Raw genomic sequence first — 57671 nt, 5'->3', positions numbered from 1 at the left:
GCCCAAACGGCTAGGAACAACGCGCCTCCGAAGCAGGCGTAACCGGCGATTGTACTGTTTCGGAAGGCCATGGGCAGCGCGACGCCGGTGAAGCGACCGATCAGTTCGAGGGCCATGGCAAGAACGAAGCCTGCGCCGAGGAAGGCGGTCGTGGCGCGCGATTCGCGGTTCCACATCCATACTAGCGTGGCTGCAAACCAAGCTATAAGAACCGTCTTCGGTCCGGCCTGTGGAACCACGCCAGCGTGCAGTGCGACAACAAGCGCGGGGATGGCAACCGTCGCCAGCGGAAACGGCAGCGTGGAGAAAAATCCCGCCAGACGGGGACTGACCAGCCGGTGAAAGGTCAGGGGTAAAATGGCCAGCACGGCCGTTAGCAAGGCCAATACCAAGTAGCCCATTGCTTGCTCCGGAGCGTTGAGTGGAAATTTGCGCCAGTTGACGACGAGACCAGGAAAGAAGGTGATTGCGAGCAGCCAGAGAAAACCCCGGCGCGGCTTCTGCGTACCGACAAACCAGACGCCCGTGATCGGGCCGGTCCACGCGCCCACCACGGAGAGAAAATTGCCGGCAATGAAGAGGCTGACGACGGCCCAGGCAACAATCTGAGAGGAGCGGTCAGAACGAATGGTGGAAGGCATCTTGCGGTTCTCCTTTAGTAAAGTGCGTGAGGCTTGTGCGTCCGGGGTGCAATTTTCACGAGTTGATCAGGACTCTTCGTGATCGTTTCTGTTTGCTGAGCGGGCGTAATTCCGACGGCTTCCATCGCAGTGAGTTGGGCAATCGCCGACTCGCCCCATTCGAGCGCGGCGCGGGTCATGGCCATGCCAAGGTTCAGGGTCAGCATCCAGTAGGGCAGGTGAGGGTTTTGCGATTGCTGCTGATTGGCGGCTTTCTCAATGTCTTCAAACATGGCCATCGACTGTTGGTTCCTGCGTTGCAATTCACGCACGTGCTCGAGTGCCACGCCTGGCGTCGCCTCACGGCCAAAAAACAACTTGAGCATGAATTCATTACGCGGTGGATCGTTCTGAAAGGGCTGAGACAGCCACTCGCGGAGACAGAGACGCCCAGTATCGGTCAGCGTATACTCCTGCCGTTGCTTGCCCGGGCCAGAGGTCGACTTGCTGGGCAGAATCAAGCCTTCTGCTGCCAACTGCTTCAGGGTCGGATAGATTTGCCCGTAGCTCTCACCCCAAAAACTGCCGAAGTTCTCTTCAATTGCCTTGTGAAGATCGTAACCAGATTTGTTGGGTTCGATAGAGAGCATGCCGAGGATGACATAGGCGGTTCTATTGTGCTTCATACATCTTCAAGATATATCTAACAGATATAAAGCTCAAGAAAATTCATTTTCTTATTGGGGAGTGGTCTCTCCGATCAGTGAGCTGCTTCAAATCGCGCCTTCAAAGCCGCCGAAATGAGATTGTCGGAGAGTTTGGCGTCGAAACGCATACAGCTACGCTGTCTGGGTTCTGAGCTTGCTTAACCCGGTTCTCCGTTCCACTGCGCCTCAAACCCCAACTTGAGCACGATGGAGTGGTTCTACGATCTGCTGAAAGCCAACGGCGCAGAGTGGGATGTTTCCGGCTTTTCCGACTACGACGGATACAGCGAACTGGCGACGATTGCCATGGATTTACAGACCGTTGCCAGCCGCTACAGCAAACCGGTCATGCTCTGTGAAATTGGCTACACCGAGAGCGACGCCATGGGAACTGCCGAGGACGTGAAGACGGGTTTGCAGCTTGTGGCATCGGTGTCGAATAGCCAGGGGCTCGGCATTGTTTACTGGGAGCCGGAGGCGCCCAATAACGCTTCTACAAGTGACTACACCATGGGCGCGGTCAGCCAACCCAGCACCGGCCTGCTGCAATTCAATCCGGCGATCGATCAGTTTCTGTTCACCGGCACGACCTCCGGCAATCAGGTCATCAACCCAGAGTTCGCCTCCGGCAGCAATGGATGGCAGATCACCACAAGCACTCCGGCTGCCATCGGCACAGCGGCAGGCGGCAATGGAACCATGCTCTCGGTGGCATCCAGTTCGAGCTATGCCGTAACCCTTTGGCAGGATGTGAGCGGAATTCCTGACGGAACCTATACGCTGGCGGCCATGGTGGAAAGCAGCGGGGGATTGAGCACCACGCAGATGTACGCGCTACCCACGGGAGGAAGCACGACGACCGTCAGCCTGCCGACGTCCAGCACCTGGACGCAGGTGCAGATCACCGGGGTTCAGGTGATCAATAATACGGCCCAGATGGGCTTTACGCTCAACGGACCCTCCGGCACGTGGGTCAGGATCGAGTCTGTGAGCTTGACCGCGAATTGAAGACCAGCGAAGGCGCTACGGGAAGCGGCTACAGCAGGGTGTTTCGTTTGCGGCAAAGAAAAATCGCTCCAATCCGACTTAAGTAGGATTCGGAATGTTCGAATGCAGGCGTAGGATCGGCGCGGTTTGAGTTGTAGGTATGTTGAGGCGCGAGACGGAGAGAGGTTTCGTAATTGGAATCGTTTACACCTATAGCGGTTCTCCAATTGCTGTACACCGAATCCACTGCCGCTGAGTGGCTTTTTCCTCAAGAAAAAACCACCTTGCAGGATCTACAAAGGGCTACACCTATTGGAGAACCGCTCTAGCTACCGAATTTTACCGTAACAGTGACTCAAGCTTGACTAGAGGCCATTTCAATGGAGGCAAACATGCAATCTCATTTGAAGATGCCACAAGGCTTACTCTGGTTGCTGATGGTAGTGTTCCTGAGTTGCCAGACGATGGCATTCGCACAGGGCACAAGCGCCAGTTTGACGGGAACAGTCCTCGACGTTACTGGCGCAGCCGTCGCCGGTGCCAGCATCAAGGCCGTCAACGTTGACACCAACTATACGCTGGCAGGAAAGACGGACGGTGTGGGCATTTACCAACTGCGCCCGCTGCCCATTGGCCACTACAAGTTGACGGTCGAAGCCAAGGGCTTTGCACGTTACATTCAGGAAGGTATTGAGCTGACGGTTAACCAGTCGGCCACCGCCAATGTGACGCTGAAGGTTTCCAGCAATGGAGAAACCATCACGGTGAACTCGGACGCGGAACTGATTAACACAAGCTCAGCGGAGCTGGGAACAACGATTGGCCAGACCGGCATTTCGCAATTGCCGCTGGATGGTCGCGATCCCTCAGGTTTGGTGCTGCTTTCGCCCGGCACCGTGGATGCGGTTGGCCATGGTGGTGAAGCGCAACAAACCGGCTTCTCGTTCCCGAACGAAACCGGCGCCAGCACCGGCGGCGGACGCCAGGGAAGCACCTACTACATGTTGGACGGCGTAACCAACATGGATAGCTATGATTTGCTGACGGCGCCGTTCCCGAACTCCGATGCCACGCAGGAGTTCAAGGTTCTGACCAACAACTTTGGCGCGGAGTATGGTTTTGCCAGCGGTGGCGTGGTGCAGATTGCCACCAAGAGCGGCACCAACCAGTTCCATGGCGGCACCTTCTGGTACGTGCGCAACAATGCCCTGAATGCCACCGACTGGTTCAGCGGCATCACCGATACCATGCGCCGCAACCAGTACGGATTGTTTGCCGGCGGCCCGATCAAGAAGGACAAGCTGTTCATCTTCGGTAACTATCAGGGCACGAAGATCATCTACAACTCTTCGGACACGCTGACCACGACGCCCACCAATGCTATGCTCTCGGGCGACTTTAGCGGCTTAGCCACGACGGCGGATCTGGCCTCCGGCACGACGGATCTGATCGGTCCCTACAAGACCATCAACGGCAAGCCGAATCAGTTGGACACAAGCAAAGCCAAGCTCGATACGGCGTCCACGTACTTTGCCACTTACGGCATGACGCGCGCCGCGACGACGCTGGCCAGCAACAGCGCCACCCTACATCCGGGACAGCAGTTGCCCAATGGCGACATGATGTACGTCTATCCCACGGTGCACGACAGCTACGACGAAGGAACGCTGAAGCTGGACTATAACTATTCGCCGACCCAGACGTTCGTTCTGCGTTCGTTCACCAACCACTTTGGAGCGCCCTCAACCGATCAGCCCGGTAACATGGAGAGCGCCTACAACCACAGCACCTGGGATGCCAGCTTTTGGCAGGAGATGTGGTACTTCAACAACCTGCTGCAGCACAATTGGACGATCAATTCGAGTACGGTAAACACGATTTCCTTGTTCATGAACGAGATGAGCGCGCATAGCGCGGCGCAGGAACTGGACAGCACCGGCAAGCCCATGTGCTTCTCCAACGTGATTGCCGTCAACGAACCGACGGGCAGTTGCTACATGGGCCCGTTGCGGATTAACTCCGACCATGGCTTCGAAAGCGGGTGGGATGAGCCTTCGGCGGAGGTCCGCAATACGCTTGGATTTACAGATACTCTGAACAAGATCATTGGCAAGCATTCTCTGATTGCCGGCATTGATGTGCTGCATCAGCATGCGGTGGAGAACACACAATACCCGACCCAGCCGATGATCGGCTTTGGTCGCAACGGTGCTAGCAGCGCCGAGAACCCCTACGCCGGCACCACGGCTTACAACGGCTCGCTGGCAGACTTTATGATGGGCTACGCCATGGGCTACATGCAGGGCGCGGGCGAAATCTCGGATGTGGCTGGGTGGCAGGTTGCGCCCTACGTGCAGGATAACTGGCGCATTCGTTCCAACCTGACCATCAACATTGGTGTACGTTGGGATCCAAGTACGCCTCCTTCCATGAAGAATGATCGCGGTGCGGCGTTTAACTACAGCGCCTCGTCCTACGCTGCTTACAAGTTGGTGGGTATTGGAACCAGCTCCATTTACACCAACGCTCCAACGGGTCTGATGTTCCCCGGCGATCCGGACGTAACCAGCAGCCTGATCCACAAACAGATGGGCCGCATTGAACCGCGCGTGGGCTTTGCCTATCAACCCAAGGCGTTGCCGCATACCGCAATCCATGGTGGATTCGGCATCTTCGCCGGACCGCTGCAGTACTCGGAGTACAACCACGCCGCGGATGTTGCTCCCTTCAGTCCCACCTTCAACTTTTCGGGTTGGTGCTATCCCTGCGGCAGCGATATTGTTGACGGCGGCGGCATCATTCCCTTCGACAAGCCCTGGTCCAACACTTCGGTTTCGCCCTACAGCTCCAGCCCCTTCCCGGGAACCTTTGCCTGGGCAACGGCTAACTCGCGTCCGGCAAAGACTGTGGCGATTCCGACAGGCCAGCAGATCAGCCAGGTCTTTGCACACAACTTCAAGCAGCCGTTGACCTACTCCTGGAATCTGTCGATTGAACAGCAGATCACCCCGGCGACGGCCATCCGCATCGCCTACGTGGGCAATGAAACTTCGCACCTGTCGGTGGCAGAGGATCTGAACCCGCAGTGGCCGAACGGCCCTTCGTCTACTGTCTACACCAACCCGACCATTACCCGCGATGCCAGCTTTGCCGATATTTATGAAGATCAGAGCTGGGCAACGGCTAGTTACAACGCATTGCAGGTGAGCGTGGATCACCACATGTCCCACGGTCTGCAGGTACAGTCGAACTTCACCTACTCGCACACCATCGACATTGCCAGCAGCTCGAATGTTTCCTATGGCAATCCGTCGCTGGGCAACCCGTACAGCGCCAAATGGAACCGCGGCAATTCGAATATGGATATGCCGTGGGCCTGGAAGGGCGATTTTGTTTACCAGGCTCCCTCGTTCAAGCAAAAGGGCAAGCTGATAAGCGAGATCGTAGGCGGCTGGCAGTTGAGCGGCATCGTGAACTGGAACAATGGCTGGCCATTCAGCATCGGTTCGTATGATGATCCCGGCGTAGGCTTGTGGAATACCCGCGCGGACTCGGTGGCGGGCGTTTCTAACGGCATGGGCAAGGGCAATCACTGGGACTGGGTCAATTCGACCAAGGGCTTTTTCAACGCGAAGTCCTTTACCGATCCTGTCTCGTGCAATGACGCCACGACAGGATGGTGCGGCTTTGGTGATACCAGCCGCAACGCCTATATGGGCCCGGCCTACTTCGATCTGGACGCCTCGATCATGAAGAACTGGACTCTGATTGAGGGCAAAACTCTGCAATTCCGCTGGGATGCCTTCAACGCTCCCAACCATCCAACCTTCGCCAACCCAAGCTCCAACATCGATGGCGGCGACTTTGGCCTCGTAACAGGTACCAACACGCATCCACGCTACTTCCAGGGCGCGCTGCGGTTGACCTTCTAGTCAGAGCGAAACCAGAGTTGTGGTGTAGAGCACCGGCCTTCTAAGCCGGTGCTCTATCTATGTGTAGGGAGGTTCCTGCACTGAACCTGTAATTCAGGTGGTGCAGAATGCCCGTCAATGCACTTGTTCAAACCAAGATCAATCCAGAAATCAAGGAAGAAGCCACTGCGGTTTTCCACGCAATAGTTGTCCAGAACCAGATCTCGTCCCGTCTAAAAGCAGAGTAAATATCCCCCGGCAAAGCTCTTTCATGCGTTCTTGTGTTGCTTCTGCAGGATTCCATAGTCCGTTGCATCAGAGTGGAGAAGGATCGCCTGTGTGGGATTGGCCAGCCAATTGTAGAACAGGCCCAGAAAGAGCAAGCCTGCAAAGCAGGTGGCAAGAATGAAACCGGGCCGGAGTCCGCCCAGCAGGTCGCTGACGGCGCCCATGGCCAACGGTCCCAGCGCCGCTCCCGCGCAGGTAAAGAAGAGGATCACGCCAGCCACTGCACCATGCTCAGCTTTGGAAAAGCAGCTGATTCCTTTGGAATTCAGTGTGGGATAGAGGACGGACATGAACAGCCCGGAGAGCGCCAGTAGATAAACGGTCGCGTTGGGGCCGCCGAAAATCGATCCCAGAAAACAGGCAAGAATCACACCGCTGAAGACCATCAGAATGGTGGTCCAGTTCCAGCGTTTGGTTACCCAGGCTCCCAGAAAGCGACCGCCGGCACGCAGCACGAAGAAGATGGAGATCACGTAGGCGGCCATAAAGGCCGAGGACGGCTTGTTGTCTTTCAGATAGGTGGGCAGCCAGACGTAGATGGCGCACTCGACTGCGACGTAAAGAAAAAATTTGCGTTCAAACCGGGAGGCGTGGCCGCCCAAAAACAGGTCATTCTGCGGAATCGCCCAACATTGGGCCTCTGGAGTGCAAAGGTGGGAAGTGCACTGCTTCTGCGACGACACCGGAGCGCCTGAACTCTGTGGCGGAGGCGCTTCCATGGGAATGCAGGTAGGTTCCTACCTGGAGCCATGTTTAGTTATGACATGAACTTATATATGCAGTACGACGCAGCTCAACCTTCTAGCGTTGGGTTGCATTGCTGAATTCCTGTTTTAGCACACTTCAAGCGCGCGCGGGCATTGTCCGTACGTAACGCTCCCTTTACAGGGCGTGCGTGGCAAGGCTCGCTAAGCAGTTTCTGTGAAGAAACGATAATTTCATTGTTGTTCCCCGAAGTGCGGCTGCGCCTGCTGGTCGGTATGGCGTGAACCGTGGATGTTTCTCCCCTCCAACTCCCCGACGAGGTTGCATAGGCATTGTTTTTGGGGGTGTAAGCCCAAACCCCAGAAAATTCCGTCACCTCACTTCCAGCCCAGCAATGATCGCATCAAGGTCGATGACCTGCCCGTCACCACGGAATTTGTAGTGCCCGTTCAGATGGATGTGGCGCCAGGCCGCCGGCGACATCTTCTTGATTAACGCCAACGCTTTCGTATTGCCGGTTGCCTCGTACTTCACGACCAGCCGGGACAGGATGGCGGAGTTGTAGTAGATGATGGCGTTTGCGATGAGTCGTGCGCACTGATTGCTGATCTCGATCTCAATATCGGTTCTGCCAGTGAGTTCTTTCTTGCCGCCGACCTGTGCGATGGCGGAGCGCAGTTGATGGTAGGACTCGATCCGGTTTTGCGAGCGGTGAACATTGCGCTGCAACTGCGGGTCGCGCAGGTAGCGCAGGGTGTAGACGCTGCGGATCAGTTTATCAAGCTCGAAGAAGGCCCGCCGTGTGGGATTCGGCTGGGTATAGGTGCATAGCTTGCGGATCAGTGTGCCCTGGGTCATATCCTTGAGGCCCAGCGTGGCAATGATTCGGTCGATGTTGGCTTTTTCATCTATGATCGCCTGCCGGTCGATCTGGCCGACGGGACGGACCAGACAGTTTTCGTACAGCGCTGGATCGTCGGCGCAGTAAAGATCCTTCAGCCGCTCATCCAGATCGGTGAAGCGCGGCTCGAAGCGCCGCCCAAAGCAGTACAGAATGGCAAAGTTGGCCTTGTTAACGCTGTGCATGTCGCCGGTTATCACGGCCGGCACGATGTCCGACGTGTTGCGATACCAGATGTCGAACACATGATGAGCTTCAAACTCGTGCGCACCGATGAGCCATCCTTGCAGCGGCACGTGGTTGCACAGCAGTGTATAAGCGACGACGCCCTTGCCGCGGCCGAAATATTTGCGCGAATGGCGCGCCTTTATGGTCGGCCGCTCCACGCCGAGTTTCTGGCCATCGACGCTGCCGTAGAGCACGTCGAGATCGAAGGTATAGTACGGAAAGACCGACAGGTCGGCAATTGCATTGCTGATTTGGTCATTGGCCGCCTGTAGCGAGGCTTGGCGCAGGTATTGCTGGTAGGTTGCCTCCAACACGTGGTAGGAAATATCGCTTGTGCCGGCCATGACGAGGTTGCCATAATTCATCGCCTGGGCGATGATGACCGCCATCAGGCTGTCTGGATCGGCGATCTGTTTGGCGTAGCGTGGCTGCAGCGGCGTCAGCGCCGACAGAAACTGGCATTGTTCGTTCACGAAGCGGAACACGTCGGCGACATCGCAAAAGGACAGTTGCCCATAAAACGCACCTTCGTGTGCGTCGTCGTTGTCGGCCTTTTGCCGATGCAAGGAGAGCTTCTTGGTCTCGCTGTTGTAGTCGAGATGCTTCAACTTCCCCAAGCTCAACTCGCGGTTGAATGCCTGCCACTGCTCGTGCAATTCCGCTGTCAGCGCATCGAGTTGAGCGTCGATCGGTTGGCGCAGCCAGGGAATGTCCATCTGGCTGAGCACGTCAGCCTTTTCCTCAAGTGAGACGAGCTCATCGGTGAAACAGCGGTGTTGTAGGCTATCGTCCAGATAGATTTCGCCGGACTTGAGGCGCTTTTGGAGTTGGCGATATAGCCAAAACTCGTAGCGGTCGGCGTGTACGCCCGTTGGCTTTCCGTCCGCGTCGAATGTCAGCAAATATGGTCGCAGGCGCTTGGGTAGAGTAGGTTCCGGACATTCCGCGAGTGGGCGTTGCGACAGGCGCTGCTGTTTCGCAAATACGCCTTTTACCCAGGCAAGCGCCGCGAGCCATGGGTTGTCCGGTGTGACTCCACAGAAATCGAGTACCCCATAGAGTGGGCGCAGGTGGCGCTTGATGCGCTCGGCGAGTCCATCGACTGCCTGCCAGCGCAAGGCCAGCATACTTTCAGGTTTCACGCTCAGGCGTTGGCTAGCGGTTTCGAGCGCATCCTGGGTCATGATCTTGAACGCTCGCTGGCGCACATCGCCAAAGGGCATGGCATCGGGCACCCTTTCGTCAACAAAGAGCAGAAGCAAGCGCCCAACTTGTGGCGTTTCCTGCTGTCGCCGCACCTGCTCCGCAACAAAATGCTTGTTCGTCCTGACCTTGCTCTCATCTTCGAACTGCTTCATGTGGTAACCGGAAGCATCGACAAGATTGTCGGTGAGCTGCCGATAGCGCTGCCAGGCGTAGCACAGGAGGTACAAATGGGTCTGCTCGGACTTGAGACGGCGCAGGTCATAGACGGTATAGAAGATAGCCAGATCCGCGTAATAATGCAGATTCTGCTGTGAGATCGCGAGCTTGGGCAGAAGTGCCTTGGCAATCCGGTAGAGCAACTCCAACTTGGCGCGCTTCTCCCGCTCGCGCGCCATCTGCCGCCAACCGAAGTCCTTGGCATCCTGCTTGAGAGCGGCCAACTCGGACAGAGTGTCGTCACGTACCAGAAGTTGCGCAAGCGCGTTCTTGGCCGCTTCGTCGAGTACGCCGGCGAGCAGATTCCCCAAGCGCTGGCGCTCGGCAGACAGCGCCTCGCTGATTAGCGTCTGCAAGGTCGTGTAGCCGGGCCGGACGATTTTGTGCTCGTTGAAGTAAGCGATCAGCTCCACGACGATAAAGCCGGGCGTCACGTCGCGCCGAACGATCTGGTCAACTTGTTGCTGGAGCTGCTGGAGAAAGTCCACCGACCATAGCTGATAGGCAAACAATTCTGCGATCAGGGCGCGCTGGGTGAAATACTCGTGCTTCGTGATCGTGTGTGGTTCAAATGTGCTGCCGTTGAAATAGCGGCTCAGAACAAAGGAACTATCGTCTTGGATGTCGTCCCAGGCGAAGCGAAAGAAGGCATGTTTGGCTTTGAAGTAGCCGATCTGCAAGGTGCAATAAACTTGGGCATGGAGGCCGGGACGACTACTGGCGAGCGCCAGTTCCGCTTCAGACAGCGACAGATATTGCAGTCTCTGCCCATCGTCGAAGTCAGGCAGACCGTACAGGGCGAACTGCTCGGCGTCCGACAGGATGGTCAAGAGCTTGTTCTTGCTGGTCATCGCTATGTCGTTCCCTCAGTGCCCGGCCAGCCGAGCCGCGCGAGCGTCTCGATCAGCGTGGTGCGCTTGACGCCGAAGTTGCGGCATACGGCTGCCTTCGACATGCCTCCTTTCAGCGCAGCAATGACAGCCTCCAGCTTCTCGCCTGCTATGGCGGGAGGGCGGCCCCCAATACGTCCGCGCCGCTTGGCGGCAGCCAGTCCGGCGACGACACGCTCGCGGGTCAGAGCGCGCTCATACTGCGCAAGCGCGCCAAACACATGGAACAGCAGTTCGCCCGAAGCCGTGGTAGTGTCCATCCCCTCGGTCAGCGAACGAAACGCGACCTGGCGCTCGCGCAGCGAGTTGATGATCGTCAGCAGGTGCGAGAGCGAGCGGCCGAGCCGATCCAGCTTCCACACGACCAGCACATCGCCCGGGCGAGCGAACGCCTGCGCGGAGATCAGGCCGGGGCGGTCATCCTTAGCACCGGAAGCATGATCCTCGAACAGGTGGCGTTCGTCGACGCCCGCTGCCAGCAGCGCGTCGCGCTGTAGGTTGGTGGTCTGGCGATCGGAATCGGAGGAGACCCGCATATAGCCAACAAGCATGTACGGAAAACCTCTGGCATTGGATTCTCGTATACTATAGCGACAGAGTTTTCCGTATATTTCTGGGCGGTCTCCAGAACCGTTTTTCTTAGCCGAACAGGACCTGCCGAAAAACAGGTGTTTTCCGTCAGAAGAAATGCACCCGACAATGGACCTCAGATAGCGGTTCGTGACACTGCGTGTTCTACCCCAAAGGGAATGGCCCGGAATCGTGACGGAATTTTCTGGGGTTTGGGCTTACACCCCCTATTTGAGAGAGAGCTTGACCCTTGGGCAAGTTTTGGCGCTGACCATCAGACCGAAGTCTCTTGCTGGAATAAGCAAATTCCTGGCCCTCGGCTTCCCTCCGTTCCCAATCCTGACGACTGAAACGGTGCAAGATGCACTTCCACAGAAAGGAACTCACGTGGACAAACGGATTCCCGCGCTGAGAAACAATGCTCTGCAATGCAGTCGGACCGAAACGAGCTGGTCCCTCCTGCCTTTTGTGTTACTGGTTCTGTATCTTCTGCTGCCAGCTTGCGCGCAGGCTCAGAGCTATAGTGTCGCCAACTGTGGTTCAGGCACGAACACAACGATTACCGGTACGGTGTACGACCCGGCTGGTAAAAATCCACTGCCCAACATTCTGGTGTACGTTCCGCAGGCTGCGGTGACGGCATTTACAGATGGAGTCAATGCCAGCACGCCGGTCAGGGACAGCTACGCAAATCTGGTTTCTGGCAACCCACTGGTACAGGTTACGACCGGCTCTGACGGCACATTTTCGCTGGTTGGCGTTCCGGCAGGAACCGGCGTGCCGCTGATGATTCAGGCGGGGCGCTGGCGTCGCCAGTTTGTCATCAGCACAGTGACGGCCTGTGCTTCCAACGCACTGTATTCCACCGCTGTCACCACGGTGGGCACCGATCCCGGCGATCTGGAGACGAGCGATCTGACGCAAGGTGGCAGCAGTTCACTGACCGGCTATAACGAGTACACCTCGCTACGTTTTGCGCGCACTCAGAACGAGGGCGACATTCCGAAGATTGCCCTAGTTACCGGCGGTTCGGACGGGCTGGAGTGCTCGCTACGCAAGGTTGGTATTGATGACTCCGAATTTACCGACACTACGGTGGGCATCAACAGTACTAGCGGCAGCTCGGCAGTCAGCGCCAGTTCGCCCATGGGGCGAGTCAACCTTTATAAGAGAAACACTGGCGGAGGCGCATCCGCACCCAGCTACAACGGGTCCGGTACGGCGGTTGCATCCCCACAAACAGGCTATGAGCTGTTCGAAAACACCTCTACGCTGGAACAGCAGATTCTACGCTGGAAACCAGCGGAAGCAATATCACGTATGCGGCAAACGTGGCTGCCTTTACCAATGCGGGCGGGCGCATCTTCGCGACGCACTTCAGCTCGGATCTGTTGAATTCGGAAAGCTCCATCTCCGGAGCGGCCAACTGGGTTTCGCCGGTCACCCCGTCCTCTCAGACAGGAACAGCGACCATCAATTCAACGAGCAGCGACAGTCAGACGATGGGTGAGTGGCTCTACGGCCTGAATGGCGGCACGGAATATCAGGTGGGCGTATCAAGCCTTCGCATTAGCCAGACCGGCACCAATGTTCCTACGGTGAATTGGGCCACGGTTTACGGTGCTGACTGGACGTATGAAAGTACGACAATCACCAATCCGGTGGTGGAGTTCTCCTACTACACGCCCGTTACGGCAAGTTCCACCACCAATCAGTATGGCCGTGTCTTCTTCTCTGATTATCACGTCAATACAGGAGGGAGCAGCGGCGTCTTTCCTGCGGAGTGTGTTGACAGCATGGCCAAGACGTACGCCATGACCGCGCAGGAAGAGATGCTGGAATACAGCCTCTTCCAGCTGATGAACTTTGCCATTCCCCAGTTTGCTCCCAGTGTAAGCCTGGCGGTGGTGGCAACGCCCACAACGCTGAATGCAGGCGATACCAACGACAATCTTTACTTCACCATTACCAACAGCAGCAGCACGCAGGACGTAACGCTGGATTCGACTGTAACCCTGACCATGACGCTGCCAACCGGCATCACGGCCAGCAGCGTCAGCGCAACAGGTTGGAGCTGCACGGTGGCTTCATCGACGGTGACCTGCACGCTTACCTCGGTGCTGCCTGCGGAAGCCAGCAATACGGTGGACGTAAAGGTGGATGTAGCCTCAACTGTAACTGCAGGCACGCCTGCGGTCACGGCATTGCTGAGCAGCAAAGAGTTCACTGCGAACGCGACGTTGTCGGTTACCGTGAACACGGCCTATGGCCCTGCGAGTACGACGACGGCATTGGCATCGAGCGCGGCCAGCGTAATGTATGGCACTCAAGTGACCTTTACAGCCACGCTGAGTTCAGCTTCCGGCACGCCCACGGGCACAGTAACCTTCTATGCCGGCACGACGTCTCTTGGTACAGGCCAGCTTACGGGTGGCATTGCCACATTGCAGACGGCCTCTTTGGCCGCAGGCACGTACAGCATGACGGCTGTGTATGGTGGTACCAGTAACTATGCAGCAAGCACGAGTCCGGCATTGACGCAGCAGATCATCGATCTGAGTTCGGTGCTGTCCGGCTCTGGCTCAGGAACTGATTCGGGCTCCAGCTCAAGTTCCTCGAGCGATACAACGACTGTGACGGCCACGGCAGGTGGCAGCGCCAGTGTGACGCTTTCCTTGACATCCAACCAGAGCATCATCTTGCCCGTGAACAGCACGCTCACCGTGACGGGCCAGCCCAGCGGTACGGGGATTACCTTGACCGGAAAAAACTGGGAGACGCTTGCTGAGGCGAGCTGGCTCTTCCCGAAGGGCTACACGCTGACCAGTCCGACGCTTACCTTCGCTTTGCCGTCGCAGCTTACCTCGCACAACAATGCGGAGCCGTTTTTCCGTTCCGGAGCTGCTCCCCTGCTGCTGAGCCTGTTGCTGCTGCCCTTTGCGCGCCGCATGCGCAAGGTGGGCAAGCGGCTGCTTTTGCTGGCAGTGCTGGCCCTCAGTCTGACAGGAACGTTAGGCGTAACAGGTTGCACTGCGCACAACGGCTTCTACGCAGAAAAAAGCTACACCGTAACGATCACCCTAACTGCTGGCAGTGTGACGAAGATTTCCTACGTTACGCTGAACGTGAACTAAGAGAGGATCGACATGAAATTGTATGCAAAATGCCTGATGTTAATGGTCGTCGTCCTCGCTTCCAGCGCGTTATTTGCGCAGAGTGGAACGGCAAATTCCCCACACGGCACACTTGAAGTGGCCATCGGCTACAAGTTTAGTTATGCCAATACAACGTCTCCCTACCAGTTCTGGCAGAACGGCGGCTCGGTGGAACTACATGGACAGTTCTGGAAGGGACTCGGCGTAGTGGGCCGCGTGGACGTACTGCACAACTCAGATATGCAGCACACCGGCGTTGGCCTTGACCTGGTAACGACTGTTGCAGGACCGCGCTATACCTGGACACCAGGAAAGAGCCGCTTCAGCTACTACGGTGAAGTGCTCGGTGGCAACTCCAAGGGGCTGAACAGTCAGTTCCCGGTGGACTCTGGCTTTGTGGCAAGCGCAGATAGCGCAGCCTTTCTGTTGGGCGGAGGCGTGAACTATCACATCAAAAAATGGCTGGGAGTGCGGCTACTCGATACGCACTGGATGAGAACAGACTTCCCGAACGCGACCACCGGGAACCAGAACACCCTGGTCGCGGGAGCTGGCGTAGTCTTTCGTCTTCCGTAATTCAAGAACAATACCCGGAGCAAACCAGAGTGTTTGTATCCCGCTTGGTTTTCGTTTCAGATTTCCGCTTGCTGCTGAAGCGGTGGATTGGGACAAGAATCTTTGGGATGCAGGCACTCTGTCTTTTTGCGTCCTGCGCAATTTGTGCATGCAAAATGGCTACAAAGCAGGCGGGCCAGAGAGCAGATAATTGACCCAACTGATGCCGCGAATGCCGTGGCGCGTTGCATATTCTTCGTCGCCAGGAGCCGTAATTACGAGCGGCACAAATGCTGGATAACGGCGGCAAAACTCTAGCAATCCGGTCAGATCAGTAGCTGTAAAACGGCCGGTTTTGACTTCTACTGCCCATTTGCCCCAACTGCCTTCGAAGACGCCATCTACCTCTATAGGTTCTTCGCGCCAGTACGTCACCTGCTGATTTTGGTTCACGGCAAATGCCAAACAGGCATTTTCTACCCACTGACCAAAGCGTCTTGGCTCATGCTTTTGATCGGGAGCTCCGTGCGGATGTGTGGCCGTGAGAAGAGCGTTATTGAGCACCACAATCTTTGGCGGTGACCTATTTGCGCTAGCTGCTCAAGCTGAGCAATCAGCGACCTTAGAGAGGGTACAATATTCTCTGTTTATATATGTGATAATGTCCTTTATCAACTGTATGGAGGTTTCCTTGAGCGACGATCTGAACGCCTTCCCACAGCGAAGCGCTGGCGATTACGCCCACGCCGCCGCAAGAGCAGCCCTTTCCATGATCCCGGTTGCCGGCGGCGCGGCAGCGGAGCTGTTCTCCATAGTTCTGGCGCCGCCGCTTGGAAAGCGACGGGATACTTGGCTGGAAAACCTCTACAGGCGTCTCAAGCAGGTGGAAGACCAGGTTGCCGGCTTTCACTTCTAGGATTTGCAGCATAACGACGCCTTTGTTTCCGCAGCTTTTCAGGCCACTCAGTCAGCGCTAAGAACGCATCAGCAAGAAAAGCTGGAGGCCCTTCAGAACGCGGTTCTCAACGTCGCCCTGAGTACATCGCCGGATGAAGAGAAACAGTTGGTGTTTCTGGGCCTGATCGATGTCCTGTCGGTCACTCATCTGGAGCTGCTGAAGCTGTTCAGCGATCGCCGGTCGTATCCGATGGACCGCATGAACCAGCTGCGAGAGCGGCGTGGATTGACCGACCCGAGGGTGCTTGAACTGAACAATCGCGGATGGCTGAACGATCCACGACCCTATGTAGCCCGCACCCGCGAATCGGAAGATGGCTTGGTCATCCAAGATTGGACCCTTACGTCGCTCGGAAAAGAATTCCTGTCGTTCATTGCGGTTCTGGGGCCGGTCCACAAATGACAACTGTGCTCGCCACAATTTCACCTCTTCCCGGCTCGGTCGTACCCGCTCTGATTGCGGCTTCCGGAGATCGTGCTGGCGTGCGTTTTTTGGAGTTTTTTGCCGCGCAGATCCGCAATCCCCACACCCGACGGGCCTACGCGCGGGCGGTGGGAGAGTTTCTCTCGTGGTGCGAAAGTATCGGCGTCGCTTCCCTGCCCGCCATTCAGCCGTTGCACGTGGCAAGCTGGATTGAGATGCAGGGCCGGGAGGTTTCAGCGCCCAGCGTGAAGCAGCAGCTTGCGGCTGTACGGCACCTGTTTGACTGGCTGGTCATGGGCCAGGTCGTACCGGTGAACCCGGCGGCCTCGGTGCGCGGGCCGCGCCACGTGGTGCGTGTGGGCAAGACCGCGGTGCTGGAGCCGGCCGAGGCGCGGGCGCTCTTGGACAGCATCGACACCACGACACCGGCGGGCCTGCGCGACCGGGCGCTGATTTCCCTGATGGTCTACAGCTTCGCCCGCATCGGGGCCGCCCTGGCCATGAAGGTCGAGGATGTGTTCACGCAGAACCGCCGGTTGTGGGTGCGGCTCCACGAGAAGGGCGGCAAGGATCATGCCCTGCCCTGCCACCACAATCTGGAGCAGGCACTCACTCTATATATTGATGGAACCGGCATCGCAGCTGAGCCGAAGGGGGCGCTGTTTCGGACGATAGGCCGTGGCACTGGCCAGCTTACCCATACGCCTCTGCCCCAGGCCAACGCCCACGCGATGATCCGCCGGCGAGTACTGGCGGCCGGAATCAAGACGAAGATAGGCTGTCACAGTTTCCGGGCGACAGGCATTACGGCCTATCTGAAGAACGGCGGCACGCTGAAGTGCGCCGCTGCCATGGCCAACCACGCCAGCACCCGCACCACCCAATTCTACGACCGCCGCAGCGACGAGATGAGCCTCGATGAGGTTGAGCGGATCACGATTTGAGAGGAAATCCGATCAACAGCAGGTGGGCCAATTTCTTGTGGCGCGACGTAGATTTCTCGTAGCTGGCCTGTTTGGCGGCCTGGGTATAGGATTGCGGAGGAATCTAAATCAAATCTGCCAAAGCCTCATCCACCAATACCCGAAGCTGACGGTCTTCACTACGAGCCATCTCCAACACAGAGCGAAGGATTTCAGCATTAACCTAAGAGACGAATTTTTCGCGAGCCTTAGCCGTCATGGTTTATCTCCATCCTGCCCTCTAACGCATCAAGGTGGCTTCTACTATGACCATAGGGAAGGCATGTTTTTTTCAAACCCTCTAAAAAAACGGGGTTTCTCAATGAATTCAACTTTTTTGGTGGTATGTGTTTTAGGTTAGATTCAAGTGCATGGAGAAACAGCGCCCTCTGAGCATAATGGCTGGCGAAACATAATTAATGTAAAGTCACTGCTGTCCAAGATAACAGGAAGCGTCTTAGACGAACGTTGATCTGACAGGGCATAGTGCGTCGTTCCCGTGCATTGACGGAACGGGTTGGTCGGTTCCGAGTTATGCGAAGAGCAATCAGCTGTCCAAGATGTACTCCGAAATGGTCCCGTAGTTGTCTGCTTTATCCCTTGTCGAGAGTTTCTGCTGTCCAAGTCAAGCGAAGACCAGCTCCAGTTGTGAAGTGGGTGGCGTTTCCGGTGCCTGGAAAGGATCGTTGATCCACTTCCATAAGTCGCGATAGACGAACAGTTGCTGGCGCAACAGAACCATGAAGTTGGACAAGTGCCACCCGAAGGTCGACTTCATGTGCAGGATCTTGACCAGCAGCATGGCGATCAGCGCCGTCCAGATCTGCGTCTTCAGTGCGTTGGCCGAGGTGCCGACGAAGGTCTTTACCTTGCAAGACTGCTTCAGGGCCTTAAAAAACAACTCGATCTTCCAGCGATTCCTGTAGATCTCAGCAACGGTGGCAGCGGCCAGTTTCATATTGTTGGTCAGGAAGACCAGGGTACGCTGCTGCTCTTCGTCGAAGAACTCGATACGGCGCATCATGGGTGGGTTGTCGTTCTCCGCGGCCTGCTGCGTCATGCAGATGATCTGATCGCTCACCAGTCCCTTGCGCTGGGGAAGATCCAGATCCTCAACTTCGATGATGTCCGCATTCGTCTTCAGGCGGGTGACGAAGTAAACACCCTGCAGGGTCAGCCGCTCGAACCAGTTGTAGTCGGTATAGCCGCGATCGAAGACCAGGATGGTGCCGGGCGGGAACTCCCACTGGCGAGTCACGGTAACTTCATGCTGCTTGCCGTCGGTGATGACCCCGTAGCAGGGCAGCAGGCCGTCGTGATCGAGCATCAGATGCAGCTTCACTGCTCCCTTGGTACGCCGGAACTGCGCCCAATCGAAGACCGAGGCGCACAGTTCGATGGTGGTCGCATCGATCGACAGCAGCTTGTTCTTGAAGCGGAACTTGTGCCGGACGCCTGACTGTTGGGCCTGAGTGCGGGCGACCTCCAACATCTGATAGAAGAGATCCTCGAACAGTGCGCTGGGGCGATGGGCGTTGGCATAAGCCAAGGTCGAGCGCTTAGGAGCGGCAGGCAAGCCCAGGTGACGCAGTTTGCCTTCGCTGGCGGCCAAGCCGTTGGTGATGTCACGCAAGCTGTTGACTGAACCCAACTGACAAAACAACATCGCCACCAACTGGCCCCAACAAGTGAAGCCTTTGGCATTGCGTTCGGCTTCATCCTTGCGAACGGCGGAATCGAAATCGGCGCGTGGGATCAACTTCAAGACTTGGGAGAAAATGCTGCATACTATGGACAAGGCTGCGTCCTCCTCTGACGGTCAAGTTCTAGACAAACCCAACCTATCAGATCGATGCAGCCTTACCTCCATACCAGACTTACTGCTGAAACTCCTGTTTTGGACAACAGTGATGTAAAGTATAAAAAAGCGTTTTCAATGTTCTGGCACGGTAGTTTGAGACTGCGTCCTTGACGAGGTAAAGTTGGTGCTTTAATCCAAGTTGTCGATTCTGCGATGCCGCCCAACAGATGGTCTTTTTTCATTGTGATCGTAGCCGCAGCAGCTGGATTCTATATTGGGAATATAGTAACGTTGTTTCCTAGAATGATTCCAGAGCTGACACACGATTAGGAAGATACTGCCGAGATCCATTTATCATAATAAAGTTCCTTACTTTGTGCAGAAGGGGACTACCGAGAGGAATTCATGAAAGCAGTAATTCTGGCAGGCGGATTGGGAAGCAGACTTAGCGAAGAGACTACTCTCAAACCCAAACCGATGGTTGAAATTGGGGGCAGGCCCATTCTTTGGCACATTATGAAGATCTATTCTTCCTATGGCATCAATGACTTCATTGTTTGCCTTGGATATAAGGGACATGTCATTAAAGAATATTTTGATAACTATCATTTATATTCGTCTGACATTACCTTCGACTTGAAGGAAAACACGGTGGAATACCATCGGAATGGTTCTGAACCGTGGCGTGTAACCCTGGTTGACACCGGAGCTGCGAGCATGACCGGAGGGCGCTTGCGTCGCGTTCTTCCTTATTTACAGAACGAAGAAATGTTTTGCTTCACATACGGCGACGGAGTTGCGAATGTGGACATCAATGTCCTGCTTGCGCGTCACAAACAGAGCGGCAAGCTTGCCACACTGACAGCGGTGCAGCCTGCAGGCAAGTTCGGTGCACTGCAGATCGAAGCCGATGGCCAGGTAAGCAACTTCCTGGAGAAACCCAAGGGGGATTCCCGGTGGGTGAATGGAGGTTTTTTTGTCCTTTCACCAAAGGTGGGCGAATATCTTGTGGATGATTCCACAGTCTGGGAACGAGAGCCGCTTGAGCAAATTGCCGACATCGGCCAGCTAGGCGCATATAAGCATGACGGGTTTTGGCAACCGATGGATACCGTCCACGACAAGGGTCTTCTGGAATCCCTTTGGAACAGCGGAAACGCTCCATGGAAGGTGTGGGCATGACGTGGAAAAACAAACGAGTACTCCTGACTGGACACACAGGCTTTAAAGGCAGTTGGCTCTCCTTGTGGTTGCAGAAAATGGGTGCCGAGGTTTGCGGTCTGGCGCTTGAACCACCGACGGCAGTCAATCTCTATATGGACGCCCAGGTCGAGAAGAATATGCGCTCCGTTCTGGGCGATATTCGGGATGCTGATCTGGTATCTCGCACTGTGCAGGATTTTAGACCGGAGGTGGTTTTTCATTTAGCGGCACAACCTCTGGTTCGTGCTTCTTATGATGATCCTCTTGGCACATATGCCACGAACGTGATGGGAACGGCACACGTACTCAACGCTGTACGTAAAACGGGAAAACCCTGTGCAATTGTTGTCATCACAACAGATAAATGCTACGAAAACCGCGAGTGGGAATGGGCCTATCGCGAGACAGACAGGCTCGGGGGATACGATCCGTACAGTAATTCAAAAGCCTGTGCGGAACTTGTCGTTTCTGCCTATAGAAACTCATTTTTTCATCCTGCCGAGTATCAGAAACATGGCATAGCGCTGGCTTCTGTGCGCGCTGGCAATGTGATTGGCGGCGGTGATTGGGCAGACAATCGACTAATCCCGGACATCATTCGTGCCTATGAAGAAGGACGCTCTGTACGCATCCGTAATCCTCACGCCATCCGTCCATGGCAACATGTTCTTGAGCCACTTCGAGGCTACATTGCCGTTGCGGAACACTTGCTGGAGTTTGGTTCTGCCTATGGTGAAGCATGGAATTTCGGCCCGGAACAGTCTGACGCGCAGCCGGTAGAGTGGATCGTTCGCGAACTAGCTGAGCTATGGGGCAATGGTGCAAAATGGGAACTCGAAGGTGGCATTCAGCCGCATGAAGCCCAAAATCTTAAGCTGGATTACTCAAAAGCTCTGTATCGCATGGGGTGGAAGCCGGCTCTGAGCCTGAAAGATGCACTTAAAATGACCGCTGACTGGTACTGGGCTAAAGGTAAGGGACAAGAGATGCACTCTTTCACAATCGCCCAAATCTCCCAGTACGAATCTTTAAGCGATAAGATGACAAAGACGGGCATTTCCTGCCAGAGGGACGAACGTGAGCAATAGTAGAAAAGAAGAGCTTCGGGCTGCTATTCAGCAGCTCACGACCGAGTATTACCAAGAAGCCTTTCCGGCAAAGTCCTTTGTGCCTGGAGAAAGCCATGTCCCTGTTTCAGGTCGCTTCTTTGATGAAAAGGACGTCTTTGCAGTTGTCGATTCCGGGCTGGATTTTTGGCTGACAGCAGGCCGCTTTGCTGAGCTTTTTGAATTCAAATTTGCCAAATTTCTGGGCTTGCGCGATGCTCGCCTGGTTAACTCCGGTTCTTCGGCAAACTTGGTAGCAATCTCCTGCCTGACCTCGCCCACACTGGGAGATCGTCAGCTTAAGCCGGGAGATGAAGTCATTACGGTTGCTGCGGGCTTTCCCACGACCGTAGCCCCCATCGTGCAAAACGGTCTGGTTCCGGTCTTCATTGACGTTGAGCTGGAAAATTACAATGCAGACACTTCACAGCTTCAGGCTGCGCTTAGCCCGCGCACTAAAGCCATCATCTTTGCGCACACGCTGGGCAACACCTTTGACGTGCAGGCCGTTGCAAAATTCGCCCGCGCCAATAACCTGTGGCTGATTGAAGATTGCTGTGACGCGCTTGGTTCCACCTTTGAAGGCCGCATGGTCGGCAGCTTTGGTGATATTGCAACCTTCAGCTTTTATCCCGCGCACCACATCACCATGGGCGAGGGCGGTTGCGTGGCCACCAACAAGCCGCAACTCACCAAGCTGATCGAATCTTTCCGAGACTGGGGTCGCGACTGCTGGTGTGCTCCCGGAAAAGACAACACATGCGGCAAACGCTTTGACTGGCAACTGGGCGACCTGCCCTACGGATACGACCACAAGTACACATACTCGCACATGGGCTACAACTTGAAGGTCTCGGATATGCAAGCAGCGGTGGGCTGCTCGCAACTGGAAAAGGTCCGGGAGTTCATCGCGTCGCGCAAAAAGAACTTCGCTGCGTTGTCCGCAGGCCTGCAGGATCTACAGGATGTGTATCTGCTGCCAACAGCAACTGCTGGAAGTGACCCCAGCTGGTTCGGTTTCCCGATTGCGGTGCGTCCGGAATCGGGAATTGAGCGCGACACCGTTATTCGCTTCCTGAATGATCGCAAGATTGGCACGCGCCTTTTGTTCGCGGGCAATCTGACCAAACAGCCGGCCTTCAACCACGTCAAATATCGCGTAATCGGCGACCTGAAAAATACCGACTATGTGATGAACAACGTCTTCTGGGTGGGTGTTTATCCCGGGCTGAGCGAAGAGATGATTGAGCATATGCTGAATTCTCTACGAGAGGTTGCGAAACACTGATGCGCTGTCTTGTCACAGGAGCTTCTGGTTTTCTTGGAGCTTGCTTGGTTCAGAAACTGCTGGAACGTCAGCACGAGGTCACCATATTGCTGCGTCCGAACGGCTGTCCGGTGCGTTTACAGGGTTGTTTGGAGCGAGTAAGCATACTGTATGGAAGCCTTGAGGACCTTTCCGAATTAGAAGCAGAACTGCAACAGAAACCTGTCGATGCGGTTTTTCATCTCGCTTGGTCTGGAGTTACGGGCGAATTTCGCAACAGCACGGAACCAGCTATACAAAACCTCATCGGCTCATTGCGCCTCTGGGATCTATTGCGCAAAAATAGCTGCTCAGTCTTCATCGGAGTGGGTTCGCAGGCTGAATACGGTCCACAGGCCATAGCATTGGCTGAGAATCTGCCCACCTCGCCACAAACTGTTTATGGGGCTTCCAAGCTTGCTTTGGGTGTTCTCCTCAAGCAGCTTTGCTCGAGCACGGGTATGCGCTTTACCTGGATGCGTTTGTTGTCTGCTTACGGTCCCGGAGATGATGAGCGCCACATGGTTCCCAGCCTGATAAACGCCCTGCTTCACGGTGAAAAACCAGCGCTTACAGCAGGCGAACAGATATGGGACTATCTGTATGTGGACGACGCTGCGACTGCGCTTTGTGCGGTTCTGGAGAATAAAGCTTCAGGTATCTTCAATCTTGGATCCGGCCAACCCTGTGTGTTGCGAGACTTTGTTACTCTGTTGCGCGACAGCATTAACCCGGCATTGCCGTTGGGCTTTGGCGAAACGCCATATCGCCCGGATCAGGTGATGTATCTGGAAGCAGACATCAGTCGCTTGACTGCGGCAACTGGATGGAAGCCCACAACCAGTCTCGCGGAAGGAATTCGCAAAACCGTAGAATGGTATAGAAATCAAGGAGCAATACATGCAGGCAAACGTGGATGAATTGACCGTGATAGCCGCAAAATTGCGCGCCCACGCCGTTCTTATGGTTCACAAGTCAGGAGCCTCGCATCTGGGCAGCTGTCTTTCTATTGCGGACATTCTTGCCTGCCTTTACTGGAATACCTTGCACGTAGCTCCAAAGCGTCCCGACTGGCCGGAGCGCGATCGTTTTATTTTGAGTAAGGGACACGCCGCAGCAATGGTCTACGCGACATTAGCGGAGCGCGGCTTTTTCCCCCTTGACGAACTGGCAACATACTGTAAATCTGGTTCGCGCCTCACCGGGCATATCACCAGTGGTGTACCAGGCGTGGAGTTTTCCTCCGGTTCTCTGGGTCACGGATTGCCAGTGGGTTGCGGTATGGCCTTGGCTGCAAAACGGGAAAATCTGCCCGGTCGAACCGTAGTGCTGTGCAGCGACGGCGAACTGGATGAAGGATCGAATTGGGAGGCAGTGCTTTTTGCTCCACAGCACAAGCTGGATAACCTGCTGTTGATTGTGGACTACAACAAAATTCAGAGTTATGGACGCGTGAAGGAAGTACTCGATCTGGATTCGCTGGCCGACAAATTTCGCGCTTTTCGGTGGGCAGTGCGTGAGGTGAATGGCCACAATATGCAGCAACTTGTTGATACCTTTTCAGCTTTTCCCTTTGAACCCGGTAAGCCAAATGTGGTGATTGCCAACACGGTGAAAGGAAAAGGCGTGAGCTTTATGGAGGATCAACTGGCTTGGCACTACAAAACGCCAAACACAGAACAGGTAGCAGCTGCGATGCACGAACTGGGAGTGAATCTATGAGAACTGCGTTTATTAAGCAGTTATGCGCGATTGCAGAACAGGACGAACGCGTTTGGCTTTTATGCGGTGATTTGGGATATAACGTGCTCGATGTCTTTGCAAACAACTTTCCGGCACGTTATCTTAATGCTGGTGTGGCTGAGCAAAATATGACAGGCACGGCAGCAGGGCTGGCACTCCAGGGGAAGACCGTCTTCACTTATTCCATAGCGAATTTTCCTGTGATGCGCTGCCTGGAACAAATCCGTAACGATGTCTGTTATCACAACCTGAATGTCAAAATTGTTGCTGTAGGTGGGGGGCTTGCCTATGGTAGCCATGGATATACACATCACGGCGTCGAGGACCTTGCCGTGATGTCAGCAATGCCGAATCTCACAATAGCAGCCCCCGCAGACCCAATTGAGGCGCGTGCTATTACGTCCATTCTTGCGAATCTTCCAGGCCCTGCGTATCTTCGTCTGGGTAAAGCAGGTGAGCCGGTGCTGCATGCAGCGGGTACAAAGGTTGAGTTGGGCAAGGCCATTCAGGTTGCAGACGGAAGTGATCTTACCATCATCAGTATCGGAGGCATGCTTGGCACCGTATTACAGGCCGCTGAGGAGTTGCACAAGCGTGGAATCCACCCCCGCCTTTTGAGTATGCCATTCCTGATCCCGCTGGACACGGAGGCCATTCTTAAGGCAGCGGAACAAACTGGAGCTATTTTGACAGTGGAAGAACATGGCTCTGGTGGCCTTGGCACTGCGGTTGCAGAGGCTCTGGCTATCAGCGGACGTACAGTCGCATTTCGTCCTCTGCGTCTTGCCAAAGCCCCTATCAAGGTGTCTGGCTCACAGCAGGAGTTGAGGTCTGCGCAGGGACTTAGTGTAGAAGGAATCATTGAAACCGCAGAAGTGCTTTGCCTTAGCCCAAAGCCTAGGGTGATGCGCTAATGGAAAAAATCGATCATAACCCTTGCTCTGACGCAGAAAAACAGATATCTCCGGTGCGCAGTGCACTGTCTTCTCGCCTCAAACATATGATGGGGCTTGATCGGGCCATTGCTTTTACGGTTCTTGCGCGTGGCTGGAGCACCGTGTCAGGTGTTGTCACGGTCCTTCTTATTGCTCGTTTTCTCTCTCCTGCAGAGCAGGGATACTACTACACCTTCTCGAGCTTGGTTGCGCTGCAAATTGTCTTCGAACTGGGTTTTTCCTTCGTCATTTTGCAGTTGGCAGCTCATGAACGTGCGCATCTGAAGATCCGGGACGACGGCACAATCGAAGGTGACCCTGTTGCCCGCTCTCGTCTTGCCTCTATTTTTCAAAAAACTATTCGGTGGTATACCATCGGTGCCTTGCTAATGGCGGCGTTTTTGCTGCCTGTCGGCTTTCATTTTTTTCTTGCTCATCGCCAGCCGGGCCCCCCCGTTTTATGGCAACTACCATGGATTGCGGCTGTCTTGGCAACGACACTAACCTTTCAGATGGATCCGCTCTTCGCGTTTCTTGAGGGGTGTGGGCGTATCCACCAAGTAGCATGCATGCGATTTACCCAAGCGTTTGCAGGAAGCCTGATGGCCTGGGCAGCTTTTTTTATGCACCACGGACTCTTTGCTCCGGCCTTGGTCATTAGTGGGCAGGCAATTGCGGGTGGCTGCTTCCTTTTCTCTCAACGTACATTGTTACTGCCTCTTTTTCACCTCAATACATCTGGGCATGTAGTGAGTTGGCGCCGAGAGATTTGGCCATTTCAGTGGAGAATTGCCATCAGCTGGCTCTGTGGTTACTTTATTTTTCAGCTTTTCAATCCGGTTTTGTTTGCATATCGAGGTGCAGCCGAAGCTGGGAGGATGGGAATGTCCCTTTCTATTGCTTCCGCACTCAGCGCTATTGCCATAGCATGGATGAGCACGAAAGCCTCTCCATTTGGGATGCTGGTTGCACGAGGCGAGCATAAGACACTGGATCAACTCTTTTTTCGCACGCTCTGGCAGTCTTCTTGCTTACTGGCCACAGGCATTGTGACCCTATTATTATCCCTTGACATAGTAATGCAGCGCTTTCCGCAGTTAGCAGTACGTGTATTGCCATTACCCATCTTTGGCTTGCTACTGGCCACAGTTTTCTGTAACCATTTTGTATTCAGTGAGGCGCTATATTTGCGTGCTCACGCGCGCGAACCGTTTCTCCTACATGCAATTACCGTTGGCATACTCACTGCCTGTAGTACCTTGATCCTGGGTAAGTTATGGGGGGCTCAGGGAGTAACCATCGGCTATTTCTGCACCGGCGGAATTTTCGGTCTCGCTTTTGGCACATATATCTTCATCACCAAACGTCGGCAATGGCACACAGGGCATGTCACAGAGGAATCAAATACGCTATGACCCATTCAAGCTCATTACCTGAACACCCCCTTCTCAGTTTTACAATTCCAACCTATAATCGTGCAACATTTCTCGGTCGGCTTCTTGCCGTGCTTCTGCAAGACCTCAAAGCTGAGGACCGCGTTGAGGTAATTGTCTCAGATAATGCTTCTACCGACGATACCTCGGCAGTGGTTGCTGCTTACCAACAGCAAGGACTTCCAATACGCTATCTTCGTAATGAGACGAACCTCGGACCTGACTTTAACATACTACAGTGCTATGAGAATGCAGGTGGAGTTTATACTTGGATATTTGGAGACGATGATCTGATTGTGCCTGGCACGATGAAACGCATACTTGATGCGCTTTCACCGCAACAGTATGATCTTGTCTTCGTTCGCGCCTATAATTCACAGAACAAGACCGCTCCGCGTTCGATATTCACTTCGGCTTCGGACCTTGAGTTGGAAAAAGCTGAAGACCTTGCACGTCACGTCCATGTTTTTTTTACGTTTATTTCCGGCATGATAATCAACAAAAAACGCATTTCTTCGTTGCCTCATAAACCATTTGACTCTTTATTGGGAAGCTATCTGGTCCAACTTGGCCCCATCTACACTATGCTTAATCATCATCGTAGGAGTCTCCTTATTCGTACTCCCTTGGTTGCCGCTACAAGCAATCGCAGCGTAAAATATGCCCTTTATGGAATATTTGGTCCTACTCTTGACCGAATCACCCGCGAATGGGTAGACAAAAAATCCATTCAGCAGACTATTATCAATGGAACCATCCAGACATTCTTTCCATCATTTTTACTCTTGTCCAAGATGTCCGTAGTATCTTCTATCTCAGAAAATCCTCACGAAATTCTTAGCCCATGCTTCTGCAGAAATTTTCGGTACTGGCTATTCGATTATCCAATTTGCACTCTGCCAATTCCATTCGCAAAAATCTGGTTTTTGACGGTAAAGGTCATCAATAAGGTTGACAAGTTGTTTGGGAATCCACTGGTGAGATTATGGGTAAAGCAATGACAGGTAATAACTTTCTGAGGAAAACAACGAAGTTCATTTCTGTAAATGGACCGTATTTGTTTATCTGTGAGTTAGGTCGCCGCGTGGGAATTGTTTTCCGGCGTTTGATGTTGGCAAGAAAATTAGGCTGCCCGGATATTTCTATTGGTCCGCGATGCTATCTACGTGGCTTGACCTGCATTCATATTGGAAAGAAATTTCGGGCAGGTGAAGGGCTATGGATGGAAGCAATTGTGGCCTACAACCAGCAGTCTTTCTCTCCATCTATCGTCATCGGTGATAACGTGTCAGTAAGTCATTGGGTTCACATTGCTGCCACGCATAAGGTACAGATTGAAGACGGTGTGTTAATTGGAAGTAAAGTCTTGATTACCGATCATAATCATGGCCAGTATCGCAACGGAACAGATAACGTCAATCTTGCCCCTTCTTTGCGTCTGCTCGATCAAGACAGAATTGTCGTGATCGGCAAAAATACCTGGCTGGGGGACGGAGCGGTGGTTATGCCTGGAGTTACCATTGGAGAGGGATGTGTCATCGGTGCCAATGCTGTGGTTACACAAGATATTCCTCCCTTTACTGTTGCTGCAGGAATCCCAGCAAAAGTGCTTAGTCGGTTTGAATTTTCATCTCAGACCTGGAGAAAGCTTTAATGGTTCGTGCTTCCTGCACCATAGCATTACTCAATTATCTTCCTTACGCACAGGTGCGCCGCGGAGTTGAGTATGTTTTTCTTAAGTATACTGGGGCGATGGGCGTTGGCATAAGCCAAGGTCGAGCGCTTAGGAGCGGCAGGCAAGCCCAGGTGACGCAGTTTGCCTTCGCTGGCGGCCAAGCCGTTGGTGATGTCACGCAAGCTGTTGACTGAACCCAACTGACAAAACAACATCGCCACCAACTGGCCCCAACAAGTGAAGCCTTTGGCATTGCGTTCGGCTTCATCCTTGCGAACGGCGGAATCGAAATCGGCGCGTGGGATCAACTTCAAGACTTGGGAGAAAATGCTGCATACTATGGACAAGGCTGCGTCCTCCTCTGACGGTCAAGTTCTAGACAAACCCAACCTATCAGATCGATGCAGCCTTACCTCCATACCAGACTTACTGCTGAAACTCCTGTTTTGGACAACAGTGAGTTTGAATAACATCTCTACGAAGAATAATGAGAGGAGTTGGTAATACCGTGAGCGAGGATAAGGAGCACAAGAAGATTCTTCTAACAGGTGGAAGCGGCACACTGGGCTACAACATTCTAAGACGGTTGGCTGATGACCCGCGATATTCTGTAGCTGCTCCCGTGCGGGATATTCACTCATCGGTTGTTCAGAAATTTGCCGGGCAGGTTCAATTTATCGAGCACGACCTGAGTGATGCCATTCATACAGCACAGATCTTCGAGCGACTCAACCCTGATATCATCGTGCATTGTGCAGCAAGCGGACTGAGACCCCCAAGGGGATCTTGGTTCGACCTTATGCAGTTCAATGTAGTATCAACCATGCGTCTGTTTCAGATGAACTGCAGGTTAGACAAATATTCGCATTTTATTTATGTCAGTACCGGATTGGTGTATCGAGAACAAGCAAGACCATTAGCGGAAGAGGATGCTATTGAGACCTTGCATCCCTATGGCGCGAGTAAAGCCGCTACTGATCTTATGTTACAAGCGGCTTCTGCCGAATTCAAACGGAGACTAACCATTCTGCGCCCATTTGCATTTACCGGGCAGCATGATGGAGGCAAACGGCTCTTTCCTCTCATTCTTGAGGCTGCAGCAGAAGGACGCAAGCTGGGCCTAACGGCCGGGACTCAAATTCGCGATTTTTGTGCAGTTGACGATATTGCCGAGGCTGTTAGCAAGGTTATTGAGAGAGACAAGTCGCAACTCATCGACATCTTCAATCTTGGTAGCGGACTTAGCCACTCTCTTCGACATATCATTGAGATGGTATGCAACGAGTTGGAACTGAAAGTTGATCTTGCTTTTGGTGAAAGCAAAATGCATTCTTATGAACCGCATAATCTGGTGGCCAACATTTCCCGCGCTGAGTCGGTACTTGGTTGGAAACCAGAAGTCAGTTTGCCCTTCGCTGTCTGGGAGTTGGCACAGGAGATTGCACCAAATCTGAAGTTGAAGTGCCCTGGGAGGAAATTTGAGCAACTGTGAGTTGTCTGTCGTTATGCCAGCATATCGCGAGGCAGAGGCACTGCGTAAATTTTTGCCCATGCTTGTCTCTTCGGTAAAAGCATTAAGTGAATCATCCGAAATTTTGGTTGCAGACTCCATGCTGCCGCTGGATGACACAAAAGAAGTTTGTGCTCAATATGGCGTGCGACACATCTATCGTATGGGTGGAAATGCGTACGGAGATGCTGTGCGCACGGGCATCGACAATTCTTTAGGTCGCTATGTTCTTTTGATGGACGCTGATGGGTCACACAATCCGGGCGATCTCGCCCGCCTGTGGAACATGCGCAACGAATACGATATTGTCATTGGTTCTCGATATATCAAGGGTGGAAGTACTGAAAATCCCGCAGTTCTAATCTGGATGAGTAGAATCCTTAACTACATATACAGGTTTGCTTTCCGCTTAAAGATAAGCGACGTCAGCAACAGCTTTCGCCTTTACAAAGGGGAGCAATTACGCTCCTTGAAGTTGCAATCCAGCGACTTTGAAATCGTAGAAGAGATCCTGATCCGCCTCACCTTTGGGTCCTCAAAGGCGACTGTGACCGAAGTGCCTGTAACCTTTGAACAACGCAAGGCCGGAAAAAGTAAGCGAAATCTTCCTGCTTTTATGGTGAAGTATTTAGGATCTATCATGGTCATGAGAAAGTATCGCAGTGCAGAACTGAAAAACGGAAAGCGGAGAGGATAGCATGACTTATCTGGTAACGGGCGGGTGCGGTTTTGTAGGGAGCAACCTGACGGCTAATTTAATTCGTCGGGGAGAACATGTGGTGGTAGTTGATAACTTTGCGCGTCCCGGGACCCCTGCAAATCTGGCATGGCTCAAGAGCATCGGTAAGTTCGAGTTTTTCCATGCAGACACACGCAACAGCCACGATTTAGAAACTATCTTCCGTAAATTCAAAATCGAGTGTGTGTTCCACTTGGCCGGACAGGTCGCAATGACCACATCACTTGAGAATCCACGGCGCGATTTTGAAGTCAATGTACTGGGTTCAATTAATGTATTGGAGTGCGTGCGTCTGCTGGCGCCGCAGGCAACGATTGTGTATGCCTCGAGTAACAAGGTTTATGGTGAATTGGACGAAACCAGTCTAGTCGAAACCGATACGCGCTACGAACCCGCGGGCAAAAAAGAAATCGATGAACGGGCCCGACTGGAATTTTTCACACCATATGGCTGCTCCAAGGGTTCTGCAGACCAATACATGCAGGAATATGCTCGTAATTTTGGCCTGAATACAGTGGTTTTCAGGCACTCTACGATTTATGGAGGACGCCAGATATCAACGTTTGATCAAGGGTGGGTAGGTTGGTTCTGCCAGAAAGCGCTTGATACGCTGATAGATCCCACCACAACTTTCACAATTAATGGAAACGGGAAGCAGGTCCGCGACCTGCTGCATGTTTCAGATGCAGTTGAGTGCTATCTGGCAGCACATGAACATATTGCAAAGGCTAGGGGGCAAGCATTCAATATTGGTGGTGGATACCAGAACAGCATGTCTCTACGCGAACTTTTTTTGCATCTCGAAAACATGGTCGGTGTTAGGTTGAATCCGCAGGAACTTCCTTGGAGAGCGAATGACCAGAAGTATTTTGTAGCCGATAATTTAAAAGTGGGCAAGACGACGATGTGGTTGCCAAAAATGAGCAAAGAAGATGGAATTGCAGATGCAATTGATTGGGAGCGTTCACGCAGGAGAGCTGGCGCATCCAGATAATGAGTCTCTTATTTGCAAAGCGAGGGTGCGTTCTTCCAACGAAGGCTGTCTCCACACACCCACAACTAGCTTTGTCGACACAGCTCTTCCTGTGCACCGGGTTTTCTGCTGCTCACTCCCTACTTGGACTGAGTGAGTTTATTTTTTGAGGGACTCAGGTAGTCTTGTAAGAATGCCAAAAAGGGGATTTAACAGTGATGAACCAGAATATTGCTCCCACAAAAAGGGGGACAAAAATGATTTTTTGGTTGTATATCCTTTTCGCTCTGGTCGCAGTCTTTTACCTGCCCACCCTGTTTCCAGGAAAACAGGTTGAAGCAGACTCCTATATTTTTGGTTATAACAACCATATAGGATTTCTTTTATTTGTCGTATTTACATTTATTGGTGCGTTCTGGTCGCAAGTGTTTCATTGGAACCTATCACCCCCTGCATCTTCCAATAAAGTATCTCCAAAAACTTTATGGATATGTTTGGGCGGAGTATGCATAATCTGCTTTTTTATATATATATTGACGTCACGATTGAGCGGCTACGGTGAATCGACATACTTTATCAATCGCATTGAACTCACAGCCAAAGGTATGCGCCCCTATCTTGATTTTGAATTTGCCTATGGTCCGTTGTTTATTTACATTCCTCTTGCAATAAGTCGCTGTTTCCACATAACTATACCCAACGCATATTATCTGTTTTGGGCACTGTGCCATCTTGGTGGAACATGGACACTGGCAATTATTATTAATAAGTTAGATTTTGGTAGTCTGCAGAAGAATCAGGTTTTTATTCTGCTATATATGGCATTGCTTCCTGGCTATATCTATGCTGGAATCAATTATACGGCAGGACGTTTTTTGCTGGCACCACTTCTAGGGCTCATGCTCTATCAAATTCTTCAAAGCAACACAATGAAGAGCTACTTTTTCGGCGTTTTTTTTACTACCTTTTCAGCTGCTTTGCTACTAGCGGTTTCCCCTGAGATTGGGGTTGGTTTCAGCATTTCTGCGATTTCTTATTATATCCTATGCAATCTTCGAACGCAAAAAAAACATTGGATATTACCACTAGCCATCTTACTAGCATTATTAGCTGCTCTTATTCTTGAGGCAAATCATTTTCAACTGTTTTATTTAATGAGGCATATGGAGGATGGCGGATTTAATTTCCCTATTATTCCCTCCGAACATATTCTTCTCTTCTTCTTTTCAGTTTTTGTAGCCGCATCCTATTTTGCCAGAAATTTGCTGTGTGCTGAACTGCGCTCAAACACGACTTTATTGTTGCTTATTTCCGTTCCCTCACTGGCGGCTTGCCTAGGGCGTTGTGACCCCGGCCACGTACTTTACGACGGAATCATAATATTTATGTTTGTATTGTTGTGCACATCAAACTTGCCCAGAATCTGGGGCTGGTATCGTGCCGCTTTTGTACTTATTTTTGTTATTTTATCCGGTATTAGTACTTTGTCTTTGTACAAAAACGAATTTGGACGTGCGGTAATCTCCTATTTGATCAATTCACCTGCACTTTCGAATTCTCGTCTTGGAACATTCTCCAATACTATGGAAAAACGCGCTATAACTAGTGAGTACGGTCGCGATGGTATGGAACGACTTAGTCAGTTTAAGGCCAAGGCGATGATGGATGCGCGCTTGGATATACCTCGAGGTTTGTCTAATCACCTGCACGGAGTTGCTAATGTACCTTTTTCCTATACTGCCACTCATAACCCTCAAGGGTTGGATTTCGGGTTCTATGATGGTTTGATTGATGTATTCGATCCACAAGCAGTTAAAGCTAAAATAGCAGAACTGGAACAGACCCCGGATAGAGCGTTAATTATGCCTGCACAGTACGATAAATACTGCCTGTCATATCCAAATCAACATCGGGAAAATATGATTAGCGCATTGTTTATGTTTCCTTTTCATAACAAGGTAGTCCATACACAAAACCTGTATGCTCCCCTGTGCAGCTATATAGACGAACATTATGATGTAGCCGTTCCTTGGCAGCAATCTGTCGATGGATACTCCACGTGGATAAGAAAACCTTGAGGTGTCAGTCACCGTCGTGCTCAAGCAACACATGTAGACGACGATTGATGTGGACCCGGAAATTCTGACCACAAACGGGCGATGAGATAAGTGGAAGACTGACGTGGCCCCGGAAAATCGGACAGCTGGATAAGTGGAAGCGCGGCTCCCGAACCAGCCACTAAAATGGCAGGAAAGAGGAGCAAAGATGGCGCGACGTCCCCGTCGGAACCACACAGCGTCCTTCAAGGCAAAGGTGGCATTGGCCGCCCTGAAGGGCGACAAGACACTGGCCGAGTTAGCGCAACGGTTTGATATTCATCCCAACCAGATCACCGAGTGGAAGAGCGTATCGCTCCGGCGAAGCCCATGGTAGACCGGTCTGGGAGCGCTGGGGTAGGCTTACTTTGCCAGATTGGCCTCGTAAGCGGCAGGAGTCAGAGCAGGCAGGGACTGTATGGAGCGGTCTGCCACCTTGGCGTTGATAGCAAGTCGGGCATTGTGCACTCAGTCTGCACCTCTGCGGCCAGCGTGGCGGACAAACATATGCTGCCTGACTTACTGCACGGCGCAGAGAAGAAAGTCTGGGGAGACGCAGGCTATCAAGGACAAACCGAGGCAATTCATGCGGCCGCGCCCGGGGCGCAAGATATGACCAGCCGCCGCACCAAGTTCAAAAATTATGTAGACGAAGAAGCCAAGCGCAAAAATACGACCAAGGCCAGAGTTAGATCGAAGGTGGAGTGGTGTTTCCGCATTCTGAAGCGCGTTTTTGGATTTACCAAGGTGCGCTATCGTGGCTTAAGGAAGAACCACGAGTGGCTTTGCGCGGCCTTTGCCCTGGTTAACCTTTACCAAAATCGCAAACGGCTGGTCGCGCTGGGGGCGTAGTGTCTCTGGAGGCCGGAAAACGGCCTCCAGAGACAAAAAACAACCACGTAGAGCCCGCGCCTGGATGCAACTGAACCCGCAATTCTGGCTATAACTGCTTCCGAACCCATTGCATTATAATTACACCGCAAAATCGCGGGTTGTGCAGAGGCTCCTTAGTGCGACTAATGAATCTTCACATCGCATTTCAATTACGAGGGTAAGCGTCATCCACAGGCCGTATTGCGCGGGAGCTCATCTTGTGAATCGAGATCTCAAGTGTCCACGTATTTTTAAGTGGACACATGAGATCAGGCGGGATTGGTCAGAGATTCCGAGAAGTTCCAGGGCAGAAGTTCGGAGATGCGCGAGATAGGCCAATCTGGAATCTTTTCGAGGACGCGCTGCAGATAGAGTTCCGGCTCAACGCCGTTGAGCTTGGCTGTGCCGATCAACGAATAGATCGCAGCGGTGGAGTGACCGCCAGCATCCGATCCACAAAACAGATAATTCTTACGACCAAGCGCGACCGCGCGCAGGGCTCTTTCGGCCGCGGAGTTGTCGATCTCGATTGTGCCATCGTCGAGATAGCGCGTAAGCGCACGCCATCGCGCGAGCGCATAGCGAATCGCCAGGGCCGTGTCGGACTTCGGCGACAAACGTGTCAGCATCTTGTTGAGCCAATCATGAAGTTCGTCCGCGAGCGGTCGACTGCGTGACTGGCGCACTTGCTGGCGAAGGTCAGGAGGCTTGCCGCGCACGTCGCTCTCGATGACATAGAGTGCACCGATGCGCTCGACTGCTTCAGCGGCCATCACGGAGTTGGTTGCCACCTGAATGTCATAAAACTTGCGCCGAACATGAGCCCAACACGCGGCCTCATGAATCTTGCCGCCTTCATAAAGGTGATGAAATCCAGCGTAGCCATCTGCCTGCAATGTGCCTCTGAAGTTGCTCAGATGCTGGCGCGGATGCTCGCCCTTTCGGTCGGGCGTGTACGCGAACCAGATGGCAGCAGGCGCATCAGAAGCGGCCGGGCGGTCATCGCGTACATAGGTCCATAACCGCGCGGTTTTGGTTTTACCTGTGCCTGGAGCAAGCACGGGAATCGGTGTGTCGTCTGCATGAATCTTGCCCGCCTCGAGCACGTGCTTGCGTGTGGCATCGACGAGTGGCGCCAACAGATGACTGGCGTGGCCGACCCAGTCGGCCAGTGTCGAACGATCGAGTTCGATGCCTTCACGAGCGAAGATCTCCGACTGTCGATAAAGTGGCAGATGGTCGCAGAACTTCGCGATCAGCACATGCGCCAGCAATGCAGGACCAGCAATGCCGCGCTCGATCGGCCTTGACGGCGCAGGAGCCTGCACAATGCAATCGCACTTCGCGCAGGCCATCTTCACGCGCACGTGACGGATGACTTTATACGTTGCAGGCACGCGCTCAAGAATCTCCGCGACATCTTCGCCGAGCTTGTGCAACGCTCCGCCACACTCCGGGCACGCTTGTTCCGGCGGCAGATGTGTATGCACTTCGCGCGGCAGCTGCTCAGGCAGCGGACGACGTGCGGACTTCGCTTTAGGTGAAGTGGGTTGTGACTGTGGGCGTGCAGCGATGACTTCCGACTCGCGCGTCTCAAGTTCTTCGAGCTTGAGCTCAAGCTGTTCGAGTTCGTGTGCGACCTTCTCGCTCTTCTTGCCGAAGAGCATCCGCTGCAACTTGGCAATGACCAGCTTGAGATGTTCGATCTCGCTGTCGCTGCTGATGCGCTTCTCGCGCTCTGCGATGAGCAATGCAATCAGCGCTTCGCGATCAAGCGAATTTAGATCGGCAACAACAGGGCTGAGCGCATCTGCCATCGCAAAAAGTATGCCATAAACGCGTCGAAGAAAGCGATGAAAAGATCGCTGTCTAACCGGCCATCGGCGGTTGCCATGTACGCGCAGGCTGCCGCCAATCAATGCCTTCGAGTAACATCGATAACTGCGCTCGTGTGAGCGACACCGTTCCCTCTGCGGCTTGCGGCCAAACAAATCGTCCACGTTCAAGACGCTTCTGCAGCAGGCACAGCCCGTCGCCATCGAACCAGAGAACCTTGATCAGATCACCGCGCTTGCCGCGAAAGACGAAGACGTGTCCAGAGTATGGAGCCTGCTTGAGCACAGTCTCGACCATCGTGCTGAGGCCGAGAAATCCGCGCCGCATGTCGGTAAAGCCTGCAGCGATCCAGATGTGCGTGCCAGGAGGAAGATCGATCACGAGCGCAGCATCTCCACGACCGCGCGCAGCAAATGCATGTCTGTCTCTGCGCTGATCTGAATAGAAATGCCGCCTGAAAACTCAATGCGGATCGCAGTGTTCTCATGCACAGGTGGCACTGCTGCTACTTCTATGTTGCTTGATGCTGCCTCTTCAACCACGACCGGCAACAACTTCGCACGAGGCTTCGGACCGCTGTCAAGAATGCCCTTGCGATACTCGTAGCGCCACTGAAAAACCTGGTTGGAGTTCACGCCGTGCTCACGCGCCACGCGGGCAATCGACGTGCCCGGCGCAAAGGTCGCCTCCACGATGCGGCGCTTCTCCTCTGCCGAACGGTGGATGCGCTTCGACGCAGCTGGCTTGCTATCACCTTCGATGACTTCGCTCACTCTGTCATCGTCGGTCAGAATCCCGCGTCACACAAGACGGTCGTCAGATGACGCTTACTTACGAGGAGTCACAAGCAGTGTACATCATTCACCCACTATCGCTCCTGCTACAAGATGGGGTTCGCGTAGCGCTCACGCAATATCCAGCCCAATCGTAGTCGGTTTTAACATGGGATCTTCCTTCTTGTGCAGAGCTTATCAACTCTCCTCTTCGAGGCGGGTCCATCCCATTAGGTCAAGTAGAAGCAGTTGAAAGCTGCCTTCTGAGAATCTTGGGCGTGGGACTATCTCCTCACTCCCTGCGTATATAGGGTACGCATTTTAGGGGCAAGGTCACTAGCCACTGCACACATACCATTTGTACTGGAAAAAATACATGCGACTAATACTATCCAGATATATGAAAATGTTAAATCTGGGACATCTATAGCCGCATTCATGATACAACCAATAACGAGCCATATATACTCATGGCCTTTGGAACTTTTAGCTACACTAACGACCATGGCACAAAACAAAACAAACCCAGCTACACCGACATTACTTAATAAATACGCTATCAAGCTTGACGGTCGATTACTTCCAAAACCGACCCCCATGTAGTGCGTGTTTTTGAGTATTTCCAGCGTAAACAAATCTGATGCAGTCCTCGCCATAAACGATCCAGAATCTCCCTTTTCGAAGGTAAACGTAAATATCAAGCGATTAACGCTTGGCACAAGCATAATCAGAGTCACTCCTACGAGGACAGGCACTATAAGCATAAGCCTGCGCTTTAGGTGCAGTATATTTAAACGAGTGGGTGATACGAAGGGGTGATATACCAATAATGGAGCCACAAATAATATGGCTAACGACAGCAATGACCCTGAAGAGCAAATTAATACAACCAAAAACAAAGACAATACTACCTCACGAATGTATATTCCGTATTTCAAATTGCAGATATAAAAATACGTCCAATACGATACCGCCACAACTCCAGCCATAGACGGCTCACTAAACAGTCCTGGATTCCTGAGGGGGGCAGTGGTAATCTCTACTGGCGGGTTTGAAGGATTATTGCGAAATAAACTATCAGGAAGAACCGTCCCGGTCATTTGCATGACAGCTTGCAAGGCAACGACCAAAAATAAAACATAAAAACATGCAATAAATGCGCTATTAAAACTTTTACTCTTTCCGGTCTGAATAGCTATAATTAATACAGAACAATTGATCAGTAAGTATGCGCTCTGAACAAAATTATTAATACTTAGATCAAGTTCTGCTTTTGATACAAGGCATAGGTCTATACCGTCTTTTGGATCGCAAACATGTGTCCCCTTAAATACACAGGGAAAAATTAATGCGGTAACAATTGAGTACATGCAAAAAATAAGTACTATTAAGCTCGTCTTCTTCCTCAATAATCTACGATTCGGACTAAACATCCAATCCAAGCACGCCCGGGCGATCAGGCAAACAGCTACCAGATAATATGGCTGAATCCCTCTGTCGCCAAAAGAGAGACAATACCCTCCTTGAAACAAACTAGACACAGCCAATAGTGCAAACATCTGCTGCAGTCCTCGAGCAAAGCAACAAACAGCCGCTATCAGAAAAACACATCCGAGAATCGTTGGCACTTAGATCTGCACCCTTCCAATAAAAAGCATCATACCCTGTCTTATGCGTCCTTTGCCTTGCCTATTTACAAACATCCTGCACATCCCTTAGTCAAACGTGACTTTCGGTTTAGCATCTTCGCGTGAGGTTTAGGTACATTGCTGATGTCTGAATCATGTACAAATCCATTTTGGATTGCTGGGAGTCCTAATTTCCAGCAACAGGATTGCAAAGTAGTGATCATTGCGGAACTATTTTCATGAGTCACCTAAATGGTGACCGACGAAAATTAGATTACACGCCGCAGCCCCGTCAATCAAGGCGGTCCTGCAGATATTTAGTACACAATCAAATAGACCGTTAACAGCCTATGATCTTCATGCCACAGCTTCATCTTGCCCCGTATGCGCGTTGCACCAACCTTGACCGACTCAGACGCGCTCTTGTCTTTGCCGAAGATGCCTGTAGCTTGCTCCTGCAAACGAGTCTTCCTAGAGCCTGGAGTACATCAACCTGCTGCGCCAACTAAGGCAGTATTCTGTAGCTGTTCAAGGCGGTAAGTCCCACTCTCGCCTTGAACGCTGCATGCGATTACTGAGATCAGCTAAATCGACAGCGGATACGCCGATAAGGTCAATACTCCCAACAAATAACATCCATTTTGCTTTTACAATCGGCGTCAAGGCGTCCAGAGTGCAACGCGTACAGAGAAAGTCAAGAATTGATGGCGGCCTGTGTCAATGATCTCCGTAGACATCTTTCTGGTTTCTCAGCACTGAACCGTACTCGAAATACTTCATCAAAATCGTGTAACGATCTGCCCCGAGCAGACGCAATGCAATGCGCAGTAACATGTTCACAATGCGCACGCGCTTATCTGAACGACTATATGTCTTTCGGTTGAATTTTCCAACCGAATCCTGCCTGCTTTGCAAATGGTGTTGTTTTGCCCACTTATAGAATGAGCCATTTGCATCAAATGGGTTTTCTGTACCAAACCTTTCCAAGTTGGCAGCAAACGCAGCCCTTTGTAAGTTGTTCACCAACTCACCATTGCTGTAGCTACCAAAAGCATATTGAGAGCGACTGTAGTTCCGTATGCCATTTTTAACCAAACGGTCCCGATACTCCGTAAAAAGGTCCTTCAAATCGTTACGAGAATCGAGATTAAACTGGTCGGCATACTTCGAAATCCTAGTGTCCCCATCAACATTGACACCGCTGAAATGATAAAAAACTAAGGGCGTAGTATCATTGACAACCCATGACGAATTGTTTTTCGCAAGCACACGCTCATGCAAATTCCAATAAGCAACATTACATCCTAGATGTTTTAGAATCTCAACTGAATCAAAGTAGCAGGGGACCAAATTGATCCATTTCTGATCGACGAACAGCCCCGTCCAGCGCTCATTGTATCCATATGTCAAGCAGCGATGCTCCCACCAAGAGAGAAAGCGTTCCGCCTCGTCTGACTTCGATACGGCAATGAATCCAAGGTTAAAAATGCCGTTTCCGAGAAGCATAATTTCAGCATACGGATCATCCTGATTGGGCGACGTGCAGTGCGGCGTCAAGACAATTTTAAACTTAGCGAGACTATCATAGATTATGTCGGCCGAGGAGCAGATAAGGATGTCAGGATCGAAATAGATAAGTTGATCCACACCCAAATTCAAAAGTCTCTTTAAAAAAGTTGCTTTGACATTTGTATTCAGCTCAACGATTCCATATCTAAAAGCTATGGAATCAAAATTGTGGATTTGAAGATCCTCCACAAGCATCAATTCGAACTTCTCGTTCGAAAGATCTAGTCCCTCTGGAATCCTATCTACAAGCAAGACATAAAACTTGCTGTCCGGATGAAACTCTAGGAACGACTCACAGAGAGTCCGCGCATAAGCAAGATAATTCAAAGATACAATAGTACATGCAGCACGGTTCATCAGGCATTTCTCCAATCATAATCAGAAAACAAGTGATGTTGCCTTCCTTGTACGGCCGTCTCCAGCTTCTACGCTATCCCATTATATTACCCAGTTATGAGTCATTGCGCATCAGATGCAAGCTAAATACAACGGACAGTCATGCACTTTCCCAAAAGCCGTCCAAGCGTTATTCGATGCGCACGATCAGGACTAGATGGCGCAACTGTCTGCATATTGGCAGCAAGGAAGCTGACTCAGAATCGCGGCGATCTTCTCCATCGTCAGGAGCTGCCATATACTCAATATCCCTATTCGCGAGTATTCGGCTGACGCACTGCCGGGAATGGCTGACCGCTTCATTCTGTCGCTAGATGAGCTCTCGCCTTCTTCCTACGCAGCCAAACTAGGAAAATGCTGTTCTCAATGGCCAAAGTCGTCAATCATGGGGTTGGTCGTTCGCCTACGATTTTTAACTCGCCCCCAGGACTTGTCCGTATACGGCAAGAGTACGTTCCAACATCTTATCAACCGAATACATCCTGAGCACCCGTTCTTGAGCGGCCTTGCCGTATTGTCGACGTAAGTCGGGACTACTCAGGAGCAGATTGATTGCTTCAGCAAGAGCGGGAGCATCCCCCGGAGGCACCGTTAGGCCTGTCTCCCTATGAAGCGAAATTTCTGGCACACCTGAATCGATATCAGTATTAACCACCGGAAGTCCTGCCGCCATCGCCTCCAGCTGTACGATTCCAAAAGCCTCCGCACGCGTAATGGATGGCATAACAAAAATTGCAGCGGAATGTAGATAGGATTTCAAATCGTCTACGCGCCCCACCAAACTAACTTTTTCGTTAAGGTTCAACACGTCGATCAATGCCTGTAATTCCTGTGCTTGCGGTCCAGTGCCAACCACGGTTAGATGCGCATCAACCTGATGCATTGCCCGAATAAGCACATCAAATCCCTTGTATGGGACCAAGCGTCCCACCGCGACTAAATGCCTTGGGTGTTGTGTCAATCCACTCTCAATGGAATTCGCAGTGATCTGGCGGGTATCGATGCCTAAAGGAATCACATGGCACTTTTCTTTATATGGCTCCAGCTCCAAGGATGAATCAAGGTAGCGCTGGGATGTAACAATAATCGCTGATGCCATACCCATTGCCTTCTTGACAAATCCATCACTTAGCTTTCGCAACACCTTCCGTCCAAGCGTATCTGCATGATGTGTGATCACAAGCTTGCCTCGATGACCACTCAACAGGTAGGCAAATGCTGCTCCTGGGTTTGGCGCATGGAGATGCACCAGATCCGCAGGACTATGCCGAAGAGCAGAAATTAACCCCGGACAAACCGGCATGGAAGCGATGATACCCCAACGTGCAACTCTCGTCACATCCACGCCAGACAATACCGAGGTTTCATTTTTCTGAGTACTATTGGACACAATCACGCGAACATTTGCGTGGCCCACCTGTCCGGCCGCAAGATCCATGAGATGTGTTTCCATTCCCCCATGATGGGGTGGATAGTACTTACCAAGATGCAAGATTGAAAGTTGCAATGTTCACACCTCAAGCAGACGATTGATTGTTGCTGCGGTAGCCTCTGCGCAGGCAGTACCTAGAAACCTGCGAACTCTCCGTCTACCTCGCTCTGAAAGCGACTTCCTCAGGGTTGGTTCCGTTGCAATTTGCAGCAGAGCCCGGCCTATATCTTCAATGCTATTTGGATCAAAGAGCAATGCGGCATCTCCTGCAACTTCAGGAAGCGATGCAGAATTGGAACACGCGGTGGGGCATCCCTCTGCCATTGCCTCTACGAGAGGATAACCGAATCCTTCATACAGTGAAGGAAAAACCAAGGCAGAAGCATTACGATAAAAGATTCTTAGCTCCTGGTCGGTTACATGGCCTGTAAATTGAACTCGCCCACTAAGGCTCGTTGACACATTTCCCAGCTGTGTCTCTGCGTTCATGAAACCATCCTGCCTACCAACCAGGATAAGATTATGCGGGATCTTGTCGCTAACAAGCTTGAAAGCAGCTATCAATCGAAGCAGGTTCTTATGCTTCTTCACATTACCAACGGCAAGAAGATAGGGTCGTTCTGACAGTTCTTCCAGTGATATCGTGGGGCTACTTGATGCGTTATCCATGGCAGGATACGTTACCACGACACGATTTCTATCAACATGAAGGTACCTCCCCACTTCGGATGCTGTAAATTCAGATACGCACAGGATTGCAGAAGCACGCTTGGCAACTTGAGCTAATAAGTATTTTGCATAACGCCGCTGCAGATCACTCCCTAGAGTCTCAGGATGAGCTAATTGACACAGGTCATGAATCGTAACAAGCAGCTTGCCCTGGAACAGAAGTGGAATATTGTATTGCGGCACCCACAGAAGATCTATATTACAGTACACCCCGGCAATTGCCGCCCACTGCTCGGCAACACTGAAGATTTGCGGTCTAAATTCATGAAATTGAATTCTTCCATCACGGATCCATCCTTCACCTTCCAGATCTTCTGACCTGCCCAAAATCGCTATCTTTTCCACTTCCAGTTGCGGTATCAGATCTGGAAGCATGTTCTGAAGATAGCGGCCAATTCCCGCCATTTTATACATACGAAGGTCTATAGCAATGTGAGGTTTGATATTCATTTTAATCACTTAGAGAATACTACCAAAAACATCTCTAAAAACGCTTGCGATGCAAATTCCTATATATAGGGTTCAAGAAGTTGTTCCGATTCAGGCCTGTGCACGAAGAAGGAGTATTGAGTTTGAGTTGAGGGTCACTCACTGTAGCCTTCGATGGTGCGTGTGCAGACCAACTCGCACAGTTATCTTATCTTCATAATGCGGACCTCACCTGCACAGGGTAATAAGGGTGTATTCTCTTTGTCGTGGGTATGGTAGAGCGGGAATCACGCAGTTAGCAATTTCCACCTACCACAGCCCAAGTCATTCATGTAGCAACTTTCAACTGCGCCTGCTGCCTGATCGTCTCGAACTCCACTGGCTCCGATAGCCAATCGTTGAGTTCAGCCGTTTTTGGTTATACAGGATAATCGTAAGCGTCATCTGACGACCGTCTTGTGTGACGCGGGATTCTGACCGACGATGACAGAGTGAGCGAAGTCATCGAAGGTGATAGCAAGCCAGCTGCGTCGAAGCGCATCCACCGTTCGGCAGAGGAGAAGCGCCGCATCGTGGAGGCGACCTTTGCGCCGGGCACGTCGATTGCCCGCGTGGCGCGTGAGCACGGCGTGAACTCCAACCAGGTTTTTCAGTGGCGCTACGAGTATCGCAAGGGCATTCTTGACAGCGGTCCGAAGCCTCGTGCGAAGTTGTTGCCGGTCGTGGTTGAAGAGGCAGCATCAAGCAACATAGAAGTAGCAGCAGTGCCACCTGTGCATGAGAACACTGCGATCCGCATTGAGTTTTCAGGCGGCATTTCTATTCAGATCAGCGCAGAGACAGACATGCATTTGCTGCGCGCGGTCGTGGAGATGCTGCGCTCGTGATCGATCTTCCTCCTGGCACGCACATCTGGATCGCTGCAGGCTTTACCGACATGCGGCGCGGATTTCTCGGCCTCAGCACGATGGTCGAGACTGTGCTCAAGCAGGCTCCATACTCTGGACACGTCTTCGTCTTTCGCGGCAAGCGCGGTGATCTGATCAAGGTTCTCTGGTTCGATGGCGACGGGCTGTGCCTGCTGCAGAAGCGTCTTGAACGTGGACGATTTGTTTGGCCGCAAGCCGCAGAGGGAACGGTGTCGCTCACACGAGCGCAGTTATCGATGTTACTCGAAGGCATTGATTGGCGGCAGCCTGCGCGTACATGGCAACCGCCGATGGCCGGTTAGACAGCGATCTTTTCATCGCTTTCTTCGACGCGTTTATGGCATACTTTTTGCGATGGCAGATGCGCTCAGCCCTGTTGTTGCCGATCTAAATTCGCTTGATCGCGAAGCGCTGATTGCATTGCTCATCGCAGAGCGCGAGAAGCGCATCAGCAGCGACAGCGAGATCGAACATCTCAAGCTGGTCATTGCCAAGTTGCAGCGGATGCTCTTCGGCAAGAAGAGCGAGAAGGTCGCACACGAACTCGAACAGCTTGAGCTCAAGCTCGAAGAACTTGAGACGCGCGAGTCGGAAGTCATCGCTGCACGCCCACAGTCACAACCCACTTCACCTAAAGCGAAGTCCGCACGTCGTCCGCTGCCTGAGCAGCTGCCGCGCGAAGTGCATACACATCTGCCGCCGGAACAAGCGTGCCCGGAGTGTGGCGGAGCGTTGCACAAGCTCGGCGAAGATGTCGCGGAGATTCTTGAGCGCGTGCCTGCAACGTATAAAGTCATCCGTCACGTGCGCGTGAAGATGGCCTGCGCGAAGTGCGATTGCATTGTGCAGGCTCCTGCGCCGTCAAGGCCGATCGAGCGCGGCATTGCTGGTCCTGCATTGCTGGCGCATGTGCTGATCGCGAAGTTCTGCGACCATCTGCCACTTTATCGACAGTCGGAGATCTTCGCTCGTGAAGGCATCGAACTCGATCGTTCGACACTGGCCGACTGGGTCGGCCACGCCAGTCATCTGTTGGCGCCACTCGTCGATGCCACACGCAAGCACGTGCTCGAGGCGGGCAAGATTCATGCAGACGACACACCGATTCCCGTGCTTGCTCCAGGCACAGGTAAAACCAAAACCGCGCGGTTATGGACCTATGTACGCGATGACCGCCCGGCCGCTTCTGATGCGCCTGCTGCCATCTGGTTCGCGTACACGCCCGACCGAAAGGGCGAGCATCCGCGCCAGCATCTGAGCAACTTCAGAGGCACATTGCAGGCAGATGGCTACGCTGGATTTCATCACCTTTATGAAGGCGGCAAGATTCATGAGGCCGCGTGTTGGGCTCATGTTCGGCGCAAGTTTTATGACATTCAGGTGGCAACCAACTCCGTGATGGCCGCTGAAGCAGTCGAGCGCATCGGTGCACTCTATGTCATCGAGAGCGACGTGCGCGGCAAGCCTCCTGACCTTCGCCAGCAAGTGCGCCAGTCACGCAGTCGACCGCTCGCGGACGAACTTCATGATTGGCTCAACAAGATGCTGACACGTTTGTCGCCGAAGTCCGACACGGCCCTGGCGATTCGCTATGCGCTCGCGCGATGGCGTGCGCTTACGCGCTATCTCGACGATGGCACAATCGAGATCGACAACTCCGCGGCCGAAAGAGCCCTGCGCGCGGTCGCGCTTGGTCGTAAGAATTATCTGTTTTGTGGATCGGATGCTGGCGGTCACTCCACCGCTGCGATCTATTCGTTGATCGGCACAGCCAAGCTCAACGGCGTTGAGCCGGAACTCTATCTGCAGCGCGTCCTCGAAAAGATTCCAGATTGGCCTATCTCGCGCATCTCCGAACTTCTGCCCTGGAACTTCTCGGAATCTCTGACCAATCCCGCCTGATCTCATGTGTCCACTTAAAAATACGTGGACACTTGAGATCTCGATTCACAAGATGAGCTCCCGCGCAATACGGCCTGTGGATGACGCTTACGGATAATCTATTTGATCACCGTTTCTTTTGGCTGCTCATACAGAGATAAACGTTTAGCCTAGCAGTCGCTCGGTCTTGAGCAATGCTAATAATGTTTCTGTTACCGCATTGTCCAAGCAATTGACCCAACGACACCGGAACTGTGGGTAAATGAAAGGTTGGCCGGAAGGCACGGATTGCCAAGCCTTATTGAGGTTCTTATGAGCGTTTTAAAGCGTTTCCTTATGGGGCACCCAGGCCGAGCACATCCTTATGTCTTGGGAACTTTCCCGTTCAGTGCCACATAAATTTAAAGACCACATTTCATGCGGTTATACCGCTCATGGGATCTGTGCGGGGGCGAGCCATAAGGCTCGCCCTACCGCAACCGAAAGATGTATTCCGTAATCTTTCCCTTGCTGGCCTTGACTACGACGGGCAAACCGTCAGGCTTGCCCCATCACCACCAAGATGAACTACTATCTATAAGCTAGTGCTCTGCTTAGTAGAGAAGGCAGTGCGAAGACGGCTAAGTTTTAAACTTGCCTCTGGATCCTCTTTCCCATGTTGCAGCGCTGCTACAGCTAGTATGATAAATATTCCAAGGAAGAAGCCCACTATGGTACTTACAATTACAATAATTCCTCGCTTTGGAGATGATCTTTTCTCCGGAGGGGTGGCAGGATCTATAACCTGAATAACTGCCCCTTCCTTCGCTTCATCGAGTTTGGCTATCTCATATTGTTTTGCCAGCAATTCGAAAATAGTTTGATAATACTTCACATCGCGCAGCTTACGCGTATATTCCATCCCGCCATTGGCGACTTGGCCTTTTGTAAACGATGATTCATTATCTGGCGCCTCTGAACCTCCTAATTTTGCAAGTTCACTACGCATACGAGCTAGTTCCTGCTGTGCTTCCTGTAGCTTTGAATTTTCGTTTGTCGCATAGGTCTGCATGCCCTGAATTTCAATTTCCTGGGCCTCAATCTTGGCTCGCAACGACATCGTCATTTGCAGCAAACCGCGTGACTGACTATCTGTTTCTAGCACTCCTGTTTTCTGCTCCGTTTGTTGAAGCGCCACTTCTGCATCTGCAAGATTATTCTTGGCCTGCTCCAACTGCTGCTCAAAAAATATCCGGCGTTGTCCGGCTTCGGTTATTGCCAAATGCTGCGATAAAGCATGAAACTGCTCGACATAGCCGTTGGCTAGCTCTGATGCTCTTCTTGGATCCTTATCTGTAACGGATATGCGAATCAGTCCATCTTTTCCTGACCCGTCCAATTTCGCATGATCTTCAAATTTTTTGCATGCATCTGAAAGAGTTTTTCCGCGGTACTCCTGCATTAAATTATATTTCTGCACCATCGCAATTTCCACTGTATTTGTCTTAAACATTGCAATGTACATGTCATTAGGATTTTTCAACCCCAAACTACTTCCTGCTAACTGCGCTATACCTCCGAGTTGGGAGGTCAAAGCAGAAGCCAGAGATGAGCTTTGCTGCGGAGGCATAATAGCTACCTTCGCTGTGTATTCTGTAGGCAGAAGAAATGAAATAATTAAGGCCAATACTGTGCACCCTGCTGTAATACTAAAAATCATGCGCTTGTGTTCGGCTAGAAGAATAAGCAGATCCAGTAAAGAAATTTCTTCCTCTTCCCTTTCTGATTTTAAAAAGGGACCTTCAGTCTGACGGTTTTCTGTGCTCAACAAATTGTTTTCCATTCATTCCTACCGAATCTGATCTGAAATCTTGTCAACATGATTTTATACCAGCACTGCAATCTTATCCCTTATATCAACGCGCCAAATACAATCTTCCTACCCTGTAAATACAAGATAAAGAAATAAGTAATAAGCTGTCCCCATCCTGCCTGTGAAAGTAGTAATTGTATTTGTACTCGAAAAAGTAGAGTTTGAATGTCTTGCCGCAATTGGAGAAAATAGCACATGGCTCTTAACCGAGCCAGCGAGCGAAGCAACTGTCTGGATCATAGGCAGCATAGGGACGAATATTCCTGGGTATGAAGGATAGGACATACGTTTATTGGTATTCATGCCGCCTCACCTTTCCATACTGCTAGATCGCTTTGGAATCAACGGTTTTGTCTGACAGCAAACAGAGTATTGTTCCAACAAACAAACACCAAATGCCCCGTCCTGCTGAAGAGTCTCCAGTAGAACGGGGCGTAAAGGGTTTATTCAAGAATTGCGATGGTCGCTGCGCCAATGGCCAGTTGCGAGAACATCTGGGACCACTCGATAAAGCTCTTCAGGTTGACGTTCGGGCGGAAGTTCTTGTCTGGAACTACGAGAGTATCGCCGGGATTCAATTTGGCACTCTCGAATTTATTTCCAAAGGCTGTATGCGCTCCGGCACGATTGAGCACTGATCCGTCGGCGTGAATGACAAACGCCTGCTTCGCATCAGCATTCCGGTTAAATCCTCCAGCCAGTTTCAGATAGTAGTTAACTGTTCCAGTTTTCTCATGCAGGAAAGTGTTCTGGTCATAGACCGAGCCCACCACGCTTACCGTAGCCGGCGTTGGCGGAATGATCAGATGATCTCCATTTTCCAGCGTGAGTGCGGGCAGATCATCAATCGAAGAGCTTGAGGCATGCATGTTGAGCACCACACGACCGGTGGCGCGAATCTTGCGCAACTGGTCAACGAAATCCTGATAGACTTGGCTGTTGTCTCCAGTATTCACCTGACCAGACATGGCGGCATAGTTGGCCATGGCAATGGAGCTGCGCGAAGTTTCCAGCTCGACATTGTGCACATACTCATCGATGCGTTGCTGCTGCATGATGCGGGCAGATTCGCGATCAAGTTCTGCGCCGTAAAGATAGGCCTTGCCAGTAAGCCCACCCGCACGCCTTACCACATCGCGCAGGGTTTCGTCGGAGCCTACGCTGTATGTTCCTGCGTGCGCCACTTCTCCCTCAATGGTAACGTATTTGGTTTGCTGCGCCAAAGGCACGCGAATATCATTCTGCGAAAAGATCGTAACCGTATCGCTGGCTTGAAGAACCAGATCCTGGCTGGGGTCATGCTGATTGATGAGCTTGCCCAGATCAAACGGCACAAGCGAGGTCTTCAGGGTAACCGGGTCCATGCGTTCAATGACTGCATATTCCCAGTTAATCTGGTTGGGAGTTACCTGTACTTTGTTTTTCTTTACCGCAGGCTTGCCTGTAGCTGGATCGACCGCAGCATTTGCATTGGTCGGACTGGCCAGAGAAGCAAAGCCACCGCTCTGTGTATCTTCTGATTGACTACTCTGGGCGCTCAGTCCGCTGGAGGTAATGGCACCTGCAGCCCCCTGAAGACCCTTTTGCGCGCTTGTTCCAGTGGACTGCAGCTGCGCGGTTGGGGCAGGACGAGCGCTCTGCTCATTGTCCCCGGTAAGCATATCCTGTAGCGGATTGTTGGGGGTAATAGCAGACTCGTATTCCGGAGTGCCAAGGCCCAGATGGCTGCGCTTCCACCAATAATCGCGGCTGACCAATGATTCACGGTCTGGCAGCAATTCACTCAGATGCATATTCTCATGCCATCCATAGTGCCCCGCGTTAGCGACATTGCCGCGCAGGGTGACGGATTTCTGATATGCCGGAAGAATCGAGTAAACGCGTACGATGTCGCCATCATTGAGCGATACTGCCTTGCCGCTCTTGTCCAGAGTGAAGTCCATGGCGCGGCGCTCATTGTTTTCGGCACGATCCAGAGAAACCTGAGTGCGGGCAGTCATCGAAGAGAGGCGTCCGGAAGCTTCCAGCAGATCCGCCACGGTTTCGCCCTCGCGCAGCTCGTAGATCGCAGGATTGTGAATGCTGCCGATCATCGCCACCTGGGGGCCGACGGGCGGGATATAGAGCACGTCTTCGGGCTGAAGCCGGACGTCTTTGGACTTGTCGCCACGCAGCAGAAAATCATACAGATCGAAGTCGGTGACCACTTTGCCATCCCGCTTAAGCTGAATGTGACGCAACGATCCAGACGGAGCTGGCCCGCCACTGGCAAAGAGCGCGTCCACAAGCGAGCTGAGCGAACTGACTGTGTACATGCCAGGCTTGCGTGCCTGACCGGCAACATAAACCTGAATCAAACGGATCCGGCCAAGGTCTGCGGCCAAATCGAAATTACGATAGACACGACCAATTGCTGCCCGTAAATGATGGTCCAGTTCGGAAAACTTCAGGTCTGCCACATGTACGGAACCGACCTGCGGAATATAGATATTGCCGCTACGATCAATGCGAAGATTGCCGGTGTAGTTGTAGCCGCCCCAGATGCGTACGCGCAGTTCATCGTCTGTACCTAAAACATAGTCTGAACTAGCCGTAGTCAGATTGCTGGAAGTAAAGCTAACAGGCACCTTCAAAAACAGACTGGCACCATAGATGTCGAGACGCTGGCCTGTTGTTGCCGCAACAAATTTCTGGAATTCCGTAGGCGGCGCGAGCGAATAGGTCTGCTTGGACTGTAACAACTGTAGACGCTGTGCGGAAGTCAACGTACTGAGTGCGGCTGCTTCATCGCTGGAAGAAGTGGCATTGCGGGAACTCGTCCCGCTATTCATGCCAGACCAATCCGTAGACACGGAAGTCATGGAAGACATCGACGAGCCGGTTCCTGTCATTCCAGTCATTCCCATGGAGGTAGCACCTAACGACGACGCTCCTATGGAGGACGCATCCATGGATCCCGAAGAGAGTGCCGAACTACCATCCGTGGAGCCGGTCGAGAGCATGGAACTTCCATCCATAGAGTCGGAGGATTGGCCGTGGGCACAAAGCGCCGAAGATGCCATTAAAAAACCAAGCACAAAAGGAACAAGCAGGCGAATTCGCATAATCCTATTTTCCTGCACCCGAATGTGGTGCAACAAGTTGTTTGTAAAAAAATGATGTCTTTGCTGCATCGGGATAACTACTTCCAGCTTCCAGTTCCATTCTGAATCGTTTCAAGGACCAGTCCGAGCCCGTTGCCCCATTCCGGCAGACGAACTCCAAATGTTGCCGCCAGCTTTTCTGGGCACAGCCTTGAGTTACGTGGTCTTTCTGCAGGGCGCGGAAACTTCTCGGTTGGGATGGGCGTGAGTTTGGGCGTGGGCGTGGAGAGCTTTTGGGCAGAGAGAGAAAAAATCTCCTCCGCAAAGCCAAACCACGATGTTTCTCCGCCGTTAGTCAGGTTATAGACTCCCGAACGGCCATCGATTCCCTTCCCCGAAGGTGCAAGAACCTGCGACAGCACATCCGCCGTAGCCTGGGCAATGCACTCGGACGTAGTGGGCGCGCCAATCTGGTCAGAGACAATGCTGAGCTCCGGGCGCGTCTGCGCCAGCTTCAGCATGGTCAGCAGAAAATTATTGCCGCGCGCACCGTAGACCCAACTGGTACGGAAGATCAGATGATTGCACCCTGTGGTGGCAATCGCCTGGTCACCGGCCAGCTTGGTGCGGCCGTAGGCGTTCAACGGTGCGGGGGAATTTTCTTCGGTCCACGCAGCGGAGCCAGAGCCATTGAAGACGTAATCGGTGGAATAGTGAACCAGCAATGCGCCCAGCTTTTTTGCCTCTTCGGCCAGAACCCCCGGAGCGGTTCCGTTGATGGCCAGCGCCTTCTCTTCTTCTTCTTCGGCCTTGTCGACGGCGGTATATGCTGCCGCATTCACGATGACTGCGGGGCGGTGCTCCGCAACGGCCACGCGCAGCGTCTCCGGGCGGGTAAAGTCCACCTCGGGGTATTCCACACTGACCACATCCCCCAGACAGCAGAGTTTGTGGGCGAGTTCCCAGCCTACCTGACCGGTTCGGCCAAAGATAAGAATTTTTTTCGACTGCATGAGGCTCCGTCTTTCGGTTTTAGAGGTCTTCGTAGACATCGGCGTTGGCGAGAGTTACTGCCGCGCCATCCTTTGCCGAAAGCAGCGGTTCACTGTCGAGCGGCCACTCGATGCCGATCGCTGGATCGTTCCACAGAATAGAGCGTTCATGTTCCGGCGCGTAGTAGTCGGTAGCCTTGTAGAGAAAATCTGCCGACTCGGAGAGCACCTGAAAGCCATGTGCAAAGCCCGGCGGAACCCAGAAGAGTTTTTTGTTCTCCGCGCTCAACTCCACGCCCACCCACTTGCCGAAGGTAGCCGAATGACGCCGTAGATCAACAGCCACATCAAAAACCCGGCCCGCAACCGCACGGACCAGCTTCCCCTGCGGGTGCTGAATTTGATAGTGCAGGCCGCGCAAAACATTCTTTGTGCTGCGCGAGTGATTGTCCTGCACAAAGTGATAATCCAGACCTGCCTCACGCATCACGCGCTCGTTAAAACTCTCCAGAAAAAATCCCCGCTCATCCCCAAAGACCTTGGGTTCAAAGATGAGTACTTCAGGGATGGACGTTTTTACAACCTGCATCTAACTGGCCTCCGGGTGGCGCAGAATCTCTTTGAGATATTCGCCGTAGCTGTTGCGGATTCCTGCGGCCAGCGTTTCCAGTTGTGCCGCATCAATAAAGCCCTGCCGGTAAGCAATCTCTTCCGGACAGGCAACCATCAGACCCTGGCGCTTCTGAATCGTCTGTACAAAGGAGCTAGCTTCAATGAGCGAATCATGCGTGCCCGTGTCCAGCCAGGCAATGCCACGACCCATATTTTGCACCTGCAGTTGGCCGCGCTCCATGTAGACGCGGTTGACGTCGGTAATTTCCAGTTCGCCGCGTGGGGATGGCTTCAGGTTGGCGGCGATATCAATCACCTGATTGTCGTAGAAATAAAGTCCGGTGACAGCCAGCCGCGACTTCGGCTCTTTGGGCTTTTCTACCAAATCAATTGGCTTGCCCGTTTTGTCCAGAACCACCACGCCGTAGCGCTCCGGGTCCTTCACCGAATAGGCAAAGACCGTGGCCCCCAGAGACTGCGCGGAAGCTGCCTGCGCCATTTCCGCCAGATTATGGCCAAAAAAGATGTTATCGCCCAGGATCAGTGCGGAATCATCGTTGCCTACAAACTCGCGCCCCAGGATGAAAGCCTGTGCCAGGCCGTCCGGCGAAGGCTGCACGATGTATTCAATGCGCATTCCCCACGACGCGCCATCGCCAAGCAACTGCTGAAAGCGCGGCGTGTCCTGCGGGGTGCTGATGATTAGCACTTCCCTAATCCCCGCAAGCATCAACACGCTCAGCGGGTAATAAATCATTGGCTTGTCATAGACCGGCAACAATTGCTTGCTGACTGCGTGCGTCAACGGATAAAGACGCGTGCCCGATCCGCCGGCCAGAATAATTCCCTTGCGTCCGCTCATGCCTGCTCCTTTGCGCGGCCATCGTATTGCACGCCTATCCACTCACGATAGGCGCCGCTGGTTACCCGCTCCACCCACTTCTGATTGGCCAGATACCACTCGATGGTCTTGCGAATACCGCTCTCAAAGTTTTCCTGAGGCTTCCAACCCAGTTCACGTTCCAGCTTGGTGGCGTCCATCGCATAGCGCCGGTCATGGCCGGGGCGGTCCTTCACATATGTGATCAGGCTGCTATAGGGATTTTTTGCCGGTACCAGATCGTCCAGAATTCCGCAGATGGTTTTCACCACATCCAGATTCGGCTTCTCCGCCCTGCCGCCCACGTTATAGCACTCGCCTAGCCGCCCGCCCGCCATCACTGCGCGAATCGCTCGGCAATGATCGCCCACATATAACCAGTCGCGCACCTGCTGGCCGTCGCCGTAGATAGGCAGAGGTTTTCCGGTCAGGCAGTTGTGAATGATCAGCGGAATCAACTTCTCCGGAAAATGGTGTGGACCGTAGTTGTTCGAGCAATTGGTGGTCAGCACCGGCATTCCATAGGTATGGAACCAGGCACGCACCAAATGGTCGCTGGCCGCCTTGGAAGCGGAGTACGGTGAATTCGGCGCATACGGCGTTTCTTCCGTAAAGGCCGGATCCGTCGGCGAAAGGCTTCCGTAAACCTCGTCCGTGGAGACGTGCAGAAAGCGAAAGCTTTTTTTCTCGTCTTCCGGAAGCGTGTTCCAAAGCGCGCGCGACGCTTCCAACAAGCGAAATGTACCGTCAATATTGGTGCGCAGAAATTCGTCGGGCCCTAAAATCGAACGGTCCACATGGCTCTCCGCAGCAAAGTGCACCACTGCGCGAGGCTTGATTTCCGTGAAAAGCTGCGTCATCAACGCGCTGTCACAAATGTCGCCCTGCACAAAACGGAAACGTGGATTGCCTTCCACAGAAACTAGATTTTCCCGGTTACCCGCATAGGTTAGTTTGTCGAGAACAACCACCGGACCTGTCTCTTCGCTGATCCACTGCAAGACAAAATTCGATCCGATAAACCCGGCTCCGCCGGTCACGAGAATAGGGGCAGGTTGCGTCATGCCGGTGAAAGCTCCTGGTCCAATCAAATATGTTGCATTTAATTCTGAATTCTACTACTACGATCCATCCTGATTTCCAGTGTAGACCGCGGTTTATTGCCGATGTGAATACTACCCACCTGCTGGATTTCACCTTTCTCTATCGATGAAATCCAGCAACCGCTCAGTTAGAAAAACTTAGTTTCAGGTCTAACAATCAAACGTCCGGCAAACTACTTATACGTTCCAGGTGGAAAATCCACGCAGACGCTGTTCGGCAACATCCCGTTCCTGCTGAGAGATTGTGGAATCATTCACAATTTCTTCACAGATCGTAATCTGCTCCTGCAACCAGTTACGCAGCTCTTCCTCTTCCAGACGCTTTCTTTTCTCTTCTTCAGCGGCCAGCTGCGCCTGATTCTGCATCCGATTGCGGAAGGCCACAAACGTCTGGCCCACAAACGACTTTGGCACCGTGGCCAAAATCAGCCCGGTGGGATTGGCGATACTGCGATTCGTCCGAATCAGCTCCAGCTTCTCCCGGACGAAAAATGCAATCTCCTCTGCAGTTGCGTCCGGCTGCTCGCTTCTGCAGTTTCGTACCAACTGAATAGCCGCATCCTCGTCTACCGGCCAATAAAGATTGAGCGCCTCACTGACTTGCAGCAGATCCCCCGCCGGAATCTCCGTGTTCTGCATGTGCCCGGCCATCGCGCGGTGAACAGCAACCTGCTGCAAGTGGCGCTGCCGTTTGGAGAGAGCAGGCTTAGGTAACGTTTCATCCCCTGAGGTCTTTTGGTTCGCTGAGGTTGATTTAATCTCTACGCCTGATTCAGTGCAAAACAGCACACCCTTGTTCCTCAGCACATACTCCAGCCCCGCCGCCCGCCGGCGCTCCAGGATCTGCTTGTAGGAGTAGACCCGGTACTTGCGCGGCTTCGAGCTAACCGTCTCAAAATCCTCTATGATTTCGATCGCCAGCTTCTCATAGAGTCGAGAGATATTCTGCCGCACATTCTTCTTGGCCATATTGGCGCGCATTCCGATCTCGGCTGCGCCAATTGAAATCAACCGCGAACCATTCAGATCTGCAGTTTCAGGCTTTCCTGAGCGCCAGAGGATTTGATAGATTGCCTCTTCACCGAGGGAATGGCCATCCTGAGCCAAAACGCATTTCCGAATTTTAGAACGACCCACCCCAGGAATTAGATGTGTTGACAATGGGACAGATGCCACCGTACGCATTGACAAAAGAACCTCTGCGCCCAAAACGACCTCAGGGTACGTTTCGACCCCTGGGGTTACTTGCTCCCTAAGGGTTATTACTTTCCCTGGCCGTTTTATGACGTCTGGTCTCTTTGTAGCCTCAGGCTGCTTTGCACTGCCAGGAATCGCTATAGCTTCTGGGGTGTTTTTGGCCGCTGCGTGCAGATAGTTTTCAGGCTTAACCTCTTCGAATCTCACCGCCCGATCTTTGACACGTCCGCCAGATACCACCGTAGGCAGAGGCTCCTGTTCTTTCTGCGCGAAAGATAAACCCTCAACCTGTCCAGCCAACCCACCGGGAAAGTTCGGCAGCTCTGCGCGTCCTCCCTGCGCCAGCTCAGACTGCTCAAGATAGCCATCAACCCCAGATGACGTTTCATCCCCTGGGGTTGATTTGCCCCTTAGGTACCTTACTGCCTCTGGGGTCGTCTTGATGCCTACGGCTACTTCGGCCTCTACGTTCTTATCTTCCTCAGGGAGAATATCTCTCTGAGAGGTAGCATTACCCCCCCCCTGGGCCGGGGGTTCTAGCTCTCCTATTTCTTCCCTGATCTTCACGCCATCTTGAAGGAATTCAGGAACATCCCCAACAGGCGAATCCTCTAACACAGCAGCTACATTACCAAGTACCGCCCGGCCCTCTGGAGATGTTTCGTTCCCAGGGGGTAATTCTACCCCTGGGCTTACTTGGCTCTCTGTAGTCAAAAAGGCTTCAGGGGGTTGCTCGGCTGCTGGGGCTTGGTAGTGCCCTGCCCGCGCAAGATTAAGTGCATTCGACGCCCGCACTACATCCGCAGGAACGTCCAGAAAAGAGGTCATTCCCTTAAGCGCAGGAGCCATGGCGGCAACTGTGTAATCCAGTGGCTCGATCTTTTTTCGACGTGCGCTACGCGGAGATGCCATTCAAATCATCCTTGAAAATCTTCATTAGCTCTTCGGCTACCTCGTGGTAGTCCTCAACCGCCTTGCATTTCGGGTCATAATCCGCCAGAAATAGCCCGGAACGCGCCGCCTTGGTCACACTTTGATCGGTACGTATGGCGTGCAGCAGCGGGATGCTCATCCCGCTGGAAAGCCCTTCCAGGCCATCCAGAATCGCGCTAGTCATGGCCAGACGACGATCCACCATCACCGGCAACAAGCCAATGGTGCGAATGTTGGAGCGCAAAAGCTGATTCAGCGACTTGGATGCCTCGATCGAAGCCATCGCACCCTGAAACGACAGCGTGTCCATGGCAATCGGAATCAAAACGCGTTCCGCGTAGACCATGGCACAGGTCTGCAGCAAGGTAATCGAGGGACTCACGTCGATCAGAACCACGTCGTAGTCCTTCTCCACCTGAGAAAAAAGTTGGGTAAAGGCATGCTCACGCGCGACATTCCCCATCAAAATCGTCTCAACTTTGGTGGTTTCGCGGTTTGAGCAAAGCACATGCAGGGAATCGGTCACCTTCACGATGCAATCATCAAAACGCAGGCGCTCGATCACGAAGTTGTACAAGCCGTATTCTGGCTTCAGATTCAGGACGCTACTGATCGACCCCTGCGGGTCCGTGTCAATCACCAGAACCTTCAGGCCGTAGTCGCTAAACTCCCGCGCCAGGGTTGTGGTTGTCGTGGTCTTTGAAACACCGCCGCGTTGATTGGAAATAACCAGTCGAATCAT

47 protein-coding genes and 3 pseudogenes (1 of these 50 running past the window's edge) are annotated in these 57671 nt (G+C 52.7%); 27 read left to right on the top strand and 23 right to left on the bottom strand.

Annotation, left to right across the window (positions count from 1 at the left end):
* On the bottom strand, positions 1-641 hold the start of the coding sequence (locus tag ACOBR2_RS21210; RefSeq protein WP_420237744.1) for a methyltransferase domain-containing protein. It extends 874 nt beyond the left edge of the window; 641 of the gene's 1515 nt are visible here — the first part of the coding sequence; the start codon lies at positions 639-641; its stop codon lies beyond the left edge, outside the window.
* Between the two features lie 14 nt (positions 642-655).
* On the bottom strand, positions 656-1306 hold the full coding sequence (locus ACOBR2_RS21205) for a PadR family transcriptional regulator (RefSeq protein WP_420237743.1): 651 nt from the start codon (positions 1304-1306) through the stop codon (positions 656-658).
* Between the two features lie 210 nt (positions 1307-1516).
* Here ACOBR2_RS21205 and ACOBR2_RS21200 point away from each other — a divergent pair.
* Together ACOBR2_RS21200 and ACOBR2_RS21195 are read left to right on the top strand one after the other, a co-directional pair.
* Positions 1517-2335, top strand: a pseudogene (locus ACOBR2_RS21200) (glycosyl hydrolase 53 family protein); the annotation flags it as partial.
* 371 nt (positions 2336-2706) lie between these two features.
* Positions 2707-6246, top strand: a complete 3540-nt coding sequence (locus ACOBR2_RS21195) for a carboxypeptidase regulatory-like domain-containing protein (protein ID WP_420240128.1) — start codon at positions 2707-2709, stop codon at positions 6244-6246.
* A gap of 248 nt (positions 6247-6494) precedes the next feature.
* Here ACOBR2_RS21195 and ACOBR2_RS21190 read toward each other — a convergent pair whose 3' ends face one another.
* The 3 genes from ACOBR2_RS21190 to ACOBR2_RS21180 form a co-directional block, all read right to left on the bottom strand.
* The gene (locus ACOBR2_RS21190) at positions 6495-7232 is read right to left on the bottom strand and encodes an MFS transporter (RefSeq protein ID WP_420240127.1); all 738 of its coding nucleotides are present in this window, start codon (positions 7230-7232) and stop codon (positions 6495-6497) included.
* Between the two features lie 358 nt (positions 7233-7590).
* Entirely contained in the window at positions 7591-10620 is a 3030-nt protein-coding gene (locus ACOBR2_RS21185) for a Tn3 family transposase (protein ID WP_420240126.1), read from the bottom strand.
* A 2-nt stretch (positions 10621-10622) separates the two neighbouring features.
* The gene (locus tag ACOBR2_RS21180) at positions 10623-11210 is read right to left on the bottom strand and encodes a recombinase family protein (RefSeq protein ID WP_420240125.1); all 588 of its coding nucleotides are present in this window, start codon (positions 11208-11210) and stop codon (positions 10623-10625) included.
* Between the two features lie 487 nt (positions 11211-11697).
* Between ACOBR2_RS21180 and ACOBR2_RS21175 the strand changes: the two genes are divergently transcribed.
* Genes ACOBR2_RS21175 through ACOBR2_RS21165 form a run of 3 tightly spaced genes read left to right on the top strand, consistent with a single transcriptional unit; the run spans position 11698 to position 14960 of the window.
* Complete coding sequence (locus ACOBR2_RS21175; protein ID WP_420240124.1) at positions 11698-12624, top strand: carboxypeptidase-like regulatory domain-containing protein; 927 nt, start codon at positions 11698-11700, stop codon at positions 12622-12624.
* Positions 12561-14363 (top strand): Ig-like domain repeat protein, encoded by a 1803-nt coding sequence (locus tag ACOBR2_RS21170; protein WP_420240123.1) that lies wholly within the window; start codon positions 12561-12563, stop codon positions 14361-14363. The genes ACOBR2_RS21175 and ACOBR2_RS21170 overlap by 64 nt, the downstream gene beginning before the upstream one ends.
* 12 nt (positions 14364-14375) lie before the next feature.
* On the top strand, positions 14376-14960 hold the full coding sequence (locus tag ACOBR2_RS21165) for a hypothetical protein (protein ID WP_420240122.1): 585 nt from the start codon (positions 14376-14378) through the stop codon (positions 14958-14960).
* A 159-nt stretch (positions 14961-15119) separates the two neighbouring features.
* Here ACOBR2_RS21165 and ACOBR2_RS21160 read toward each other — a convergent pair.
* Positions 15120-15515, bottom strand: a pseudogene (locus tag ACOBR2_RS21160) (DUF4143 domain-containing protein); the annotation flags it as partial.
* A gap of 115 nt (positions 15516-15630) precedes the next feature.
* On the opposite strand from ACOBR2_RS21160, the gene ACOBR2_RS21155 reads away from it, so the two are divergent.
* From ACOBR2_RS21155 to ACOBR2_RS21145, 3 genes are read left to right on the top strand one after another with little or no spacing between them, the layout of a single operon-like run.
* Positions 15631-15855 (top strand): hypothetical protein, encoded by a 225-nt coding sequence (locus tag ACOBR2_RS21155; RefSeq protein WP_420240121.1) that lies wholly within the window; start codon positions 15631-15633, stop codon positions 15853-15855.
* A gap of 3 nt (positions 15856-15858) precedes the next feature.
* Positions 15859-16299, top strand: a complete 441-nt coding sequence (locus ACOBR2_RS21150) for a hypothetical protein (protein WP_420240120.1) — start codon at positions 15859-15861, stop codon at positions 16297-16299.
* Positions 16296-17264: a tyrosine-type recombinase/integrase gene (locus ACOBR2_RS21145; RefSeq protein ID WP_420240119.1), complete on the top strand. Its 969-nt coding sequence runs from the start codon at positions 16296-16298 to the stop codon at positions 17262-17264. Before ACOBR2_RS21150 ends, ACOBR2_RS21145 begins: the two co-directional genes overlap by 4 nt.
* A gap of 643 nt (positions 17265-17907) precedes the next feature.
* Here the strand turns inward: ACOBR2_RS21145 and ACOBR2_RS21140 are convergent.
* Positions 17908-19080 (bottom strand): IS4 family transposase, encoded by a 1173-nt coding sequence (locus ACOBR2_RS21140; protein WP_420236114.1) that lies wholly within the window; start codon positions 19078-19080, stop codon positions 17908-17910.
* Between the two features lie 408 nt (positions 19081-19488).
* Here ACOBR2_RS21140 and rfbF point away from each other — a divergent pair, with 408 nt between their 5' ends.
* Genes rfbF through ACOBR2_RS21095 form a run of 9 tightly spaced genes read left to right on the top strand, consistent with a single transcriptional unit; the run spans position 19489 to position 28463 of the window.
* Complete coding sequence (rfbF, locus tag ACOBR2_RS21135; protein ID WP_420240118.1) at positions 19489-20265, top strand: glucose-1-phosphate cytidylyltransferase; 777 nt, start codon at positions 19489-19491, stop codon at positions 20263-20265.
* On the top strand, positions 20247-21374 hold the full coding sequence (gene rfbG, locus ACOBR2_RS21130) for a CDP-glucose 4,6-dehydratase (RefSeq protein ID WP_420240117.1): 1128 nt from the start codon (positions 20247-20249) through the stop codon (positions 21372-21374). Before rfbF ends, rfbG begins: the two co-directional genes overlap by 19 nt.
* Complete coding sequence (rfbH, locus tag ACOBR2_RS21125) at positions 21364-22680, top strand: lipopolysaccharide biosynthesis protein RfbH (protein ID WP_420240116.1); 1317 nt, start codon at positions 21364-21366, stop codon at positions 22678-22680. Before rfbG ends, rfbH begins: the two co-directional genes overlap by 11 nt.
* Positions 22680-23618: an NAD-dependent epimerase/dehydratase family protein gene (locus ACOBR2_RS21120; protein WP_420240115.1), complete on the top strand. Its 939-nt coding sequence runs from the start codon at positions 22680-22682 to the stop codon at positions 23616-23618. Before rfbH ends, ACOBR2_RS21120 begins: the two co-directional genes overlap by 1 nt.
* Positions 23599-24420, top strand: a complete 822-nt coding sequence (locus ACOBR2_RS21115; protein ID WP_420240114.1) for a transketolase — start codon at positions 23599-23601, stop codon at positions 24418-24420. Before ACOBR2_RS21120 ends, ACOBR2_RS21115 begins: the two co-directional genes overlap by 20 nt.
* The gene (locus tag ACOBR2_RS21110; protein ID WP_420240113.1) at positions 24417-25355 is read left to right on the top strand and encodes a transketolase family protein; all 939 of its coding nucleotides are present in this window, start codon (positions 24417-24419) and stop codon (positions 25353-25355) included. The genes ACOBR2_RS21115 and ACOBR2_RS21110 overlap by 4 nt, the downstream gene beginning before the upstream one ends.
* Positions 25355-26791, top strand: a complete 1437-nt coding sequence (locus tag ACOBR2_RS21105) for a lipopolysaccharide biosynthesis protein (RefSeq protein ID WP_420240112.1) — start codon at positions 25355-25357, stop codon at positions 26789-26791. Before ACOBR2_RS21110 ends, ACOBR2_RS21105 begins: the two co-directional genes overlap by 1 nt.
* The gene (locus ACOBR2_RS21100; protein WP_420240111.1) at positions 26788-27810 is read left to right on the top strand and encodes a glycosyltransferase family 2 protein; all 1023 of its coding nucleotides are present in this window, start codon (positions 26788-26790) and stop codon (positions 27808-27810) included. The genes ACOBR2_RS21105 and ACOBR2_RS21100 overlap by 4 nt, the downstream gene beginning before the upstream one ends.
* Complete coding sequence (locus ACOBR2_RS21095) at positions 27795-28463, top strand: DapH/DapD/GlmU-related protein (protein WP_420240110.1); 669 nt, start codon at positions 27795-27797, stop codon at positions 28461-28463. Before ACOBR2_RS21100 ends, ACOBR2_RS21095 begins: the two co-directional genes overlap by 16 nt.
* Positions 28464-28489: 26 nt before the next feature.
* On the opposite strand, the gene ACOBR2_RS21090 is transcribed toward ACOBR2_RS21095, so the two are convergent.
* Positions 28490-28831, bottom strand: a complete 342-nt coding sequence (locus ACOBR2_RS21090) for a DUF4372 domain-containing protein (protein WP_420240109.1) — start codon at positions 28829-28831, stop codon at positions 28490-28492.
* Between the two features lie 161 nt (positions 28832-28992).
* Between ACOBR2_RS21090 and ACOBR2_RS21085 the strand changes: the two genes are divergently transcribed.
* The 6 genes and pseudogenes from ACOBR2_RS21085 to ACOBR2_RS21060 all read left to right on the top strand — a co-directional run bounded on the left by ACOBR2_RS21085 (position 28993) and on the right by ACOBR2_RS21060 (position 34654).
* Positions 28993-29976 (top strand): NAD-dependent epimerase/dehydratase family protein, encoded by a 984-nt coding sequence (locus ACOBR2_RS21085; RefSeq protein ID WP_420240108.1) that lies wholly within the window; start codon positions 28993-28995, stop codon positions 29974-29976.
* A 13-nt stretch (positions 29977-29989) separates the two neighbouring features.
* Entirely contained in the window at positions 29990-30691 is a 702-nt protein-coding gene (locus ACOBR2_RS21080; RefSeq protein WP_420240107.1) for a glycosyltransferase, read from the top strand.
* Between the two features lies 1 nt (position 30692).
* Entirely contained in the window at positions 30693-31727 is a 1035-nt protein-coding gene (locus tag ACOBR2_RS21075; protein WP_420240106.1) for an NAD-dependent epimerase/dehydratase family protein, read from the top strand.
* Between the two features lie 197 nt (positions 31728-31924).
* Positions 31925-33784, top strand: a complete 1860-nt coding sequence (locus ACOBR2_RS21070) for a hypothetical protein (RefSeq protein ID WP_420240105.1) — start codon at positions 31925-31927, stop codon at positions 33782-33784.
* A gap of 187 nt (positions 33785-33971) precedes the next feature.
* Positions 33972-34112 (top strand): annotated as a pseudogene (locus tag ACOBR2_RS21065) (transposase); the annotation flags it as partial.
* Between the two features lie 20 nt (positions 34113-34132).
* Positions 34133-34654, top strand: a complete 522-nt coding sequence (locus tag ACOBR2_RS21060; protein ID WP_420240104.1) for a transposase — start codon at positions 34133-34135, stop codon at positions 34652-34654.
* Between the two features lie 290 nt (positions 34655-34944).
* Here ACOBR2_RS21060 and tnpC (ACOBR2_RS21055) read toward each other — a convergent pair whose 3' ends face one another.
* The 7 genes from tnpC (ACOBR2_RS21055) to ACOBR2_RS21025 form a co-directional block, all read right to left on the bottom strand.
* Positions 34945-36492, bottom strand: a complete 1548-nt coding sequence (gene tnpC / locus ACOBR2_RS21055) for an IS66 family transposase (protein ID WP_420236151.1) — start codon at positions 36490-36492, stop codon at positions 34945-34947.
* A gap of 52 nt (positions 36493-36544) precedes the next feature.
* Positions 36545-36892 carry an IS66 family insertion sequence element accessory protein TnpB gene (gene tnpB / locus ACOBR2_RS21050; RefSeq protein WP_420236150.1) on the bottom strand — a complete coding sequence of 116 codons (348 nt, stop codon included), beginning with the start codon at positions 36890-36892 and terminating at the stop codon, positions 36545-36547.
* The gene (gene tnpA, locus ACOBR2_RS21045) at positions 36889-37284 is read right to left on the bottom strand and encodes an IS66-like element accessory protein TnpA (RefSeq protein WP_420236149.1); all 396 of its coding nucleotides are present in this window, start codon (positions 37282-37284) and stop codon (positions 36889-36891) included. The genes tnpB (ACOBR2_RS21050) and tnpA (ACOBR2_RS21045) overlap by 4 nt, the downstream gene beginning before the upstream one ends.
* Before the next feature lie 284 nt (positions 37285-37568).
* Complete coding sequence (locus ACOBR2_RS21040; RefSeq protein WP_420240103.1) at positions 37569-38654, bottom strand: hypothetical protein; 1086 nt, start codon at positions 38652-38654, stop codon at positions 37569-37571.
* 975 nt (positions 38655-39629) lie between these two features.
* On the bottom strand, positions 39630-40838 hold the full coding sequence (locus tag ACOBR2_RS21035) for a group 1 glycosyl transferase (protein WP_420240102.1): 1209 nt from the start codon (positions 40836-40838) through the stop codon (positions 39630-39632).
* Between the two features lie 451 nt (positions 40839-41289).
* A complete protein-coding gene (locus ACOBR2_RS21030) occupies positions 41290-42330 on the bottom strand; it encodes a glycosyltransferase (protein WP_420240101.1) in 1041 nt (346 codons plus the stop codon).
* A gap of 57 nt (positions 42331-42387) precedes the next feature.
* The gene (locus ACOBR2_RS21025) at positions 42388-43488 is read right to left on the bottom strand and encodes a glycosyltransferase family 4 protein (protein WP_420240133.1); all 1101 of its coding nucleotides are present in this window, start codon (positions 43486-43488) and stop codon (positions 42388-42390) included.
* Between the two features lie 470 nt (positions 43489-43958).
* On the opposite strand from ACOBR2_RS21025, the gene tnpA (ACOBR2_RS21020) reads away from it, so the two are divergent.
* From tnpA (ACOBR2_RS21020) to tnpC (ACOBR2_RS21010), 3 genes are read left to right on the top strand one after another with little or no spacing between them, the layout of a single operon-like run.
* The gene (gene tnpA / locus ACOBR2_RS21020; RefSeq protein WP_420236149.1) at positions 43959-44354 is read left to right on the top strand and encodes an IS66-like element accessory protein TnpA; all 396 of its coding nucleotides are present in this window, start codon (positions 43959-43961) and stop codon (positions 44352-44354) included.
* Positions 44351-44698: an IS66 family insertion sequence element accessory protein TnpB gene (gene tnpB / locus ACOBR2_RS21015; protein ID WP_420236150.1), complete on the top strand. Its 348-nt coding sequence runs from the start codon at positions 44351-44353 to the stop codon at positions 44696-44698. Before tnpA (ACOBR2_RS21020) ends, tnpB (ACOBR2_RS21015) begins: the two co-directional genes overlap by 4 nt.
* Before the next feature lie 52 nt (positions 44699-44750).
* The gene (tnpC, locus tag ACOBR2_RS21010) at positions 44751-46298 is read left to right on the top strand and encodes an IS66 family transposase (RefSeq protein WP_420236151.1); all 1548 of its coding nucleotides are present in this window, start codon (positions 44751-44753) and stop codon (positions 46296-46298) included.
* Positions 46299-46851: 553 nt separating this feature from the next.
* On the opposite strand, the gene ACOBR2_RS21005 is transcribed toward tnpC (ACOBR2_RS21010), so the two are convergent.
* Complete coding sequence (locus ACOBR2_RS21005; RefSeq protein ID WP_420240100.1) at positions 46852-48099, bottom strand: GumC family protein; 1248 nt, start codon at positions 48097-48099, stop codon at positions 46852-46854.
* Positions 48100-48572: 473 nt separating this feature from the next.
* Positions 48573-50990, bottom strand: coding sequence for an SLBB domain-containing protein (locus ACOBR2_RS21000; protein WP_420240099.1), 2418 nt, complete (start codon positions 50988-50990; stop codon positions 48573-48575).
* Here ACOBR2_RS21000 and ACOBR2_RS20995 point away from each other — a divergent pair.
* Entirely contained in the window at positions 50989-51288 is a 300-nt protein-coding gene (locus ACOBR2_RS20995; RefSeq protein WP_420240098.1) for a hypothetical protein, read from the top strand. The two genes, ACOBR2_RS21000 and ACOBR2_RS20995, sit on opposite strands and share 2 nt — an antisense overlap.
* A gap of 22 nt (positions 51289-51310) precedes the next feature.
* Here the strand turns inward: ACOBR2_RS20995 and rfbD are convergent, their stop codons facing one another.
* The 6 genes from rfbD to ACOBR2_RS20965 form a co-directional block, all read right to left on the bottom strand.
* Positions 51311-52225, bottom strand: a complete 915-nt coding sequence (rfbD, locus tag ACOBR2_RS20990; RefSeq protein WP_420240097.1) for a dTDP-4-dehydrorhamnose reductase — start codon at positions 52223-52225, stop codon at positions 51311-51313.
* A 19-nt stretch (positions 52226-52244) separates the two neighbouring features.
* On the bottom strand, positions 52245-52793 hold the full coding sequence (rfbC, locus tag ACOBR2_RS20985; protein ID WP_420240096.1) for a dTDP-4-dehydrorhamnose 3,5-epimerase: 549 nt from the start codon (positions 52791-52793) through the stop codon (positions 52245-52247).
* Entirely contained in the window at positions 52794-53678 is an 885-nt protein-coding gene (rfbA, locus tag ACOBR2_RS20980; protein WP_420240095.1) for a glucose-1-phosphate thymidylyltransferase RfbA, read from the bottom strand.
* On the bottom strand, positions 53675-54760 hold the full coding sequence (rfbB, locus tag ACOBR2_RS20975) for a dTDP-glucose 4,6-dehydratase (RefSeq protein ID WP_420240094.1): 1086 nt from the start codon (positions 54758-54760) through the stop codon (positions 53675-53677). The genes rfbA and rfbB overlap by 4 nt, the downstream gene beginning before the upstream one ends.
* Before the next feature lie 216 nt (positions 54761-54976).
* Positions 54977-56908 (bottom strand): hypothetical protein, encoded by a 1932-nt coding sequence (locus tag ACOBR2_RS20970; protein WP_420240093.1) that lies wholly within the window; start codon positions 56906-56908, stop codon positions 54977-54979.
* The gene (locus ACOBR2_RS20965) at positions 56892-57671 is read right to left on the bottom strand and encodes a ParA family protein (RefSeq protein WP_420240092.1); all 780 of its coding nucleotides are present in this window, start codon (positions 57669-57671) and stop codon (positions 56892-56894) included. Before ACOBR2_RS20965 ends, ACOBR2_RS20970 begins: the two co-directional genes overlap by 17 nt.

Origin of the sequence: Telmatobacter bradus (assembly GCF_048629425.1) — a bacterium.
GTDB lineage: Bacteria > Acidobacteriota > Terriglobia > Terriglobales > Acidobacteriaceae > Telmatobacter > Telmatobacter bradus.
The sequence above is the reverse complement of the archived record's forward strand: the minus strand, read 5'-3'. Positions and strand labels throughout refer to the sequence as shown.

Bases quoted from the DNA above. Each gene is read 5' to 3' on its own strand.
- ACOBR2_RS21115 (WP_420240114.1), top strand. From the start codon at position 23,599: ATGCAGGCAAACGTGGATGAATTGACCGTGATAGCCGCAAAATTGCGC.
- ACOBR2_RS21105 (WP_420240112.1), top strand. From the start codon at position 25,355: ATGGAAAAAATCGATCATAACCCTTGCTCTGACGCAGAAAAACAGATA.
- ACOBR2_RS20965 (WP_420240092.1), bottom strand. From the start codon at position 57,671: ATGATTCGACTGGTTATTTCCAATCAACGCGGCGGTGTTTCAAAGACC.
- ACOBR2_RS21185 (WP_420240126.1), bottom strand. From the start codon at position 10,620: ATGACCAGCAAGAACAAGCTCTTGACCATCCTGTCGGACGCCGAGCAG.
- ACOBR2_RS21205 (WP_420237743.1), bottom strand. From the start codon at position 1,306: ATGAAGCACAATAGAACCGCCTATGTCATCCTCGGCATGCTCTCTATC.
- ACOBR2_RS21080 (WP_420240107.1), top strand. From the start codon at position 29,990: ATGCCAGCATATCGCGAGGCAGAGGCACTGCGTAAATTTTTGCCCATG.
- tnpC (WP_420236151.1), top strand. From the start codon at position 44,751: ATGGCAGATGCGCTCAGCCCTGTTGTTGCCGATCTAAATTCGCTTGAT.
- ACOBR2_RS21110 (WP_420240113.1), top strand. From the start codon at position 24,417: ATGAGAACTGCGTTTATTAAGCAGTTATGCGCGATTGCAGAACAGGAC.
- rfbG (WP_420240117.1), top strand. From the start codon at position 20,247: ATGGAAGGTGTGGGCATGACGTGGAAAAACAAACGAGTACTCCTGACT.
- ACOBR2_RS21100 (WP_420240111.1), top strand. From the start codon at position 26,788: ATGACCCATTCAAGCTCATTACCTGAACACCCCCTTCTCAGTTTTACA.
- rfbB (WP_420240094.1), bottom strand. From the start codon at position 54,760: ATGACGCAACCTGCCCCTATTCTCGTGACCGGCGGAGCCGGGTTTATC.
- ACOBR2_RS21095 (WP_420240110.1), top strand. From the start codon at position 27,795: ATGGGTAAAGCAATGACAGGTAATAACTTTCTGAGGAAAACAACGAAG.
- ACOBR2_RS21000 (WP_420240099.1), bottom strand. From the start codon at position 50,990: ATGACTTCCGTGTCTACGGATTGGTCTGGCATGAATAGCGGGACGAGT.
- ACOBR2_RS21165 (WP_420240122.1), top strand. From the start codon at position 14,376: ATGAAATTGTATGCAAAATGCCTGATGTTAATGGTCGTCGTCCTCGCT.
- ACOBR2_RS20970 (WP_420240093.1), bottom strand. From the start codon at position 56,908: ATGGCATCTCCGCGTAGCGCACGTCGAAAAAAGATCGAGCCACTGGAT.
- ACOBR2_RS21025 (WP_420240133.1), bottom strand. From the start codon at position 43,488: ATGAATATCAAACCTCACATTGCTATAGACCTTCGTATGTATAAAATG.
- ACOBR2_RS21035 (WP_420240102.1), bottom strand. From the start codon at position 40,838: ATGAACCGTGCTGCATGTACTATTGTATCTTTGAATTATCTTGCTTAT.
- ACOBR2_RS21070 (WP_420240105.1), top strand. From the start codon at position 31,925: ATGAACCAGAATATTGCTCCCACAAAAAGGGGGACAAAAATGATTTTT.
- ACOBR2_RS21195 (WP_420240128.1), top strand. From the start codon at position 2,707: ATGCAATCTCATTTGAAGATGCCACAAGGCTTACTCTGGTTGCTGATG.
- rfbC (WP_420240096.1), bottom strand. From the start codon at position 52,793: ATGCAGGTTGTAAAAACGTCCATCCCTGAAGTACTCATCTTTGAACCC.
- ACOBR2_RS21040 (WP_420240103.1), bottom strand. From the start codon at position 38,654: ATGTACTCAATTGTTACCGCATTAATTTTTCCCTGTGTATTTAAGGGG.
- rfbD (WP_420240097.1), bottom strand. From the start codon at position 52,225: ATGCAGTCGAAAAAAATTCTTATCTTTGGCCGAACCGGTCAGGTAGGC.
- ACOBR2_RS21190 (WP_420240127.1), bottom strand. From the start codon at position 7,232: ATGGAAGCGCCTCCGCCACAGAGTTCAGGCGCTCCGGTGTCGTCGCAG.
- ACOBR2_RS21060 (WP_420240104.1), top strand. From the start codon at position 34,133: ATGGTAGACCGGTCTGGGAGCGCTGGGGTAGGCTTACTTTGCCAGATT.
- ACOBR2_RS21145 (WP_420240119.1), top strand. From the start codon at position 16,296: ATGACAACTGTGCTCGCCACAATTTCACCTCTTCCCGGCTCGGTCGTA.
- ACOBR2_RS21180 (WP_420240125.1), bottom strand. From the start codon at position 11,210: ATGCTTGTTGGCTATATGCGGGTCTCCTCCGATTCCGATCGCCAGACC.
- rfbF (WP_420240118.1), top strand. From the start codon at position 19,489: ATGAAAGCAGTAATTCTGGCAGGCGGATTGGGAAGCAGACTTAGCGAA.
- tnpC (WP_420236151.1), bottom strand. From the start codon at position 36,492: ATGGCAGATGCGCTCAGCCCTGTTGTTGCCGATCTAAATTCGCTTGAT.
- ACOBR2_RS21005 (WP_420240100.1), bottom strand. From the start codon at position 48,099: ATGGAAAACAATTTGTTGAGCACAGAAAACCGTCAGACTGAAGGTCCC.
- ACOBR2_RS20995 (WP_420240098.1), top strand. From the start codon at position 50,989: ATGGAAGACATCGACGAGCCGGTTCCTGTCATTCCAGTCATTCCCATG.
- ACOBR2_RS21030 (WP_420240101.1), bottom strand. From the start codon at position 42,330: ATGGAAACACATCTCATGGATCTTGCGGCCGGACAGGTGGGCCACGCA.
- ACOBR2_RS21120 (WP_420240115.1), top strand. From the start codon at position 22,680: ATGCGCTGTCTTGTCACAGGAGCTTCTGGTTTTCTTGGAGCTTGCTTG.
- rfbA (WP_420240095.1), bottom strand. From the start codon at position 53,678: ATGAGCGGACGCAAGGGAATTATTCTGGCCGGCGGATCGGGCACGCGT.
- ACOBR2_RS21075 (WP_420240106.1), top strand. From the start codon at position 30,693: ATGACTTATCTGGTAACGGGCGGGTGCGGTTTTGTAGGGAGCAACCTG.